Here is a 57,671-nt window from a genome sequence, read left to right as displayed (position 1 = left end):
CGGTGTTCACCCTCGATGAGGCCGATGCGCCAGCGGTAGTTGAAGAGCACGATGGCGGCGTAGTCGGGGTTCTTGAACGCCTCGGCGGTGCGGTCGAAGACGGCGTCCGAGAAGTTCCAGTTCGGGGAGACCAGCGTCCACACGTATCGGCACAGCGCGATGCGCTTCGTCTCGTCCTCCATGGTCAGCTTGCCGCGGTCGGCGGCGAAGTACCACTGGTACCACCAGTTGTGCTCGGCGGCCGGCGGAAGGGGGTCCATCTGCGCCTTGACGTCGGTGATCAGGTAACCGCTGGTGGAGACGAGGGACGTGACGCGCTCGGGCCACAGCGCGGCGATGATGTCCGCCGTGCGCGAGCCCCAGTCGAAGCCGGCGAGGGTCGCCTTCTGGATCTTCAGGGCGTCCATGAACGCGATGATGTCGAGCGCGATGGCGGACTGCTCGGCCGTGCGCGGCGTGCGACGGGACAGGAAGCGGGTGGTGCCGTGGCCGCGCAGGTAGGGAACGAGGACGCGGTACCCCTGGTCGGCGAGGAGCGGCGCGACGTCGACGAAGCTGTGGATGTCGTACGGCCAGCCGTGCAGCAGCAGGACCACCGGGCCGTGGGCCGGTCCGAGTTCGGCGTAACCGATGTCCAGGACGCCCGCCTTGACGTGCTTGAACGTCTCGAACTCGGTGTGGGTCCCGGGGGTGATGGCGGGCACGACGGGGGCGGCGGAAGCGGTGCCGCCGCCCGGCCCGCGCGAAACGGTCGCGGCGGACGCGCCGCCTTGCAGGCCGGCCAGCGAGACCGCCGCCGCGCCGGTGCCCAGGCCGACGGCCTTGCTGAAGGTACGCCTGTTGATCATGTCAAACCCTCTCGTGTGTCTACGGTGAGTGGTGAGCGGTGTGTTCCGTGCCCGGGAGACAGGGGGCAGGTGTGAAGCCGCAGCCCGTCAGGAACGCGGCCGACGGCACACACTCTGGCCCTTCACGAAAGCGGATACATCAGTCAGATGACGGTGGGACACGGACCGCGACACCGGGCAGTCATCCGACTGAGCCGTACGGAGCGCCGCTTCCGCTGTCGGACGGCGCGCCGATGCCGTGCAGAAAGGTGTCGACCGCCAGGTCGGCCGCCTTCCCCGGGCTCAGGTGTGCCTGCTGGTTCGAGGCGAGGGCCACCAGCTGGGGCAGCAGTGTTCCCGCCCAGCCCTCCGGCTGGTCCCGGCGCAGCAGGCCCTCCGCGGCGGCCCGGCGCAGAAACGTGTCGACCTCGGCGATGCAGGTGTCCCGGCGCCGGCGGACGGTGTCGTCGGTGAGCATGCGGGTGAGGTCGACGGGCCAGGTGCGGTTGACGGTGATGATGTTCTCGACGTAGCGGTGCAGGGCGACGGCGACGGGTGCTTCGCGCAGTCGTGCGTCTTCGATGGCGTGTTCGATGGCGTCGAGGCGTGATGCGTAGATGGCGGCGAGGAGTTCGTCGCGGGAGGCGAAGCGCCGGTAGACGGTGCGCCGGTCGACGCCTGCTTCGGTGGCGATGGCGGCGATGCTCGCGCCGGGGTCGGCGGCGAGCATGCGTGCCCCGGTGGTCAGGACTGCTTCCAGATTCCGTGCTGCGTCGGCTCTCATCCCTCAAGAGTAACGACGGTGGGGAGGATCATTGACGTATGGACATCTTTATGTGCATCTAACTAAATCAAGTGCTACATTAAAGTGACAGTTAGAGAGGGTGCCCCGACGGGCCGACCAGCACTGGAAGAGAGAACGCGCATGATCACCTACGACCGGCTTTTCATCGGTGGCTCCTGGGTCGAGCCGAGCGACGCCCAGCTGCTCGACATCGCCTCGCCGCACGACCAGTCGCCGATCGGCCGCGTGGCCCAGGCGCGGCCCGCGGACATCGACCGTGCCGTGGCCGCGGCCCGTGCCTCGTTCGACAAGGGGGAGTGGCGGCTGACCCCGCCGGCGGAGCGGATCGCGGTGCTGCGCCGGTTCAACGACCTGCGCGAGGAGAACGCCGAGAAAGTCGCCCATCTCATCTCCCTGGAGAACGGCTCGGCGGGCTGGTTCACCCGGGCCGGACAGCCTGGCCTGACCCGGCAGGCGAACGCCTACCTGAAGGCGGCCGAGGAGTTCGGCTGGGAGGAGACCCTCGCCCCCTCGGACCCGTCGTCCCCGGTGCGCAGCGTGGTGCGCCGTGAAGCGGTCGGTGTCGTGGCCGCGGTGATCCCGTGGAACTCGCCGTTCTCCTCGGCCACTTCGAAGATCATCCCGGCGCTGCTCGCGGGCAACTCCGTGGTCCTCAAGGTGTCCCCGGAGAACTCGCTGAGCATGGGTTTCCTGGCCGAGCTGCTTGAGCGGGTGGGTCTGTCCGAGGGCGTCATCAGCGTCCTGCCCGCCGACCGGGAGACGAGCGAGCACCTGGTGGCGCACCCGGACGTCGACAAGATCGCCTTCACCGGCTCGACGCGCGCGGGCCGCCGCATCGCCTCGATCGCGGGCGAGCAGCTCAAGCGGGTCAGCCTGGAACTGGGCGGCAAGTCCGCCGCGATCATCCTCCCCGACGCCGACATCGAGAAGGCCGTCGCGGGCCTGAAGTTCGGCTCCCTGCTCAACAACGGCGAGTCCTGCATCGCCCAGACCCGCATCCTGGCCCCGCGCGAGACGTACGAGGAGGTCGTGACGGCGCTGAAGGAGCTGGTCGGCTCGCTGAAGGTCGGCGACCCGAACGACCCCGACACCTTCATCGGCCCGATGATCCGCCCCGACCAGCAGGAGCGGGTGCGCGACTACATCCAGCTCGGCATCGAGGAGGGCGCCCGCCTGGTCGTCGGCGGCCCGCAGATCCCCGAGGGCCTGGAGAAGGGCAACTACGTGACGCCCACCGTCTTCGCCGACGTCGACAACTCCATGCGGATCGCGCAGGAGGAGATCTTCGGCCCGGTCCTCGTCGTCATCGCGTACGAGGACGAGGACGACGCGGTCCGGATCGCCAACGACTCCGAGTACGGCCTGTCGGGTGGCGTCTGGTCCGCCGACGAGGAACACGCCCTTGCGGTCGCCCGCCGGGTGCGCACCGGCACCGTCACGGTCAACGGCGCGTCCGTCGGCTTCGACGGCCCGTTCGGCGGCTTCAAGGCCAGCGGCATCGGCCGCGAGTACGGTGCCGTCGGCCTCGGCACGTACACCGAGTACAAGACCATCACCGTCTGACCCGGTGCGCGAGACGGGATGTGGGAAACGGGAGGCGGCCTCCGGGAGCCGGGACCGGCGGGAAGGAGTCCCGTCGGCCGCCGGCCCGGAGGCCGCATGTCCTTCGTACCGGCGTACCGGTCAGAGCACCGCGTTCTCGGCGGCCCCCGGGAAGTCGGTGCTGAACGCCCGCTCCCGGCCGGCCTCGAACTCGGCCCGCAACTGGTCGAGCTTGACCCCGATGCGCCGCTGGGCGTCGCTGCCCAGGACGACCCAGTGGGCGGGCTTCGGCGAAGTCACGGCCTGAAGGATCGCCTCGGCGGCCCGCTCCGGGTCGCCCGGGAACATCTCCGGCGTGAGACCGCCCATCATCGCGCGGAACGCGCCCGCCGTGGCCGCGTAGTCCTCGATGGCGTCGCCGGAGACCTTCGTCCGGTTCTCGATACCGGTGCGGAAGGAACCGGGCTGGATGATCATCGCGTGCAGGCCGACCGGCTCGATCTCCTGCCACAGGGCCTCGGTGAAGCCCTCCAGCGCGAACTTGCTGGCGGAGTAGTAGCCGTTCGCGGGCAGGCTCGCCAGCCCGTCCATGGACGAGACGTTGACGACGGTGCCGCTGCGCCGCGCCCGCATGCCGGGCAGCACCGCGCGGGTGAGGGCGACCGCGCCGAAGAAGTTGACCTCGAACAGCCTGCGGTAGTCGCTCTCTTCCTGCTCCTCCAGGGCGCCGACGAAGTCGATGGCCGCGTTGTTGACGAGGATGTCGATGCCGCCGAACCGCTCCTCGGCGGCGCGCACACCCGCCGTCCGGTCCCCGGCGTCGGTGACGTCGAGCTTCACGGCGAGCGCGGTCTGCGGGTAACGGGCGGCCAGTTCGGTGGTGGCCCGCGTCGAGCCGGCCGTCGCGACCACCTGGTCGCCCTGGGCCAGGACGTGTTCGGCCAGGGCCTTGCCGAGACCGCTGGAAGCGCCGGTGATGAGCCAGGTCTTACGAGACATGGAGTGATCTCCTTCTGAACGGTGAGCGATGTGTCGTGGGGGAGAGGTGTGCCGTAGGGAAAGGTGCGTCGTAGCGAGAGGTGTGTCGCAGGGAAACGTGACGCGGCCGGGCTGGCTACGCGCCGGCCGGGAAGTCCGCGGCGGCGCCGGCCGCGGCCCACTTCCGCGTCTCCGCGGCCCGCGCCTCGCCCGCCTCCAGCGCCATGGCCACGGCCTGGGCGCCGAGCAGCAGACGGCGCGGCGGGTCGTCGTCGCGCACGGCGCCGATGAGAACCTCCGCCGCGCGGACCGGGTCGCCGGGCTGCGTGCCGTTGTTCTCCGCCCGGTACGTGTTCATGGCGCCGACGGTCTCCTCGTAGTCGGCACCCACGGTGTGCAGTTCCATCGACGAGCCCTGCCAGTCGGTCCGGAAGGCCCCGGGCTCCACGATGACGACCTTCACCCCGAACGGGGCGACCTCGCTCGCCAGCACCTCGGAGAAGCCCTCCACGGCGAACTTGGCGCTCTGGTAGGCGCCCATGCCCGGTGTACCGCCGACTCGTCCGCCGAGCGAGGAGAACTGCACGAACGTCCCCGAGCGCTGCCCGCGCAGTACGGGAAGAGCGGCCCGGGTGACATTGACGACCCCGAAGAAGTTCGCCTCGAACTGGGCCCGGAAGTCCGCGTCCGCCATCTCCTCGATGGGGCCGCTGTTGGCGTAACCGGCGTTGTTCACCACCACGTCCAGGCGGCCGAAGGCTTCGACGCCCGCTCGTACCGCGTCGTGTGCGGCGGCCTGGTCGGTGACGTCCAGCGCGACCGCCCGCACCCGGTCGCCGTGACGGTCGACCAGATCCGCCAGCTGCTCCGGGCGCCGCGCCGTCGCCACGAGCTGGTCACCGGCCGCGAGGACCGCCTCCGCCAAGGCGCGCCCGAACCCCCGGGAGGCGCCGGTGATCAACCAAGTCGTAGCCATGAGAATGCCCTTCTTGTCGCTGATGAGGCTTCTCCCACACTGGCCGCGGGACCGGCATCGGTCCTGCGTCGATTGGCTGACGGTCTCCGGGTGCCGTCCACGGGTGAGGTGGTGGTGCGTACGTCATTGGACTGTTTCGAGTGCGCGGGCCGACTGCACACGTGTGTGCATGGCTCGCTCTTCGGTCACATGTTGAGGTAGGTATGTTCAGCCCAGGAACACTCACGAGGCCCTGAGAGTCCTGATGCTCGCCGTCACCGCACCCACCTGCTTTCGGGCTGATCCATCGTGAATACGCACACATCTGTGACCGACAAACTTTGAAGGAGCCATGGATCTTCAACTCAAGGGTCGACGAGCCGTCATCACCGGAGGCAGCCGCGGTATCGGGTTCGCCGTCGGGCGCGCTCTCGCACAGGAAGGCGCGACCGTCGCGCTGATCGCCCGATCCGCCTCGTACGTCGAGGAGCAGGCGGCGGTCCTTCGTTCGGAGACCGGCGCCGACGTCATCGGCGTCGCGGCCGACACCGGGAACGACGCGTCGGTGACGGAGATGGCGCGGACCGTGCGGGACCGGCTCGGCGGTGTGGACATCCTGGTGAACAACGCCGCCGCCACCAACCCCGGATCCATCTCCGAGGACGATCTGGAATCCGAGATCAACGTGAAGGTGCGCGGCTATCTCAGGTGCATCCGCGCGTTCGCCCCGGAGATGACCGAGCGGGGCTGGGGCAGGATCATCAACATCGGGGGACTGGCGGCCCGTCAGAGCGGGTCGGTGGTCGGCTCGATCCGCAACGTCGCCGTGTCCGCCCTGACGAAGAATCTCGCGGACGAACTCGGCCCGGGCGGCGTCAATGTCGTCGCCGTCCACCCGGGAGCCACCCGGACGTCGACCTTCACCGACATTCTCGGCCGCCGCGCCGAGGCCATGGGCCGCAGCCGGGCGGAGCTGGAGCAGCAGTTCGCCGCGTCCGTCTCCATCGGGCGAGTCGTGGAACCCGATGAGGTGGCGGCTGTCGTCGCCTTCCTGGCGAGCCCGCTCAGCGTGGCCCTCAACGGTGACCCCGTCATCGCCAGCGGCGGGGTGAAGGGCCCGATCCACTACTGAGCAAGCGGGCACCGTAGTAACCGTCTTGACGGGTGACGCAAACATTGTCATCCTTGCATCACCACCTCAACCAGTGACGCGCAGAAGTGTCCGGTGAGGTGGACACCGATCTTTCGACCCAGATGGGGAGCATCAGTCATGGCAGTCAGTTACACCGCCGTTGTCGACGTCGACGGAGAAGGCCGGAACGGCGGTCATGTCCGCTCCTCCGACGGCCTGTTGGAGACCGGCCTGGCCCTTCCCGAGGAGCTCGGCGGCGCCGGCGGCGCGACCAACCCCGAGCAGCTCCTCGCCGCCGGCTGGGCCGCCTGCTTTCTCGGCGCCCTCCGCCGCGCCGCCACCTCCCGCAGGATCCGGCTGACCAGCACCACCATCACCGCCGAGATCACGCTCACCCACGGCGACGACGGCGAGTTCTCCCTCTCCGCGGTCCTCAACCCCGTCCTCGGCGGCGTCGACCGGACCACGGCGCAGGAACTCGCCCTGGCCGCCCACGAGATCTGCCCGTACTCCAAGGCCCTGCGCGGCAACATCCCCGTCACCATCAACGCCGACGCCGCTTGAGCACACCGTCAGGTGACTGATGCCGCGCACAACACCCACACCCAAGACTCGATCCCATGACGGAACCATCGAAAGCGAGACCACAGCCATGGACATGAAGCTCGAAGTCGTCATCCTGCCCGTCTCCGACGTGGACCGCGCCAAGGGCTTCTACGTGGAGCACCTCGGCTGGCGCCTCGACGCCGACTTCCCGATCCACGACGGCTACCGGATCGTGCAGGTCACCCCGCCCGGCTCCGAGTGCTCGATCATCTTCGGGGAGGGCCTCACCCGGCAGGAGGCGGGCACGCTCCACGGCCTGCAGCTGACCGTCACGGACATCCTCGCGGCCCGGAAGGAGCTGGTCTCCCGCGGTGTGGAGGTCTCGGGCCCGTTCCGCGACGCGACCGGCGCCTTCCACCACGCCGGTGACGCCCACCGCGTGCCCGGCCCGCACCCCGAGCGGGCCAGCTACGGCACGTTCGCCGCCTTCAAGGACCCCGACGGCAACGAGTGGTTCCTCCAGGAGGTCACCGAGCGGGCCCCCGGCCGCTGAGAACACGGCATCCGCCGGCCGACCCTCAGAACACACCGACCCCCAGAACACACAGACCGACAGAGACGGGATCCGACCGGCCCCGTCCACCGGAGGACACATGGCGACCGAGAACACCCGCACATACGACGTCATCGTCATCGGCGCAGGCCCGGTCGGTGAGAACGTCGCGGACCGGACCACGGCCGCGGGGCTGAGCACCCTGATCGTGGAGAGCGAACTCGTCGGCGGCGAATGCTCGTACTGGGCCTGCGAACCCAGCAAGGCCCTGCTGCGACCCGCGCTGCTCCGCGCCGACGCCGTGCACGTCCCGGGCCTCGACCCCGCCGTGAAAGGGTCGTTGGACGTCCGGGCCGTCCTGGCGCACCGCGACCGCATGTCCGCCGACTGGAACGACGAGGGGCAGGTCGCCTGGCTCGATGCGGCCGGCATCGAGCTGCTGCGCGGGCACGGACGCCTGGCCGGGGAACGCGAGGTGACCGTCGAGATACCCGAGGGCGGAACGGTGCGCCTGCGCGCCCGGCACGCCGTCGCCGTGTGCACCGGCAGCCGCGCGGCCCTGCCCCCGCTGCCCGGCATCGAGGACGTGCGGCCCTGGACCAGCCGGGAGGCGACCAGTGCCCGGCGGGCGCCGGGACGTCTGGTGATCGTCGGTGCCGGTGTGGTCGGCGTCGAGATGGCCACTGCCTGGCAGGCCCTGGGCAGCCGGGTCACGCTGCTCGCGCGGGAGGACCGGCTGCTGCCGAGGATGGAGCCCTTCGCGGGCGAACTGGTCACCGAGCGCCTGCGGGAGGCCGGCGCGGACGTCCACTTCGGCAGCTCCGTCAGCGGTGTGGCGCGGGTGGGCGACGAGGTCCGCGTCACGCTGTCGGACGGCGGGCACGTCACGGCCGACGAGATCCTCTTCGCCACCGGCCGCGCCCCGCGCTCCCAGGACATCGGGCTCGACACCGTCGGACTGGCGCCGGGAGACTGGATCAGCACCGACGGCAGCCTCACCGTCACCGAGGTGCCCGGGAACTGGCTGTACGCCGTGGGCGACGTCAACCGCCGGGCGCTCTTCACGCACCAGGGCAAGTACCAGGCCCGCATCGCCGGAGCCGTGATCGCGGCCCGCGCCGGGGGAGAGCCGCTGGACACCGGCCGCTGGACCCCGCACAGCGCCACGGCCGACATCGAGGCAGTACCGGGCGTCGTGTTCACCGATCCCGAGGTCGCCGGCGTGGGGCTGACCGTCGAGGAGGCCCAACGCACCGGCCGCGACGTTGAGGTGATCGACCACGAGATCGGCCACCTGGCGGGCGCCCTCCAGTACCGCCCCGACTACAGGGGCAGGGCCCGGATCCTGATCGACCGTGAACGGCAGGTCGTCGTCGGCGCCACCTTCGTCGGGCCGGGTGTCGCCGAGCTGCTGTACTCGGCCACCGTCGCGATCACCGGCGAGGTGCCCGTCGACCGCCTGTGGCACGCCGTTCCCGCCTTCCCCACCATCAGCGAGGTGTGGCTGCGGCTGCTGGAGGCGAGGCGGGACGCGTGACGGCGTCGGCCCGGTGGCACGTGCGGCGGACAGGGACATGCCGGGCCCGCTCCGCACCGCCCGGCGCAGGTGTCGGGCGGAGCCGCCCGCTCAACCCTGCTTCACCAGGGTGTACATGACGGAGCGCTGCTGCTTGTGCCGCTGGATACGCCCCTTGGCGACGAGCGACTCAAGGGTGTTCCGCACCACCTGGGGCGTGGGATTGCGGTCGGGGTGCTTCTTCAAGAGCTCGTCCCGCAACTCCTTCGCCAGGCGCGGCTCGTCGTACGTGCCGAGCAGCTTCGTGAGCAGGTCACCGAGCAGGACCTGACGCGGCTTCCCCTCCGCGCCGGCCTTCGCCGGGGTGCCCGCGGGGGAGGGCTTCACCGGCGCCGACCGCCGCGAAGCCGCCCCGGCCGCGGCCCGCTTCGGCTCCGTGCCGACGCGCTCGTCCTCCGCCTGCTCGGGCAGCCGGGACGCGTCGGTGAAGCCCTCGTACCGCTCGGCGAGGCTGATGATGTCTCCCAGGAGGGCCTCCTCCTGCTTCAGCATCGAGATCCTCTCCCGCAGCTCCTGCTGCAGGCGGCGGTTCTCCTCCAGCTCCGACGCGGCTTGTTCGACGTACCGCGATCGGAGCGTGTCGGCTGACTGGCTGGTCACAACCGTTCACTCCCTCATATGGATGACGCTGCGCATGGTACCCACGTCAAGGGTCCCGTGCGGATAAGTGTCGACGCCGGACGCTTCGCCCGGCATGTTCGCTCTTCACGGTAAGCGCAGATGTGTCTGCGCACGTAGGGAGGGGACACACTTCCTCGATCTCATGTGTGCCACGCGGTGACTGGTCACCGGGATGGATCCGCACCAGCCCGGCCCGTCACCTGGACGACACCGACGTCCGTCGGATGACCTAGGCGTCAATTCACCTGCACAGACCGTCAATTGACTGTGGTTCCGCTGTGGACGCACCGGCAGAGTGATACCCGGAGACGCCGTCGGGTCCGCCCGGTCTCCTCGATTTCATCTTCGACCTGTCATCACCGTTCTAACCGGTGATATGGTCTGCATCAGTTCTCCGCACGTCGTGTGATGTGTACATGTGCTGCCACAGGCAGGCGCACACCTACCTCTTGGATGGGAAACCAATGAAGAAGGCTCTGACGGCACTCGCGGCAGGCGTGCCGCTGGTCGCGGCGGCGGTGTATCTGCCGACCGCCTCGGCGGACGAGGCCGGGAACACCGCCACCGCCACCGCCGCCGCCTGCGCGGCGCCGTCCGTGAAGGCGCCGGCCGGCACCGAGGTCGAGTTCGTGACCGCGGTCCGCCGGGCCGGCGGCACCATCCACGGCACCGGGCTCCTCGGCGGCGACGTCTCGGGCGTCCCGGCCTTCTGCGACGTGACGGTCACGCTCACCCACCCCGGCGAGGGCGACCACGCCAAGGTGCAGACCTGGCTGCCCCTGGCGAAGTGGAACGGACGTTTCCAGGCGCTCGGCGGCAGCGCCTACGGCGCCGGGGACAACGGCGTCGGCCTGGGCACCGCGGTCAAGAACGGCTACGCGGTGACCACCACGGACGCCGGAGTCGGTGACGTCCTGGACACCGGCTGGGTCCTCAACGGCAAGGGCCAGATCAACAGTTCGGCGCTGAAGAACTTCGCCTCCCGCTCCCAGCACGAGGCCGCGGCCGTCGGCAAGTCGGTCGTGGGCGGTGTCTACAGCAAGCGCGCCGCGTATTCCTACTTCGTCGGCTGCTCCACGGGCGGACGCCAGGGCTACATGGAGGCCCAGGCCTACCCCGACGACTACGACGGCATCCTCGCGGACGCGCCCGGTATCAACTGGGACGAGTTCGAGGTCGCCACCCTGTGGCCGCAGGTGGTCCTGAACAACGAGAAGACCTACCCGACCGACTGCGAGTTCAAGGCCTTCACCGATGCCGCGGTCAAGGCCTGCGACACGCTCGACGGTGTCAAGGACGGCCTGGTCAACGACGCGTCCCGCTGCGACTTCGACCCGCGCCGGCTGATCGGCACCAAGGTCCTCTGCGGCGGCAAGGAGCTGACCGTCACGGCGGCCGACGCGGCCGTGGTCCGCAAGATCTGGGACGGTCCCCGCACCACCTCGGGCAAGAAGCTGTGGTCCGGCGTCCCGATCGGGGCCGACCTGTCGGGCCTGGCGCACTCCGCGCCCGACACCGACGGCACCGTCAAGGGCCAGCCGTTCCAGGTTCCCGCCCTCTGGACCCAGCTCTTCCTGAAGAAGGACCCGTCCTTCGACCTCACGAAGATCACCTACAGCGAGTTCACGAAGCTGTTCCAGCAGTCCCAGGCCGAGTACGACAAGGTCATCGGCACCGACGACCCGGACCTGTCGGACTTCCGCAGGTCCGGCGGCAAGCTGATCACCTGGCACGGCCAGGCCGACCAGTTCATCCCGGCCCAGGGCACCGTCCAGTACCACCAGCAGGTCGAGCGGAAGCTCGGCAGCGCCAAGAAGGTCGACGACTTCTACCGGCTCTTCCTCGCGCCGAACACGGCCCACTGCGGCCTCAACGGGCAGGACGGCTCCACCGACGGCCTCGCCGCGCTGACCTCCTGGGTCGAGCACGGCAAGGCGCCCGAGACCCTGCCCGCCACGCTGATCAACGCAAGCGGCGAGGCGGTCGAGCGCGACCTGTGCGCCTACCCCGAGGTGTCCCGCTACAAGGGCCACGGCGACCCGTCCCTCGCCGCCGCCTTCCGCTGCGTCGCCCCCTCCCGGCACTGACCGGGCCGGCGACGACCTCCTGACCTGAGAAAGGCCGAACCGACATGAGCACCCAGACCGCGACCCCGACCGGCCGGGCGGCCACGGGCGAACGTTCCTCGCTGCTGAAGCTGTACCTGGGCCGCGGCATCCTCGCCGTGGCGTGGGCCCTGGCGTTCGCCGGAGCCCACGAGGACGTCGACGCGGTGGCGATCACCCTGCTGGTCGTCTACCCGCTGATCGACGCGGTGTCCTCGCTGCTCGATCACCGTGCCACCCCCGACGGTTCCGAGCGCCGGATCATCGCGTTCAACGGGGTGCTCAGCACGCTGGCCGCCCTGGCGATCGGCGTGGCCGGCGCCGGCGGTGAGGCACCGGTGCTCCACGTGTTCGGTGCCTGGGCCGTCATCTCCGGCGCCGCCCAGGTGATCGTCGGAGTGCGGCGGCGCGGACCCGAGTTCGGCAAGCAGTGGCCGACCCTGATCTCGGGCGGGCTGTCCTTCCTCGTCGGCATCACCTACAACATCCAGGCCGCGGGCGACCATCCGTCGCTCGACGTGCTGTCCGTGTACGCCACGGGCGGCGGGGTGTGGTTCATCCTCCAGGCACTGCTGCTCGGCTGGAAGTCCCGCCAGCTGCGGCTCCGGACGGTCTGACGCCCGTACCGCTTCCGTGAACGGGAACGCCCCGGCCCGCGCCTCGACAAGGCGCGGGCCGGGGCGCGTTCGCGTTCCCCGTACGGGGATCAGTTGACGCGGTAGCGAACCGGCAGGGACAGCACCCCGCGGATGATGCCGGAGCCGATCCACTCCAACGACTCGACGGGAACAGCGAGTTCGAGTTCGGGGACGCGGGTGAGCAGTGTGCGCAGGGCGATGGTGCTCTCCAGGCGGGCCAGCGGCGCGCCAAGGCAGTAGTGGACGCCGTGCCCGAAGGCCAGGTGACGGGCGGCAGGGCGGGCCACGTCGAGCACGGCCGGGTCGCCGCCGTCGGCCTGCGGGGCGTCGCGGCCCGCCGCACCGAGCGCGACGACGACCATGCCGCCCCGGGGGATCGCCACCCCGCCCAGCTCGATGTCCTCGGCGGCGTACCGGCTGGTGGAGCGCTCGACGGAGGTGTCGTGGCGCAGGAACTCCTCCACCGCACCGGGCACCAGGTCGGGCCGCTCGCGCAACAGGCTGAGCTGGTCGGGGTGTTGGAGCAGCGACAGTACCGCGTTGCCCAGCAGGTTCACGCTGCTCTCGTGGCCGGCGACGACCAGCATCATCGCCGTACCCACCAGTTCCTCCTCGGTGAGCCGGCCGTCCTCGTCGTCGCGCACGGCGACCAGCGCCGACAGCAGGTCGTCCTGAGGGGCATGCCGCTTCTCCGCCACCAGATCGGCCAGCAGGCCGTGCAACCCGACCAGCGCCGTGCGGTGCTCCGGCGAGGCCACCTGGAGCGCCAGGGCCGACCAGCGGCGGAAGTCCAGGTGGTGCTCCTCCGGGATGCCGAGGAGCTCGGCGATGACCGTGGCCGGCAGGGGCGCGTTGAACGCCTCGACGAGATCGGTCTCGCCCGCGGGCGGCAGCGCGTCGATCAGGGCGTGGGCGATCTGCTCGATACGCGGGGCCAGTTCGGCCGTACGGCGCGGGGTGAACGCGGCCGAGGCCAGACGGCGCAGCCGGGTGTGCTCGGGCGGGTCGGCCTCCATCATCTGCGCGCCGAGCCCGACCTTGGGCCGGTGCAGGACGTAACCGGCGGCCTCCAGGGCCTCGGCGGCGGGCGTGGCGTCCTTGAGCAGCGCGGGATGGGCCAGTGCCTCCCGGGCCAGGTCGTACCCGACCACCACCCAGCCCTTCAGGCCGAGATGGAACTCGGCCGGATGGATGGGGCCCGCTTCGCGCAACCGCGCGTACCGGGTGGGAGCTTCGGCTTTGAAGGCCGCGTCGATGACCACGCGACCGTCCTCGTACGGGCATGTCCGGCGGGGGCTCATGAGATGTCTCTTTCCTTTCCTGGCGGTCGGCCGACGTGGTGAGAACGCGTCGGACCCGTGGGCGGGTTCAGACGGCGGACCCGCGCACGGAGACACCGCGGGGGCACACGCGCATCGCGTGTGCCCCCGCGGTGTCGGAGACCGGTGAACTCAGTTGTCGCTGTTGAAGATGGTCAGCACCCGCAGCACCTCCAAGTAGATCCACACCAGCGTGGTGGTGATGCCGAAGGCGGCGAACCACGCCTCCTCGCGCGGGGCGCCGTAGGCGACGGCGTCCTCGACCTGCTTGAAGTCCATGGCGAGGAAGGCCGCGCCGAGCAGGATGCCGACGACACCGAAGGCGATGCCGAGGCCGCCGCTCTGGAAGCCGAGACCGTCACCCGCACCGAAGAGGGCGAAGAGGGAGTCGGCGACCAGCAGGATCACGAATCCGGTCGCGGCGGCCGTCACGAACCCGGCGAACCGCCGGTCGACCCGGATCCAGCGCCGCCGGTAGGCGATGAGCACACCCGCGGAGACGGCGAAGGTGCCGAGCACCGCCTGCACGACCACACCCGGAGAGATGTACGTCGAGACCGTGCTGGAGAGCACGCCGAGGAACACGCCCTCGAACGCCGCGTAGCCGAGGATCAGCGCCGGGGACGGCGTCCGTTTGAACGCCTGCGCCATCGACAGGCCGAAGGCGACGAAGGCCGCGACCACGGCGAGGCCGTAGGACATGCCGAGGTTCGCCTCGTCGACCGGGAGCAGCAGCCAGGACAGCACCGCCGCCAGGGTCACCGTGCCGAGCGTCGTGCCGGTGCGCACGATGACGTCGTCCATCGTGACGGCGTCCGTGGCACGGGTGGAGGGTGCGGCGCCCGGTGTGTAGGGGTTGCCCAGATGGTCGTCCGTCGGCGCGCCGCCGACGGTGGCGCCCACCGGCTGCTTCGGGTGGCTGCCGACCCGGTTCGTGTCACCGGCGGCGCCCCAGCGGGAAAAGATCGGGTTGCTGGACTTCACGTCATTCTCCTCGTCCGCCGCTCAAGTGCGGCCTGCTGCAAAGCGTTGACATTGGGTGCGCGGGGCGGCACACGTGTGGCGTTGGCCACGCGCCGGACCGACGGCAGCATTCCCGTTCGCGTGTCACCACTCTAACAGGTGACGAACGGGTTGGTCGGTCGCTCCGTCAGGCCACTCTTCGCCGCGGACGGGACCCGCACATCGGTCAGTTGACGGTCGAGGAGAGCGGGGGCATGTGTGAAGGCCTCGGCGTGGAGGGCCGGTGCGGGATCCCAGCGGTCGACCCGGCAGTCAAACGACTGATTCGAGCGGGGCCGAAGAATTCGAGACTGGTCACGTCAGCGACCATCCGCGAAAGGAATCCACACCCATGACGGTCATCAACGGACCACTGCGGGACAGGGAACGCACGATCGTGGGGAGCGTGCTGCAGGCGACGCTCGTCGATCTGCTCGACCTGTCCCTGGTGGCCAAGCAGGCGCACTGGAACCTCTATGGGCCGGGCTTCCGCTCGATCCACCTTCAGCTCGACGAGGTGGCGATCGCCGCGCGCGACTACGCCGACACCGTGGCCGAACGCGCCGCGGCGCTGGGTGTCAGCCCGGACGGACGGGCCGGAACCGTCGCCGCCACCAGCGGCGTTCCGGACTTCCCCGCGGGCTGGACCAAGGATGTCGATGTGGTCGAAGCCCTGGTGAGGACGTTCGCCGCCGTCATTGAACGGGTGCGGGGGCGGATCGAGGAGGCCGGTGCGGCGGACGCGGTGACCCAGGACCTCCTGATCGGCCTGACCGCCGACCTGGAGAAGCACAGCTGGATGTTCCAGGCCGAGAACGCCGTGGGCACCGTGAAGGCCGTGAACGGGGGGCTGAGGTCGGGGGTGGTGGCCGCCGCGCCACGGCCGTCGTCGGTCCGGGTTGCCCGCGGTAACCTCCTTGACTGGTGACGGAACCGCGTGACAATCTAGCGCCACCGCTCAGAGTAGTTACTCTTCAAGTGAAGGAAATATTATGGCAGTTGTCCGCATCCAGCTCCTCTCCCGGCTCGACCCCAAGGGCGTGCTGGAGGTGCTGACCGATTTCGGTCCCACCCGCGCGCAGTCCTGGCCCACCGTCGACGCCGACCACTTCGAGGTCCACGACCTCGGCGACACCTGGGCCGAGGTCACCGAGGGCACCGCCGCCGCCTGGGAGCGGGCGCGCTACGAGTGGGCGCCGGCCGGGGACACCGTCACCATCACCACGCTGGACTCCAAGCTCTTCGGTGCCGGTGGCGGCTGGGTGTTCAAGATGACTCCGGAGGGCGACGGAACCCGCGTCGACGTCGAGCTGACGCGACAGCCGGCGACGGCCAAGGGCAAGGTGCTCGCGTCCCTTCTCCCGCTGGTCGCTCCCAAGTCGCTGCGCAAGTCGTTCGCGGGCCCCTTGCAGGCCGAGTGAGCGGATCCGCCCGGCCCGGGGCCGGCGTCAGTCCCGGTCCAGCGGATGCAGCGCGTCCCGCAACGCCACCCGGGAGGCGATCCCGAGCTTCGGGTAGATCTGGTACAGGTGCGCGCCGACGGTGCGGTGCGAGATGAACAGGCGCTCGGCGATCTGCTTGTTCGTCAGGCCGGTCGCGGCGAGCTCCGCGATCTCGCGTTCCTGCGCGGTCAGCGCCGACCCGGCCGGACCGACCGTCCCGGCCGCGTGCGGCACGACCCGTCCGGCCGCCCGCAGTTCCTTGCGCGCACGGTCCGCCCAGGCCGCGGATTCCAGCTGCTCGAACGTCTTCAGCGCCGCCGTCAGCGGAGCCTTCGACTCGGACAACGCCCGGGAGCGGCGCAGGCGTTCGCCGTACGCCAGCCGGACCCGCGCCAGCTCGAACGGCCACCGCTCCGCGTCCGGCGTGGCCAGCGCCTGCTCGAACAGGCGGGCCGCCTCGGCGTCGTCCTCCGCCACGAGTGCCTCGGCGCAGCCGGCGAGCAGCGCGAGCCGGGGCGAGAGTCCGGCGACGTTCGTCCCGCGCAAAGCTTGCACATGTGCCGTCGCCTCCGTGCGCCGGCCGGTGCGCACCGCTGACTCCACCAGCTCGAAGAACACCCACGAGGCGTGCGCGACGTACGGGGGGAAGCTGCCCGCGGGGCTGATGGAGGTCACGCGGCCGAACGCCGCGTCGAAGTCGCCGTCGGCGATGTCCGCGAGGGCGTGCACGTGCTGCGCGCAGTGGACGGCCTCCCGGATGCCGCGCGGCGAGGCCCAGTTGATCATCGCCTCGGCGAGCGCGTGCGCGGTCCGGGTGTCGCCCCGCGACGCGGTCACAAGTCCCTTGGTGTACTGGGAGAACCAGGTGCAGACGGCGTACCCGGACCGCTCGCAGAGCGTCAGCCCTTCCTCCGACAGCTCCAGGACCTCGGTCCACCGGCCCCGGTGGTAGTCGTCCAGGCACAGGTGCAGCAGCGCGCCGATGTGCCGGCGCACCGGGCCGCCCTCACGGCCCTGCCGCACCAGTCGCCAGGCCGCCTCGCGCACCGCCGACAGCCGGTCCGGGTAGAGCGCGGCGGTCCCCACCCGCACGACGCGGGCGGGGTCGGTCTCCCGCAGCGCGCCGGCGATGATCTCGTCCAGCTCGCGCAGCGTCGCCGCGTCCGCGTGCGCCGGGTCCCCCCACACACGGGCGGCGACCAGCAGCAGCGGCGGGGGAGCGGGGCGCAGCCGGGCGACGGCCGCGTAGTACGGCGCCCACAGTTCCTCGCGGGCGCCGTAGTTGCACAGCAGCGCCAGAAAGTGCAGCGCGTCGACGAGGGCCGGGTCCTCGGCGTCGTAGCCGTGATCGCCCTCCTCGATGGCGCCGACCAGCAGGCGGTGGGCGGTGGCCAGGTCGCCGTCGCTGTTCAGCACCAACTGCACTGCCGCGTTCGCCGAGTTGAGGGACATGCCGTGTCCGGGGTCCGCCCGTCGGGCGTCCTCGAGGAGCTCCGAGGCGCTGCGCAGCGCGCCGATCGCCTCCGCCCCCACGTAGGCGGCCTCCGACAGCCGGCGCGCGCGGTCGGCGCCCTGCGGGCTGAGGTCCGCCGCCCGGGTGAGCGCGGCGATCGCGGCCACCGCGTCACCGCGGTCCAGGATGTGCCGTGCCGTCCGCTCCAGCAGGAGCGCCACCTCCTCGTCCGGCTGGAGGGTCGCCTCGCCCAGGTGCCAGGCGCGCTGCTCCGGCCGGTCGGCGAGCACGTGTGCCAGCGTCCGGTGCGCCGCGCGGCGGGCGCTGCTGGTGGCCGCCGCGACCGCGGCGGACATGATCAGCGGGTGCCGGAACACCAGGCGCCGCGGTGACTCCTCGACGCGTACGAGCCCGTCCCGCTCGGCGGGGTCGAGGTCGCGCAGATCCGCGGGGGCGTCCGACTCCCGCGCGGCCGCCGAGAGCACCCCGAGGTCGCCCGTGCCGTCGAGGGTGGCGAGCAGCAGCAGGGCGCGGGTGGCCTCGGGCAGCGTACGGACACGGGAGACGAAGAGGTTCTGCAGGCGTTCGCCGAGCGGCAGGACGGCGGGCAGCACCTCGCGGGCCCGGCGCTGGTCGGCGCGGAGCGCGTCGGGCAGTTCGAGCAGGGCCAGCGGGTTGCCCTGCGCGGCCTCCAGGAGGCGCCGCCGCACCGGGAGCGCGAGGTCGGGGAAGCGCAGGTCGACGAGGCGGGCGGCGGAGTCCCGGTCCAGGGCGGGCAGCTCGTACGCCGGGAGGCCGCTGCCGTCGAAGAAGCTGTCCACGCCGGTACGCGAAGCGGCCAGGAACCGGACCCGGTCGCCGGACAGCCTGCGCGCGAGGAAACCGAAGACGGCGGCGCTCGCCCGGTCCACCCACGGCAGATCGTCCACGATCAGCAGGACGGGGCTCTTCTCGGCCACCGACCGCAGCAGCGCCAGCGTGGTGTTGCAGACGACCAGGCGGTCCGGGGGCGGGCCCGCGCCGAAGCCCAGGGCGACGGTCATGGCCTCCCTGCCGGGGGCGGCGAGCCGGTCGAGCGCGCCGTGCAGCGGCAGCAGGATCTGGTGCAGCGCCGAGTAGCCGATGTCCGCCTCGAACTCGGCGCCGGCCGCGCGCAGCACCCGGGTCCCGTCCTGCGCGGCGGCCGCGGCCACGGCGTCGAGGACCGCGGACTTGCCGACACCGGGATCCCCGGACAGCAGCAGCGCACCGCCCGCATGCGGTGCGGACACCCCGAGGATGCGGGCCAGGTCGCGCTCGCGCCCCACCAGCGGGCCGGCGGCTCCGGCCTCCGGGGAATCGGCGAACGCCACGGGCCACCACCTTCGTCCGAGCCCGGTCGTACGGGCGACGCCGTCTCCGCGACGGTGCCAGGACATTGTAGGAGCGCGCAGGTCGGAGCTCGGATCGGCCCGCGGGGACCGGTCGGCAGGAGTCCTCGGAGGCGGACAGTCGTCCGACCGAGATGCCCAGGGCACACGGCCGCCCGGCACGCAGTCATTCGACGGATGTGTGCGCGATGCCGGCCCGGCCAGACTGGCCGGGCGCTCGTCGACCGAGGCGAGTGCCGGTGCCGGTGCCGGCGGCACTCAAGGGCGCCTTCGCCCATGACGGCACGTCAGGAGCTGTCCGTGCCGCCCGCGGTCACGGTCGAACAGGCCAAGGGTTTCACCCTCTACGCGATCCGCACCGTCCTGTCCGGCCGGGGCGAGGAACCCCTCGACCTGGTCACCACCAACGTGTCCCGCCGCGTCCTGCGCTGATCGTCGTACGCCGTAGTTGCCTCAGGCAATGACACCCCATGACACCCCATGACACCCGCTGTCACCACGTAAGGAACCAACACCCATGACAACCACCCCCAGCGAAGGTGTGCGGTCGCACGCCCACCACGGAGGAGGTGCCGGCCACGCGCCGATGACCCACGCGCAGATCATGCGTGCTCTCTCGGGACTGCTGCTCGGCCTGTTCTGCGCGATCCTCTCCTCGACCGTCGTCACCAACGCGCTGCCCCGGATCATCAGCGACCTCGGCGGCGGACAGAGCGCCTACACCTGGGTCGTCACCGCCTCCCTGCTCGCGGTGACCGCCTCGACCCCCCTGTGGGGCAAACTCGCCGACCAGTTCAGCAAGAAGATCCTGGTCCAGTCGTCGCTCGTCATCTACGTCGCCGGCTCCCTGGTGGCCGGTCTCGCGCAGAACCCCGCCACGCTGATCGGCGCCCGCGTCATCCAGGGCCTGGGCGGCGGCGGGCTGTCCGCGCTCGCCCAGGTCGTGCTGGCAGCGATGATCTCCCCCCGGGAGCGCGGCCGTTACTCCGGATACCTGGGCGCCACCTTCGCCGTCGCCACCGTCGGCGGTCCGCTGCTCGGCGGCGTCATCACCGACACGTCCTGGCTCGGCTGGCGCTGGTGCCTCTTCGTCGGCATCCCCTTCGCGGTCGTCGCACTGGTCGTGCTGCAGCGGACGCTGAACCTGCCGGTGCTCAAGCGCCAGGTCAAGGTCGACTGGGCCGGCGCGTTCCTCGTCACCGCGGCCGTCTGCACCCTGCTGGTCTGGGTCACCTTCGCCGACGACAAGTACGCGTGGCTGTCCTGGCAGACGTACACGCTGGTCGGCGCGTCGGTCGTGCTCACGCTGATCTTCCTGTTCGCCGAGACCAGGGCGAGCGAGCCGGTCATCCCGCTGCGGCTGTTCCGCAACCCCACCATCGCCCTCGCCTCCGTCGCCTCCCTGTTCGTCGGCATCGCGCTGTTCGCGGGCACCGTCTTCTTCAGCCAGTACTTCCAGCTGGCGCGCGGTGAGTCGCCGACCATGTCGGGCGTCATGACGATCCCGTTCATCGCGGGCCTGTTCGTCTCCTCCACGGTCTCCGGCCGGATCATCACCCGCACCGGCAAGTGGAAGGGCTGGCTCCTCGCGGGCGGCGTCCTGCTGACGGCCGGCCTGGCCCTGCTCGGCATGCTCCGCCACGACACGTCGTACCTGTACATCGCCTTCTGCATGGCGCTGATGGGCCTCGGCGTCGGGATGACGCTCCAGAACCTCGTCCTGTGCACGCAGAACCAGGTGTCTCCGGGCGACCTCGGCGCCGCGTCCTCCACGGTCACCTTCTTCCGCTCCCTCGGCGGCGCGGTGGGTGTCTCGGTGCTCGGCTCGGTCCTCACCACCCGGATCGGCCACTACGCCCGCGAGACCGTCACCCGGCTCAGCCCGCAGGACCGGGTGACGGCGGGGCAGGCCTCCGGCGGCGGCCGGCTGCCGGACCTGGCCGTGCTGCCGGCACCCGTGCGCACCTGGCTGGAGAGCGCCTACGGACACGCCATCGGCGACATCTTCATGTACGTCGCCCCGATCGCGCTGCTCGCCTTCCTCGTCACCCTGTTCATCAAGGAAGTCCCGCTGCGCGCGTCCAGCGGCCTGGCGCAGGCCGCGGAGGACCCGGCGTCGGAAAACTGACCGTCCTACGTGTCACAGGGCACGTGAGCGCGGAGGGAGCCGCCTGTGCGTGAGTGATACACAAACCGTAGGGCTCCCCCTATGGTCCACCCGTCGGGCCGCCCGGCATGCTGAGGGCATGTGCATCAACATCGTCGTCGTCGACGACGACCCCGGGTTCCGCCGCATCGCCACGATGCTGTTGACGGCACGGGGCCTATGCGTCGTGGCGGAGTCCCGGGACGGCGCCTCGGCCCTGGCCGCGGTGCGGGCCCACCGCCCCGACGGGCTGCTGCTCGATCTCCACCTGCCGGACACGGACGGACTGGCCGTGGCCCGGCAGGTCACCGAGGAGGACAACCCCCCGCGCATCGTGCTGACGTCCACGGACAAGTCGTTCTGGTCGCACGAGGAACTGGAGCGAGCGGGCATCGAGTCCTTCGTCGCCAAGGACCGGCTGTTCGACGCGGACCTCCGGGGGCTGTTCGGTCCCGCCGCGTCCTGACGAAGGCCCGCCGACCGCGGGTCTTCGTCGTCGGCCGGAGGGTGGGGTGGACCCCACAACGCCGTGGGGAAGCCCCCACGAAGGGCGAGGGCGGACACGACAGACCCGGACGCGCCCCCGATCGCAGACTTGGCGCAAGGTTCCGGGGAGTTTCCTCCGGCCCGCGGCGCCTCACACATGTGACTGACGGCGACGTGTTGCACGGGCGCCGTCCCGGCACTCTCCGGGCCGTCGACTGATCCGACCCGGACCCACCCCGTTCCGAGACCGGCCGACCGGCCGAGCCGCCCAGGAGGCCACCATGAAGAAGTGCCAGCTCTCCCTGAAGGCCGCGCACTGGGTGTTCGCGGACCTCGCTCTGACGCGGACCTGCGAGGTGTCGTACGACAGTGCCGATCCGCTCGCCGTCACGATGGTCTTCGGCACCGACGGTGAGCGGCCGGTGCGCTGGGTCCTCTCCCGCGACCTGCTCGCCGACGGACTGACCGGCAGCGTGGGCGAGGGCGATGTGCGGCTCTGGCCGGTCCACGACCACGACGGCGGCCTCACCTCGCTCTGCGTCCGACTCGGGAACCTCCACACGGCGCTGATCGAGTTCGACGCCGAACCGGTGGCGAACTGGCTCTCCAGAACGTACGAGTTGGTCCCTCGCGGGACCGAACTGGACGGCGTGGACTGGGACGAACTGGTCCAGCCGGTCGAGTGAGGACGGCTCACCGTCCCGCACCCACCTCACCGTCCCGCGCCCACCTCACCGACCGTGCCGGCGGCGGCCGTCTTCGCCGGTTCGGCCGGGATCTGGATCAGGATGCTGGTGCCCGCGCCGGGCGGCGAGTCGATGGTCAGCTTGCCGTCGAAGGCCGCCACCCGTTCGGCGAGCCCGGTCATCCCGCTGCCCGCGCTGGCCCTGCCCACGCCCCCGACACCGTCGTCGGCGACCTCGATCCGCAGCATGTCGCCGAACGCGAGGGAGACATCGATCCGGGACGCCCGGGCGTGCTTGACCGCGTTCGTCACCGCCTCGGCCACGACGAAGTACGCGTTCGACTCGACGGTGGAGGAGATCCGCCGCTCGTCGCTGCTCTCGACGACCACGGGCACGGGACAACGGGCCGCCAGGTCCTTCACGGCCGCCACGAGCCCCTTCACCGTCAGCACGAGCGGGTAGATCCCCGACGCCAGCTCCCGCAGCTCGTTGATCGCCGTCTGGGCGTTGTCCGCGGACTGGTCCAGCAGATCGATCGCGGCGCTCTCCGTGCCGGGTATCAGCTCCCGCGCGAGACGGAGCCCGATCATCAGGCTCACCAGCCGCTGCTGCGCCCCGTCGTGCAGGTCCCGCGCGGTACGCCGGTGCACCGCCTCGGTGCTCTCCATGATGCGCCGACGCGAGTCCTGGAGCGACGCCGCCATCGTGTTAAAGGAGGTGCCGAGCGCCCCGATCTCCGCGACTCTGCTCGGTGCGACCCGCACGCTCAGATCACCGCCCGCGAGCTCCTGCGCGGCGGCCGCCGCGCCGCGCACCGGCCGTACCACCGCCCGGTGCTGGAGCACCGTGAAGACGGCCACGAGCGCGGTCGACGCCGCGAGCCCCACCGCCGCGGCGAGCACGGCCTGATGGCTGTTGGTCCCGGCCGCGTCCGTGCGCCGCGCGAGCTGTGCGCGCTCGTCGGCCATGTACGCGTGGAACTCGGCCCGCAGGGCGTCGACACGCTCCTTGCCGTCGATGGCCGCCTTCAGGCCGGACGCGGCCGGATCATCGCGCCGGACCATCGCGACCAGGGGGATCGAGTAGTCGTGCAGGAACGACTCGACGTCCCGGGCGATCTCCTCGGCGGCACGCCGCTGTTGCGCGGAGGTGGCGCTGCCGGTGAACCGCCGTGACTCCGCCGCGAGTTCCTCGCTCGCCGCCCGCCACGGCTCCAGGAACTCCTCCCGTTCGGTGATGACGAAGCCACGCTGACCGGTCTCCAGGTCGAGCAGCAGCTGCTCCATGCTGCCCGCTTCGACCAGAGCCGTCCGGGACGCCCGCCTGGCCGATATGGAACTGTTCGCGTCGGAGATCGCCCACAGCAGCACCGCGAAGGCAACACCTATGAGCAGGGCGAGCAGGCCGCTCGCCGCGATCGTGAGGCTCGTCAGCCCCAGCCGCCGACCTCTGTACCCCTGTCGTGCCCGCATGCTCCGCCTGCCATGGAAAGGAATGAGACAGGTAAGAGTGTGCAATGTGTGTACGGCGAGCAGAAGAGGTACCGGGCAGAAAGTGTGAGCCGGGCCGATCGCTCACACCGGCCACCGTCGCCGGAAACGTATGGGGGGTAGGTTCTTTCCCGGGCAGAAACCTGTCTCTTTTCGCCGCGAGGATCCGGCGCGAAGGTGGAGACATCGCAGAGGCGGGGCCGTTCCCGCCCCGCCGCCTCACCACCAAGGAGCCTCCCATGGCCAGGACCGATGTCAGCTTCGACAGCGCCGGTATCCGGATCGCCGCACACCTCTACACCCCCGACGGCCCGGCCGTGGGCCCGCGCCCGGCACTCGTGGTCGGCCACCCGGGCACGAGTGTGAAGGAACAGACGTCCGGCATCTACGCGCGACGGATGGCGGAGCGAGGGTTCGTCACACTCGCCTTCGACGCGGCACACCAGGGGGAGTCCGGCGGTCTGCCGCGCGGTCTGGAGGACCCCGCGCAGCGGGTCGAGGACTTCAAGGCGGCCGTCTCCCACCTGACCACCCGCGCCGAGGTCGACGACGACCGCATCGGCCTCCTCGGCATCTGCGCCTCCGGCGGCTACTCCCTGTCCGCCGCCGGAGGCGATCACCGGGTGAAGGCGGTGGCCACGGTCAGCGGCGTCGACGTCGCCCGCCAGTTCCGCCTGGGGGCCGACGGCACCCAGGACCCGGCCGTCTTCCGGACCCTGCTCGACGCCGCGGCCCGGGCGCGCACCACGGCGGCCCGCGGCGAGGACGCCGGTGTCATGACGATGTTCCCCGAGACCGCCGAACAGGCCGGCGCGCTCGGCGGCCGGCACGGCGTCGAGGGATTCGAGTACTACTGCACCCCGCGGGGCGAGCACGAGCGCTCGGCGAAGTTCCTGGCCTGGGAGAGCATCGACAAGCTGGCGTTCTTCGACGCCTTCCACGCCGTCCCGCTGATCGGTCCGCGCCCCCTGCTGCAGATCGTCGGCACGCGCGCCGTCACCTCCTGGATGGCCGTCGACGTCCACCAGCGGGCCACCGGTCCCAAGGAACTGCACTGGATCGAGGGCGCCAGCCACGTCGACCTCTACGACAAGAAGGAGCACGTCGACGCGGCCGTCGACAGGCTCACCGACTTCTACGGCCGCACCCTCGCCGAAGCGGTCTGAGCACCGCGTCGCCCGCCACGGCGGGTCAGGCGCCCGCCCCGGGACGCTCGCGATCCCGTGGCAGGCGCCTTCACCACGGCTCGTCCGTCGCCGGGTCAGGCCGGTGTCGTACGCTCCACGTCACATCTGTGGTGCCCGCGCGATGAAGGCGTCCAGGACCCCGTCGGCCACCTTGATCGTGCCCTGCGGCCGGGTCGTGCCGGGGATCGTGGTGATCGCGGCGGCCTGTCGTGCCAGGTCGGCCGCCTCGGCGAAGTCCTCTTGGCCGCCGCCCGAGCGCAGTTGGACCCGGAGCCCGTTCAGCGTGGCGTGCAGCGCGTCGCCCCACAGGTCGAGGGCGTCGAGCCAGGGCTTCGTCTGGGCCAGGAAGGCCGGGTCCTTCACTCCCGCGCGGATCCGCTCGGGAGCCCCGGCCAGCAGGTCCGCGTAGCTGCCGAGTTCGCGCAGGGCGGCCTGGCGGCCGGCGCGGGATCCGCCGTCCCAGGCCGTGGTGAAGTCGGCCAGTCGCGCGGCGAGTTCGGGTGCCTGGGGCTGCCAGTTCGTGTCGCCGAAGGTCGGCGCGAGGTGTTCGGTGTCGAAGAAGGCCAGCAGGGCCCGGGCGGTGGCCCGGTCGCCGTCGGCCAGGTAGTCGGCGGCCGCGCGCCAGGTGCGTACGGGGTCGTAGTCGTCGTCGTTCCAGGCGAACGACGCCCCGCCGAAGAGCGCGACCTTGCTCGGTGCGGCCTGGTTCATGGGGTTGAGCACGATGCCGCTCAGGGCCTGGTGCAGCCCGGCTTCCCGCTTGTCGTACGGGGCCATCAAGAGGCGGCCGGTGGTCTGCCCGTAGTCGTTGACCGGGTAGTTGTCCCAGAGGAACACCTTGCGCCCCCACACCTCGGACGCGGCCTCGGCGTCCGCCAGGGTGACCGACGGGGGAACGACGTCCGTGCCCGTCCACTGCACGACGACCTTCGGGTCCAGTTGCGCGCGCAGCACCGACTTGTAGGCGGAATCGGCCGTGTCGGAGTACTCGGTGGGCACGAACTGGAGCGGTGCGGCGTCCGCGTGGGTGTCGATGAAGTCGTGCTGCACCGCGTTGAGCAGGCCGGCCTGCGCCCGGCCCGCGGCGGCCCGGCCCGGGGCGCCGTACGTCGCCCGGTCGGCGTCGCAGTTCCACTTGGTGTAGCTGATGTCGTCCAGCGCCACGTAGAAACTGCGGGCGCCCTGGTCGTAGAGGGTGCCCAGCTTCTTCTTCAGGGCGCTCACGTCGGCGGGGTCGCTGTAGCAGATGGACAGGCCCGGGGAGAGGGCGTAGGTGAAGTCGACGTGGTGGTTCCTGGCCTGTTCGATCAGCTCGTGCAGGTCGGCGAGCTTGTCGGCGGGGTAGGGGTCGCGCCACTGCGCCCGCAGGTATGCGTCGTCCTTCGGTGTGTAGATGTAGGTGTTGGCCTTGATGTCACCGTAGAAGGCGAGTTGGTCGACGCGGTCGCTGTGCGACCAGGGAGCGCCGTAGAAGCCCTCGATGCTGCCGCGCAGCGGCATGCTCGGGTGGTCGGTGATCGAGACGGCCGCCAGGGTGTGCCCGCCGGTCACCAGTTGGCGCAGTGTCTGGGCCGCGTAGTAGACACCGTCCCCGTCGTTGCCCGCGAGGACGACGGTGCCGCGTCCGGCGGTGCCGCGGGAGGCGAGGGAGTAGCCCTCCGGCACCAGGGTGCCGGGCACCGTGCCGCCCGCGGCGTGCAGGGCGTCGGCCACCGCGCGGTCCTTGACGGAACCGGCCACAACGGTCAGCGCTCCGCGGCTGGTTGACGCGGGGGCGGAGTCACCCGGCGTCGTCGTGTCGATGTGGCGCGCCCCGGCCGAGGCCAGGGCGCGCTTGATGACCTCGGTGCTCGGGGCGTCGACATCCGTCCCGAGGACGAGACGCACGCGATCCGGTACGCGGAGATCCCGGCCCGCCGATCTCATGGTCTGCGGGGTGGGGGTGACGACGGGCAGCCGTGCGGCAGGCGCGGCACCGGATACGGGCGCGGCGTGGGCGGCTGACGAACCGTCGAGCGCCCGGGCGGGCACGGAGAGCGTGCTCAGGGCCAGCAGGAGCGCGGCGCCGCCGAGCAGGGGGCGGGGGACGCGGGGAAGACAGGACGGATGACGTTCAGGCATAGGAGACTCTGCACCTCCACGGAAGCGGACCATCACATTCAGCGATGGATCGTGGTCTAAACCACCACCCATCGGTGCCGACGTCAAGACCCCGGTCACCACGGCCGGCCCGGCTCACCCGAACGGGCATGTGACCGGTTGTGTGACCCGGCGCCACATGTTTCTCGCGTCGGCACCGGGCGGCCGATGCGCCGGCCGGTGCGTGAAGGACACATGTTTCCGTCTACACTCGACCGGGACGGCGGCGAGACACGGCCGTGGTCACACCTGAGCGGCCGGACCGGTCACACGACCGAGGTGGAAGCTCATCCCGCACATGTGCCGGAAACCGTGTTCACCAGGGCCTCGTCGACCTCCCTCATGTGAGTCAGCGGCGAGAGACCTGAACCGCTCCACGAGCGGCGACTATCGAAGGTATCGAGGGGTTCTCGTGCAGATCCATCAGGTGGATCCGGTGGCAGGCTGGATACCGGTGGCGCAACCGGACAGGCCGCTCGCCCTCTCCTGGAACTCGGGCGTGAGCGCCCTGATCCTGGCGCTGGCCGAACTCCTGCTGCTGGTCTGGCTGTTGCTCCGCTGGCTGGTGCACCGACAGGGCGGCAGGCGGCGGGCCTGGCGCGGCCTGACCCGCCAGATACGTCTGACCGGTCAGGCGTTCTCCGAGCCGGTCCGTGAGTTCCTGGGCTTCCGCGCGGCCATCCGGCGGCTGACCCGCCTGCTGGCCTCGCAGGACGTCGCGGCCCTCGCCCACGGCTCGCTCGACGGCGCCGACCGAGCCGCCCGCCCGGACGCCGCCGAGGCCTTCGGCTTCGCGGTGACGGTGCGGCCCGCCACCCGGCGCGACGACGGCCGCGTCGCCGTGCGGCTCGCGGGCCGGGGCCTGCCGCGGCCCGGACATCCGTGGGAGACCGGCGACGACCCGCTCGTCTGGCACACCTCCGCCGTCGACGCCGGGCGCCTCGCGGCACCGGACGAGCACGGCGCCACGCACCCGCCCGCGGGCCCCAGGGTGCTGGTACCGCTGGGCCTGAGCGACGACGGTGCCGTCTTCCTCGACCTGCTGAGCGGCCCCCGCATCCTGAGCACCTACGGCGACCGCCGGACCACCCGCGACTTCGTCCAGGCGGTGGCGGCCCATCTCGACCTGCCGGGCGGATCCGCCGAGGTGCTGGTGACCCACGGCGTGCACCCGCGCTTCGACGGCCCGGACCTGGACAGCGTGCTCGACACCCTGGAGGCCGCGCCGCCCGAGCCCGCCCGGCCGGTGGTCGTGGTGTGCGCCAACCCCGACGACGGACAGTCCGCGCGGCTGTCCGGGCTGGCCCGCGCCGGAGCGCTGTGCGCCGTGGTCGCCGGCCCGATGTCCGCGCACCGCTGGGAGATCCGGGTCGACTCGCGCGGCCGGACCGAGACCCCCGGCCTGGGCATCGTGACCGACACCGCGCCGCTGGGCCCCGCCGCCGCCCGTACCGCCCGCAGCCGCCGCGTGCGCCGTGACCGGTACAAGGCCGCTTCCGTGCGCCCGGCCGGTCCGCCACCGCCGCCCGCTGGCCCGGACCCGCACGGCCCGTCGCCGGACCGGTACCGCCCCGCGCCGGAACCCGCCGCGTCCGGCACCCGGCCGCGCCCGGCCCCGGCTGCGGTCCCCGAGTCGCCGGAACCCGTCGCCCACGGGGCGCCCGCTCGCCGCACCGCCGTAGCCCGCCGGTCCACGGCCGCCGCGCGGCCCGCGACCCCGGCCGCCGTGACACCCGTACCGCCCCCGGAACCCCTGGCACCCGCCGTCCACGACCTCTTCGCCGAACCGGAGATCACCGGCGTCTCGGCGGCCGGAACCTCCGACGCCGAGTCCTTCGAGAACCCCCGAGAGACCCTCCGAGCAGAAAGGCGGAACGAGCCGTGAAGCTCCTCGTCACCACCGTCGACGAACAGCGGGAGCAGCGCGACGTCCTCGTCAACGCAGCCGCCGCCACCCCCGTGCGCAGACTGGCCCCGCAACTGCTGGCCGCCCACCGGGGCGCCGCCCCCACCGAGCCGGACCCCGCCCACGGCACCGAGGACATCCCCCTCTACCTCGGCGACCGGATGCTCGACCCCGACACCGTGCTCGCCTCCTCCGGCATCCGCGACGGCAGCACCCTCGGCCTCGGCGGACCCGTCACCGGCGCCGCGTCGGTCTACGGACTCGCCCGCGAGGAGATGCCCACGCCCAAGGCGCCCGGCTCCGCCCCCGTGGCCGAGATCCAGGTGATCGGCGGCCCCGAGGCCGGCCAGGTGCACCGGCTCGGCATCGGCACCCACCTGATCGGGCCCCGCGAGGGCAGCTCCGTACGGCTCGTGGGCAGCGGAGTACCGGAGGACGGACTGCGCCTGACCGTGCGCCCGGACGGCACGGTCCTCGCCGTGCTGCCCGAAGGCGACGCACAGATCCGGCTCTCCCTCCCCGAGGCCCCGCCGCCCCGCCCGCGCGTCGACGTGGCCGCACTGCCGCCGGAACCCGACCCCGGCCCCGACGAGGAGCCGGAGCCCGACGAACTGCCCCGCGGCTGGACGCCGTGGGAACCGGACGGCGAACTCGTCCTCGGCGAGCACCTGTTGCGCGCCGCACGGCCCACCCCGGCCGACGCCGCCGTCATCCCGTCGCCGAAGGCCGGCCTGGACTTCAACCGGCCGCCCCGGCTGCTGCCCCCGCTCCAGCCGGAGACCTTCCGGCTGCCCGGCCCGCCCGGACCCCCCAAACGCCGGCCCCTGCCCTTCCTGGTGATCATCGCGCCGATGTTCATGGGCGTGGCCATGGTCTGGATCTTCCACTCCTTCCTCTACCTGGCGTTCATGGTGCTCAGCCCGGTCATGGGCATCGGCAACTGGATCAGCGGACGGCGCGGCGGCCGCAAGGAGTACCTGGAGGGCGTCGCCAACTACCGGCTGCGCCGCGCCTCCCTGGAGGCCGACGTCCGGGACAAGGTCGACCACGAGCGGCGCGTACGCATCGCCTCCGCCCCCGACCCGGCGACCGTCGGTCTCATGGCCGTCGGACCGGGCGCCCGCCTGTGGGAACGCCGGCCGTCCGACCCCGACAACCTCGTCCTGCGCATCGGCACCACCCAGCAGCAGTCGCTGCTCCAGATCGACGACGGAGCCCGCGAGGACAACCACCGCAACGTCAGCTGGCAGATCCCCGACATGCCCATCGGCGTGGACCTCGCCGGCAGCCGGGTCGTCGGCGTCGCCGGACCCGAGGAACCCGCCCGCGCGCTGGCCCGCTGGGCGGTCGCCCAGGCCGCCGTCCTGCACAGCCCCCGCGACCTGAAGATCTGCGTCCTCACCGACAACAAGACGGCCGACGCGTGGGAATGGGCCCGCTGGCTGCCGCACGCCCGGTCCGGGCTCTCCGCCTCCCAGGACAACGCCCCCGTCATCCTGCTCGGCAACGACCCGGAGACCGTCGCCAACCGCGTCACCGAACTCATCAACGTCATCCGCACCCGCACCCAGGCACAGCAGGCCACCCTGCGCGGCGCACTGCTCAGCGAGCCCGCCGTCCTGGTCGTCCTGGACGGCGCACGCGAACTGCGCGACGTCCCCGGCATGGTCCAGGTCCTCAAGGAGGGCCCGCTGCGCGGCATCCACCTGCTGTGCCTGGACCGCGAGGAGCGGATGCTCCCCGAAGAGGCCAGCGCGGTCGTGTCCATCGCCAAGGACACCCTGACGCTGCGCCGCACCGGGCAGCCCGACGTCACCGGCATCCGTCCGGACTACGTCACCTCCGAGTGGGCCGAACGCCTCGCCCGCGGCATCGCCCCGGTGCGCGACGTCACCCCGGACGCGGGCGGCGGACTCCCCGACAGCGTCTCGCTCCTCGACCTGCTGAACCTGGAGCCCCCCACCGCCGAGGAACTGACCCGGCGCTGGGACCGCCGTCCGGCCTCCACCTCCGCGCTGGTCGGCCAGGGCTTCGACCGCCCGGTCGCCCTCGACCTGGTCAAGGACGGCCCGCACGCGCTGATCGCGGGCACCACCGGCTCCGGCAAGTCCGAACTGCTGCAGACCTTCGTCGCCTCCCTGGCCGCGGTCAACCGCCCCGACGAACTGACCTTCGTGCTGGTCGACTACAAGGGCGGCAGCGCCTTCAAGGACTGTGTGCGGCTGCCGCACACCCTCGGCATGGTCACCGACCTCGACAGCCACCTCGTCCAGCGCGCGCTGACCTCGCTGACCGCGGAACTGATGCGCCGCGAGCACATGCTCGCTGCGGCCGGGGCCAAGGACCACCCCGAGTACCGGGCCCTGCGCCGCCGCGACCCGGGCCTGCCGCCGATGCCCCGACTGCTGCTCGTCATCGACGAGTTCGCCACCCTCGCCCGGGAGATCCCCGACTTCATCCCCGGCCTGGTCGGCATCGCCCAGCGCGGCCGGTCCCTCGGCCTGCACATGGTGCTGGCCACCCAGCGGCCCGCCGGCGTCGTCACCAGCGACATCCGGGCCAACACCAACCTGCGGATCTCGCTGCGCGTCACCGACGCCAACGAGAGCACCGACGTGCTCGACGTACCGGACGCGGCGAGCATCTCCGCGGCCACCCCCGGACGCGCCCTGGTGCGGCTCGGGCACCGCTCGGCCATGAGCTTCCAGACGGCGTACGTGGGTGCCCCGCGCCCGCAGGGCGAGACCGCCGCCGTCGGCACACCGGACGACTCCGTCCAGGAGCCGGGCGGCGCGCAGCCCGAGCTCGCCGACGAGGACACAGGGTTGTGGACGACCCCGCTGTCCTGGCAGGGCCTCGGCCGCCATGCGGAGGCACCCGAGGAGACCGAGGACGAGTTCGCCTTCCTCGACGACGAGGAGGGGCCGACCGATCTGATGGCGCTCGTCGACGCGGTCCTGGAGGCCGCCCGGACCTCCTGCCATCAGCCCCAGCCCAGCCCCTGGCTGCCGCCGCTCACCGACAGCCTCACCCTGTCCGACCTGCCGGAGCCGGCGGCCCCCACCGGCGACGCACGGCTCGTCCCGGCCGCCTGGGCCCGCGAGGACCTGCCCCAACTCCAGGCGCAGCCACCGGTGTTCCTCGACCCGAACACCCTCTCGCACCTGTTCGTCCTGGGCATGCCGCGCTCGGGCCGGTCACAGACCCTGCGCACCATGGCCAGCGCCCTGGCCCGCGCCAACTCCTGCGCGGACCTGCACTACTACGCGATCGACGCGGGCGGCGGCGCCCTGTCGGCGCTCTCCGCGCTGCCGCACACCGGCGCCGTCGTGCCGCGCTCCGATGTGGAGCGCATGGGCCGCCTCCTCAACCGGCTGACCGCCGAACTCGTGCGCCGCCAGGAGCTGATGACCGCCCACTCGGCCGGCAACATCACCGAGCTGCGCGCGGCGCTGCCCCCGAACCGGCGCCCGGCCCACCTCGTGCTGTTCATCGACGGCTGGGACACGCTGAGCGCGCTGATCGGCGAGATCGAGGAAGGCCGCATGATCAGCCAGGTCGGGATGCTGCTGCGGGAGGGAGCGGCGGTCGGCATGCACGTCGTCGCCACCTCCGAACGGGCCCTGATGGCCGGACGGATCGCGTCCCTGAACGACAACAAGCTGCTGCTGCGCATGAACGACATCAGCGACTACACCATGTGCGGCATCCCGCGCGAACAGGTCCCCTCCGTGATCCCGGCTGGCCGCGGCTTCCGCACCGACGCCGGAAGCGAGCTGCAGATCGCCGTGCTGCCGGGCGGCCTCAGCGGTCCGGAACAGGCCGAGGCGCTGCGGGCGATCGGCACCGAGGCGGCCGCCCGGGACCTGGGCGTGCCCGCCGCGGCACGGCCGTTCCGTATCGAGACGCTGCCGATGACGATCGGCTTCAAGGAGGCGTACGAGCGTGTGGGCACGGCGCCGCGCGGCCCGCTGACCGCGATGCTGGGGCTCGGCGGCGACGAAGTGGCCCCCGTGTGGGTGGACTTCGCCGGAGTCGCCTCGACCTACACGATCGTCGGCCCGCCCGGGTCCGGCCGCAGCACCGCCCTGCTGTCCCTGGCGGCGTCCCTGCTGCGCTCCGGGACCGGCGTGGTGGCCGTGACGCCTCGTGAGTCGCCGCTGCGCGGCCTCGACGGCCACCCCAGGGCGGTCGTGCTGTCCGCGCCCAGCCCGAGCGAGCAGGACCTCCAGGCGGCACTGGAGAAGGTGGGCGGCGCCGCGGTCGTCATGGTGGACGACGCCGATCTGCTGGCCATGTCGGCGATGGACACCATGCTCCGGGACATCGCCTCCTCCGGCCGCGACCGCTCCGTCGGCCTGGCCGTCGCAGGCCCCGCCGAGGCGCTGGTGTCGCCGATCAGCTCCTGGATCAGTCAGGTGCGGCGCTCGCGCAAGGGGCTGCTGCTGTCGCCGCAGACCATCGGCGAGGGAGACGTCCTGGGCCTGCGCCTGCCGCACAACGTGATCCGGGTGAACCGGGTACCGGGACGCGCCTTCACGGTCGACGACGCGGGGTCCCTGACGACCGTCGTGGTACCGGAGACCGAGGGCGCCGACGCGCGCTGAGGCGCGGCGGGAACGCGAAGAGAAAAGGGGCGCCGCGTCGAGCGGCGCCCCTTCCCCGTGTCCGGCGGACTGGTCGGTGCTACTTGCCGTCGCCCTTGATCTGCGCCGCCATCGTCCGGTCCATGTCGTCGATCTGGGTCTTGATCGAGGTGAACTGCTTGGAGAAGTCCTCGATCTTGCTGACGATCTGCGTCAGCTGGGCGGTGAACTGCTCGTAGGCGTGCTGCATGGCCGGGCTGGTCTGCTGCAGGAACAGACCGTCGTTGAGGAGGACGGTCACCGAGTTCTTCAGCTTCATCAGCTGCGGGTTGATGGTCAGTACGGCGTGGTTCAGCTCCGTGGCGACATTGTCGATCTGGCTGTACTCGAGCTGCACGTTGTTGCTGGGCATGAGGGCTCCTTGGGCCTGGTCGCCGGTGAGGGCGACGGTGGGTGTGCTGAGGGTGTTCGGTCGGTGCCGCGGGTGTGCTGTCGGCGTGTCAGTACGTGCTGCCGGTGGAGGTGTTCGAGTACGTGGTGCCGCCGGAGTCGTCGTCCTTGCCGTCGCCGTCGGTGTCGTCGGGGTCCGGGTTGTTGTTCGTCCACTTCGGGTCGTCGGACGTGAGGCCGGAACCGGTGTAGCTCGACGTGTCGACGGTCTTGCCGTCCTTGTCGGTGTCGGTCACGATCTTGCTGCCGTTACCGTTGCCGTCGGAGTGCACCTCGATGACCGTCTTCGACCCGTCGGTGTGCGTGACGGTCGTCGTGTAGTTGTTGTCGTCCCAGTGGTCGGTGTGCTCGTGGTACGACAGGCCACCGCCCATGTCGTCGATCGTGGTGTCGGTCGTCTTCAGATGGCCGTCGGAGTCGTAGGTCGTCTGCGTCGAGTTGTGCACCTTGTTGGTGCCGTCGCTGTCGTGGAGGTACTCGTAGCCGCTCGGTTCGAGCCCCGGAGGCTTCGGGCCGTTCGGGTCGTCGGGGTCGGCCAGCTTCTGCTGCTTCGTGTACTCGTGGCCGTGCTCGTCCCAGGCGTGGACGGTGATGGTGTGCTCCGTCAGCCACTTCCAGCTGTCGTAGGCCTTCTTGTTCATGTCCCAGGCGCTGTGGTACCAGGCCGCGGCCTGGATGTTGGCCTGGCCGGCGAAGCTCGCGTCCAGCTCGAACCACCTCTGGGACGCGGCCTTGTAGGTGCCGCTCAGCGACTCCAGCAGCTTCTGCGCGTTCGCCCAGGGGCCCATCCACTGCCACATGAACTGGTTGACCTGGGCGAACGCGCCGCCCAGGTCCTCCTTGTGGAAGAAGGTGCCACGGCCCATCAGCCGGGAATCCGCGAGCTGGTCCTTGAGCCGTTCCGTGTCGGCGGCCAGCTGTCTCAGCAGCTCGTAGTCGATCGCCACATCGAAGTCCGGCACGTTCTCTCCCTCCCGGTCGTCCGATCGACGCCTGACCCACACCAGAAACGTGTGTCGGCGGCATATGTTTCCCGCCTTCGGCGAAGGTGCGGTGGTTCCCATATTACGATGATGAGATACGTGTGAACCAACCACCCCGCACACCTTGCGTCATGGGGCGGTTCGACTGTACGGAGACTGCGCATGCCACGGCCGGAGGACTGGAGCCCGCTGGGGATGCACGGTGACCCCACACCCGGGGAATCGACCATGCTGGCGAGCTTTCAGTCGGCTCTGCACGAGACCGAGGAACTGGGCAACGAGATCACCAGCGGTCTGAACCGCGTCCTCGACAAGTCGGGCGCGGGCAACGGCTTCGTCGGCAAGGCCGCCGAGGCGCTGCGCGAGAAGATCGACGGGCACCTCAAGCAGTTCATCGACGCCATCGGCCAGTCCTTCGGCCACGCGGCGGAGGCGACCTCGGTCTACCGGGCCGCCGTCGAGGAGGCCCAGGCGAAGTCGGAGCAGGCGCTGAACGCCGCTCAGGGACTGCCGAAGGACGACGCGCAGCTGGCCGGCCACAAGAACCAGGCACACACGGCCAAGGACGAGTACGACGCCGCCGTCAGGACCTACCGGAACAAGCTCAGTGAAGCCGAGCACATGATCCGCCAGCCGATCAGCGGCTGGCAGCTGTTCCTCCAGGCCATCGGCATCCTCGAGATCATCCTGGCCATCGTGGGCGCGATCTTCGGCGGGTGGATCGGCCTGCTCGCCTTCGGTATCGGCATGGTCGTCTTCATCGGCACACTCGTCGAGTTCGCCGAGGGCAAGGCGAGCATCCTCGACGTCGTGCTGGCCTTCGTCGGGATCCTCTTCCCCTCGACGAAGGGCATCAACGTCGGCGCGCTGGCCAAGGGCGCCTTCAACGCCCTGAAGAACCTGCCCAAGTCGCTCTCCGCGGGTGTGACCGAACTGGGCGGCACTCTGGGCCATCTCCTCACCAGCGGTGTCACCATCAAGAGCGTCTACAACGGGGTGACGGCGCTGCCCGGTCTCGTCCTGCGCGGACTGAGCGGAATGGCCGACCTGGCCATGAAGGGCGTCAGGATCACCGCCGCCGGCCTGAAGCTCCTCGGCAACACCTTCCGCAGCGACTTCCAGATCGCCACCGCCGGCATCAGCACCACGCTCGGCAAGGTGGCCGTCTACCCGATCAGCTTCGGCGGGCGCTTCCTGCTGGGCGCCGTGCTGCCGGTGGACTTCTTCGAGCTCGGCGTCGGTTTCAAGAGCGCCTTCTCGATGGGTTTCGGCACCCGTCTGCTCACCCCGACCGCCCACCTGTCGCAGTCGGCCCTCGGCGGCGGCCTGCACGTCGGCGCGCTGACCGCGGGCCACGGCGGCCTCACCGGACTGCCGACCGGGGCCTCCTTCGACGGCCTCGGCCACGGCGCCCTCCAGGGTTTCGACCCCGGTGGGTTCCAGGGCATCAACACCGGGTTCGGATCCCAGGCGGGCGGCCTGCACGGCCTCAACGCCGGAACCGGCATCGGCGGTGCGAACGGCAGCCTCACGTCCCTGCACGCACTGAACGGGGGCACCGACACCGCCTCCGTCGGCAATCTGATGGCGAACGCCGGCGGCCTGGACGCCGTCGGTCACCTGGCCGCCTTCGACCACTCCACCGGTTTCCAGCGCACCTCCGCCGGGCTGCTGGAACCGCTGCCCACCGACCTGGGCGGCATCAATCTCGGTGGCGCGCACGGCTTCTCGGACCTCGGCTCCGGCCTGCACTCCCTGCGGAGCGACCTGACGCCGTCCGGCACCGGGCTCGGCGCGTCGTTCGGCGACGCCATGTCCTCGGTACGGGTCGCCACCGGCCATGTCGAGGACTTCCACACACTGGGCATCCCCGAGCTGCGCAGCATCGTGGACGGCGACATCTCCAACATCCGGATGACGCAGGACGGCATCAGCCTGCAGATCGGCGCCGAGGAGGGCACGCCGACCACGCTGCACATGAACTACAGCGGCTCGGGCCTCACCACCGGCGAGGGCAAGCAGGTCGTCGTCGCCCCCGAGGTGCACGAGGCCATCGGAACAGCCGACCTGGTGGCGGCGGGCGGAGCCGCCCACGGCCTCCAGACACCTCCTCCTGCGGCGATGGCCGGCCATGTGACGACGACGGACGCCAAGGCCGGTTCGGCGGGTACGACGACGGCCGTGACCTCGGACGTCAAGACGGCGGCGGTCGATGTGCAGGGAGGTGCTACGGCCGACATCAAGGCAGGTGCGGCGGCCTCGGCACCAGGCGTCGACATCAAGGCGGGCGCGGCCGTCTCTTCGCCCGGCGTCGAGGTCAAGACCGGCTCTGCGACCGGGTCTTCGGTCACCGCTGATGTCAAGGCGGGTTCCGTGGGCGCGACGTCCGTCACCGCCGACGTCAAGACCGGTTCGGCGGGCGTCACGTCCCCCGGTGCGGTCAAGTCCGGGCAGTCCGCCGCCGGGGCCGGCGGCGGCAAGAAGGCCGTACGCGACCTCGACGCGCTCTCCGGAGGTGCCGGGGGACCGAACTCCCCGGAACGGCTGGCCGAAGAACCCTCGACCGCCTCGGTCACCGCACACGGCGACCACCTCGGGGTGTCGGCCCGCGAGGACCTGGACCTCCTCGGCCAGCGGGAAGGCGCCGGTGACACCGCCGGCGCGTCCGCCACCACCACCCACCTGAAGTCCGGACCCGACGTGCGTCCGACCGGAGCCGAACGGACGCTGGACGACGGCTCGGGCGCGGTCGTGGTCGGCGGACACGTCGCCCTGCGTCCGACCTCGACCCCGCCCCCGAAGCCGCGCCCGAACGCGGGCGGCAACCCGGGCCCGATGAGCAGGTTCGAGGCGGTCACCGGCGGTGTCACCGGCAAGACGGGCAAGGAGCGACTGGCCGCCTGGGACGCCTACGAGCTGTCGAGCGCCCAACTCGCCGGTGCCGAGCGCGAACTCGACCTCACGGGCGGAAAGCTCGGCCGGCCCTCCGAGACCGTCGACCAGGCCGCCGCGAAGCTCGACGTACAGCAGGCCGAGCTCTCCCTGGACCTCGCCAAGGGCAAGATGTCCCAGCTCGGCATGGACAGCGGAACCATCGAGGGCCACCTCGACGCACTGGGCATCCCCGGGCCGCGGCCCAGCCGGATGTCCGACACCTCCGCCGGGCACGCCCCGCCGACGCGCGAACTCGGCGATGAGACGGCGAAGTTCAGTGCGACGGCCGGGCGCGGCACCGTCCCCGCCGCCGCGGGCAAATCCCTGCCCTTCTCCCCGGGCGAGATCGAACGGTTCTGGAAACTCGACGGGGAACGCGTCGACGCGCTTTTCGGCGGCCCGCACGATCCGCTCAGCGGCGACCGCAGGGACCTGTGGCGGGAGTTCACACAGGCGCGCTACGACGTGGGCCGCATCGAGGGGCAGATGCGCGGCGACCAGCCGCATGCCGGGGGATCGAGCGGGCCGAGCGCGCACGAGGTGAAACTGAAGCAGGACCTGTCCACCGCCACATCACACCTCGACGACCTGAAGCACCAGCTCGACGACGTGGGCATCGACCACACGGACATGGACCGGAAGCTCTGGGATCTGCACAGCCAGAGCCTGAAGGAGCGTCCGCGTCTGGACGGCGGCGGTGTGCAGCCCGGGGAGCCGGCGAAGCTCGACGGTCTGATGGCGGCCCATCAGAAGGCCGAGAAGGCCATCCCCAGCGCCAAGTCGAAGGCGGCCCAGGCGCAGCAGTCGTACGACGCGAACGTGAAGAAGGCCGAGACCGCGACGCAGAAGTTCGCCGAGCTGAAGGACGGCACCAACAAGGGCGCCACCGCGAAGGCGAAGAAGGAACTCGAGAAGGCCGAGACCGGCCTGAAAAAGTCCGAGTCGGCTCTCGACGGTGCCCAGGCCGACCTCACGAAGGCTCTGGACGCCCTGGGCAAGGCCACCGATGACCTGGCTGCCGGTGTGAACGCTCATGTGAGTGCTAATGATCTCGCGCAGCGGCACGTGCATCGATATGTGGAGAAGCTCGCCGCGGAAGGCCATGTGAACCTCGCGGACGTGCTGAAGGCCCACTCGGGCGACCTGCACCGTGCGATGCAGACCGAACTGGACGCAGGGCGCCCGGTCCGCTGGGAGCAGATGTCGCTCTCCGGCGAGAAGGTGAAGCAGCAGGCGGAGTCGGTGCTGTCGGACGCACAGCACCTGGAGAGTCTGCTGATCGGTCCCGAGACGAAGTCGGGCCCCACGACCTCCGTCGAGGTGAAGGTGACTCAGGAACTCAAGGATGCCGCGCTGGGCCTGAAGGAGTCGGCGGACCGACTCGGGTCGATGCTGGAGAAGGGGTTCGTCAAGGACGCGGCCACGGTGGGTGGCCTGTACGCGCTGCGTGCGGAGCACGGCGCGCTGTCGTTCACGGCGGGCAAGCTCGCCCAGCGGGTGGATCGCGCGGTCAAGGACGCGTCGCCGGGCGACGTGGTGCATGTCGAGGATGTCTTCACCACGGAGAAGGCCATGGCCGAATTTAATGAACTCGCGCAGGTGATACGGAAGTTCCGCACCGACAAGGCGTACGCGGACGTCCCGACGGGGACGCAATGGAAGGCCGTGCTGCCGGGCAAGGAGGGGGACTGGCAGAAGCTGTTCGGCAGCCTGGACAAGCTGACCCCCGAGCAGCAGACGAACTTCGTGCGTGACCTTTCACAGAGGAACCTGGAGAAGCTGGAGTCCGACGTCGAGGATCTGCTGAAGCAGAATCCCGGTCGGGAACAGGAACTCCGGGGACTGCTGGAGAACCTGAAGGGGCTGAAGTACCGGATCAAGCACGCGACGCCCGCGTATCACGCGATCGCGAACAGCGGACTGATGTCCTCGCAGGGCGACCTGGCGCGCCGGGACGTGAAGTTCCTGGCCTCCGGCAAGAGTTCGGCGAAGAACACGTCCAATCTCGGGAACGACGATTTCGTGTTCTTCCGGATGGACGTCGGCGACGAGGCGATGGCGACCCGTTACGGCCCGACGACCCTGGTGTTCGACGCGAAGGTCTTGAAGGAGCACGGGGGCTGGGTCTCCCTGCACGACCAGTTGCATCCGCTGGACCGGCCCGCGATGCAGAAACTCGAAGTGGAAGAGGCGGCGGGGCCAGGGGCCGCGGTGACGAAGAAGGTGTTCCGCAGCGCGCAGTACGACCCGGGTTTCCAGAAGGTCGGCGAGCACGCGCAGTGGACGTACACGTATCCGCACAACCAGAATCCCGATTTCACGCGGACCGTCACCTTCGAGAAAGAGGTCTTTCACGGTGCGGACGTGACGGACGCCCTCGCGCTCTCGGTGGTGCGCGAGGTGATCCACATGGGTTCCGAGTACGTGGATCTCGTACTGAAGATGTCGGCCGACGACCTCGGCCGCCTGGTGTCGAAGCTGTTCCGTCCGGAAGCCAAGTTCGGCTCGGGCCTTCCGATCACGCCCAAGGCGGTGGAAGTGCTTGCGGGGGGCGGGGAACACATCCTCGGTGTGGGCCCGAAGCCGCTGCACGTCCATGACCCGGACGGTGACGGCCGGTATTTCAGCGACGGCACGATGGATCCCATCGGGCGGTGGTCCGGAAAGCACTACGACGCCGCGGACGACGCGTTCCGGACGGCCGAGCACGGTGTGCAGGACAACAACACCGTGAAGATCGACGAGCATCTGAAGGACGCCAGGGCTTCCGTCGAGAAGTCCATCGCCCTGACGAACGAGTGGAAGCTCAAGAATCCGGAGCGCCAGGAGCTGGTCGAGCGCCTTCTCGGGGAGCGGAAGAAACTCCTGGGGAAGATCCAGGGGTTGCAGAAGGACTGGAAGTCGAAGGTCGAGGAACTCCACGGCGCCCCGGAGGCGAAGGGCGGGGCTTCCGGATCCAAGGAGGGGCCGCAGAAGAAGGACGGGCCGCAGGCCAAGGGCGGCAAGCCGAAGGGTGTGAGCGCGCCCAAGCCGCCGCAGGGTCCGGGCGCGAAGGTCTCCGGCAAGCCCAAGGCGACGGCGGCTCCCGGGGCCGGCGAGGCGATCCGCCCCGCCGGTGACTCGCCCCTGCCCGCGCCCAGGGCGACCGAGCCCGCAGCGCCCACGTCGGGTCCCTCCGGCGGACATGTGCCGGAGCGGGCCCCGGCTGCGGACGGCCTGGATGGGCAGGCGACGGGCCCCAAAGCCGTTGCGCCGGAAGCCGGTTCGGGTCGCGGCGCGCGGCTGACGCCGGGTGAGATCACGCGGCTCTGGGAGGAGGACGCGAAGCGGGCCGGTGACGTGTTCGGTGGTCCGCAGCATCCCTCGTACGAGAAACATGTGGCGGCCTGGGAGAAGCTCACACAGGCGCGCTACGACGTGGGCCGGCTCGAGAACCAGACCCGGGTCGGGGGATCGAGCGTACCCAGTGCGCATGAGGTGAAGCTCCAGCAGCAGCTGGCCACGGCGAAAGAGCACCTCGTCGCGGCGGAGCAGGACCTGACCAGGCTCGGCCTTGATCCCGGCCGTGTGGACCGGGAACTGTCGGCCTTCTACGGCCAGAGCCTGAAGCAGCGTCCGCGCGCGGTCGCCGGCGCCCATCAGCCGTCCCCGCACCCAGCGGACGAGCCGAGGACGGTGGACGATCTGCCGTCCGCGCACACCAAGGCGGCGAAAGCGGCGCAGCACGCGAAGGTCATCGACCCGCGGCTGCGGACGATGCTGGTCCAGAACGGATACGCCACCGGCGACCAGTTCGGCGTCGCCGCCGCGCTGCACGCCGACCCTCAACTGCGCGTGCTGCTGATACGTGACTCCAAGGACGTCCGGGACCGCAGTACCGACATCCGCGACTTCTACGAGGCCAGCGGAGTCGACCCGGAGCGGGTCCGCCTCGTGGACGCCCCGGAGGGCGGGAACACCAAGCAGCTGAAGCAGGAGCAGTGGCGGGACTTCAACAAGGACGTGCTGAGGCTCGACGGCCTCAGGATGCCCAGCAACAAGGACATCGACAAAGAACTCATCGGCCCGGTGGGCACCGCCACCACGACGGTCGGAAAGCACTTCGGTCCCGAGGTGCGTGACTCCCTGCGCGCCGGATGGGGCCTCGACGACGCCCACTTCACGCCGGAGCTGCGGCAGGCGGTCGGCGACTGGCTGAGGAGCATGGACGTGCCCGACGCGGCCGGGCGCGACGTCGTCGTCGTGTGGACCCGGTTCAGCGGCAAGCGCGGCGAGATCCACGTCGAGCACGACACCAGCCACACCGGCATGCGGCAGATCCTGAGCGGCCTGCACGAGCGCACCGCGGACCGCCCGCAGGGCCCCCTCGTGATCCTCGCCGGAGACGCCTCCGCCCACTCCGGCCGTCCGGGCAAGTTCCCCGCCATGGCGACCGAGTTCCGGGCCCTGGGCCTCGACGTGCACGACCTCACCGCGTTCTGGAAGCGGACCGAGGGTCTCCACACGTGGGGCGGCGACACCCGCACCGGTCAGATGAGGCTGTTCGAGTACCTGCACCGGGCGACCGACGGCCGGTTCCGGCACCTCGGGTTCCGCAGCGGCAACCTGGAGGCGATGGCCCTCTCCGGCCACCAGGTCCGCTACCTGGAGGAAATCGGCAGCAACGGCGGCGAGCGCATGGCCAAGTGGCACGCGGTCAACGGGTCCACGCGGACCGCCGACAACGCACTCGCTCCCGGCTACGAGCGCATCGTCATCAAGCATCCCCCCACCCGTTCCGGCCAGATCGTTCTCGACGTGAAGGCCGAGAAGCTCGCGAAGGAAGCCCCGTACAAGGGGAAGCGGACACCCGACGACGTCAAGGCGGAGATCAAGAACCTCACCGACCGCTTCGAGCATCCGAGTTGGGTGCCCGGCGCCGGCGACCGCCCGTACGTCAGGAACGTCAAGCCCGTCGAGGCCGGTCACACCAAGGGCTTCGACCTGGGCGACGTGGACAAGGTCGTGGACTACCTCGCCGCACCGCACTCGGCCGAGGCGGTGCAGGCCAAGGCGCCCGTCGCCACAGCCGCCCTGGAAACACAGACACCCGATCGGGATGTCACACTTGTGTCGGCGCACACCGATGCGACCGAAACCGTCGACACATATGTCACACACACCTCGCCCGCCGGGTCGACACCTGCCCGAGGTATGGTCGCGGACGACACACATGTCAACATGGAGGAGGGGGCCGTGCCGATCAGGACATCCGAGCCGGCCGGGCCCGCGCACACGGCGCTGTCCGAGGCGTTCGAGGCCGTCCGGCAGCAGTTCCCGGAGCCCCTCGCCCGCACCGGGCGGTGGACGATGTGGGGCCACAGCGGCGACGCACCCCGCACCTCCGCCTACGCGATCGAGAACGGCGCGCTCGGGCTGCGGGGACTCTTCGTGCCGCCCGGCGCGGACGGGAGTCTCGGGGTGTGGCACTGGCATCTGCCGGGTGAGACCCGGCCGGTGGCCGTCACACCCCTGAAGCTGCCGACGTCGCAGATGTCGCCGACACCGGCCCGCCCGGCCGCGACACCCCCGCGGATCGCCGCCGAGGCCGCGGGACACCTCGCGTCGGCGCTGGAGACCGCACCCTGGAGCGCCGGTCTGCACTGGCGCACCGACGCCGACGAACTGTACGTGTTCGGCCCCGCGGGACCGGAGCACGCCGCCGCGGCCTTCGCCGACGGCCTGCGTCCCGCGGGCGACGCGCCGGTCCACGTAGCGGCCCATGTGAGCGACGACGGGGTCCCCGACAGCGCCTGGCTCACCGCCACCCGGGAGATCGGCTGGCTGCGCGAGCGGGCCACCGCCGGAGGCGCGGCCGCGACCGGACTGCTGGACCACTACGGCTGGCGGTACGACATCGCCGCGCCCGGCGGAGTCGACGTCGGCGCGACCCTGGACCTCGCGGGACCGCACCCCGAGCGCGCGGAGGTGCTCTTCCCGGGCGGCGTCGACAGCCGGTACATCCGCGGTGCGCAGCGCCTCGAAGGAGGCCGCCCGGTCGGCCCCTATCTGACCAATCCCGGGTTCACCGAGCCCGGCACCCCCAGCACCTTCACAGAGGGAACCGACAGGTGAGTCCCGCCATCCATCACGTACGGCCGACCGCGCGCCGCGGCGCGTTCCGCACCATCGCCGACGCGGTGCGGGCCGCGGGCACCGAGGACGAGATCCGGATCGCCGCCGGCGACTACCCCGAACGGCTGCTGCTCGACCGCGCGGTGACGCTCGTCGCCGAGGACGGCCCCGGCACCGTGCGCCTGGTGCCGGTCACCCCCGGCCTTCCGGCGCTCGAACTGTCCCACTCCGCCACGCTCAACGGGATCACCGTGGTGGGCGCGGACCCGTCCCGGCCCCTGGTGCTGGTCACGGCCGGGACCGCGGAGCTCCAGGACTGCGACATCGCGGGCGGCCGGCTGGAGGTCGTACGCGCGGCCTCGCTGCGCGTCACCCGCAGCGTGGTCCGGGACGCCGCCCTGGCCGGTGTGCACGCCGACACCACCGGCACGGTGTGGCTGACCGACGGGCTCGTCACGAACATCGACGGGACCGGCGTCGTCGTGTCCGGCGGCGCGACGGCACACCTCACCGACTCGACCGTGCGCACGGTCAGCGGCTCCGGCGTCCGGGTCCGCGGCGAGGCCACCGTGGAGATCCGCCGCTGCGCCGTCGAGGGCCCGGGACGCAACGCGCTCCTCGTCGAGGAGCGGGCGGCCGTGCTGCTCGACGAGTGCCGCCTGAAGGACGCGGCCGCCGAAGCCGTACGGGTGCTGGGCTCCTCCCCGCGCGCGCAGGACGACGGCACCGGCGGTGTGCGCATCACCGGCGCCGAGGTCACCGGCGCCGGGGCCACCGGGATCCTCGCCGCCGGCACCGGGGACGTCCTGGTGTCGACGTGCTCGGTCCGGGACAGCGCCGCGGCCGGGGTCTCGGCCGACGGCAGCGCGCGCCTGGAACTCGTCGACTGCCGGATCAGCGACTCCCGTGCCTCCGGAGTGGTGGTGCGGGGCTCCGCGCGCGCGGTCGTCACCGACACCACCGTGCGCGGCACGGAGGGCAACGGCATCCTCGTCGGCGAGCGGGCCGAGGTGCGGGTCACCGGCGGCAGCGTGCGGGCGTCGGCCTACAGCGCCGTGCACATCGCGGGGGAGGCGAAGGCTCACCTCACCGCCCTGCGCGTGGAGGAGACCCCGGAGCACGGCATCGGCGTCACCGAGCGCGCCCGGCTGACGCTGGAGGACTGCCAGTTGACCGGCTGCGGTCTCTCCGGCCTGCACCTGGACGGCTACGCGGCGGCCACGGTCGACGGCATGACGGTGCGGCGCAGCCACAACGGCGTCACCGACCGGTCCCGCGGCGAGGTGCGCGTCCGGGACGCCCGCATCGTCGACGCCGAACGCGCCGGGCTCACCTGCGGCCCCGACACCACGGGGGAGTTCACCGACTGCCGGGTCGGCGGCGCGGGCACGGCCGGTGTCGTCGTCGCCGAGAGGGCGGCACCCACGCTCCGCGACTGCGCGGTGTCCGGCTCGGCGGGCTCCGGCCTGGTGGTGGCCCGCGACGGCGACCCGACGGTCCTGCGCACGACCGTGAGGGAGACCGGCAAGAACGGCCTGTACATCGGCGAGGGCGGCAAAGGCCGCTACGAGGACTGCGTCCTGTCGGCTACCCGGTACCCGGCCGTCCACGTCGGAGCCGAGGCGCTGCCGGTGCTGCGCAACCTGCTGGTGACGGACGCCGCCGAGGACCTCAGCATGGACGAGGGCGCGCGGCCCGAGACCGAGGGCTGCGTCTCACGAGGCGTCGAGAACGCGGTGTGGCCCGCCCCCGGCACACCCGCCGGAGCGGCCTCCGCCGCCGGTCCGGTGAAGGCCGCGGCGGCGGGCCGGCCGGGGGCACCGGACGGCACGACCGCCACCGCCGACGCGTCCGGCGGCGACGGTGACGAGGAGACACCCGAAGAGAGCCTGGAGGACCTGCTGGCCGAACTGGGCCTGCTCGTCGGCCTGGAGCGGGTGAAGCACGACGTCGCGTCACTGGTGAAGCTCATGCAGATGGTCAGACGCCGCGAGGAGGCGGGCCTCGCCGCACCTCCGCTCAGCCGCCACCTGATCTTCGCGGGCAACCCCGGCACCGGCAAGACGACGGTGGCCCGGCTCTACGGCCGCATCCTCGCGGCGGTCGGCCTCCTCGACCGCGGACACCTCGTCGAGGCCGACCGGTCCTCGCTGGTCGGCGAGTACGTCGGCCACACCGGACCGAAGACCCAGCGGGTCTTCGAGGAGGCGATGGGCGGCGTGCTGTTCATCGACGAGGCGTACTCGCTGACCCCGGCCGCCGGTTCCAACGACTTCGGCCACGAGGCGATCGCCACCCTGGTGAAGCTGATGGAGGATCACCGGGACTCGGTGGTGGTCATTGTCGCGGGCTACCCCGACGAGATGGAGCACTTCATCGACTCCAACCCCGGCCTGGCCTCCCGCTTCAGCCGCACCCTCCTCTTCGAGGACTACGACACCCCGGAGCTGGTGAGCATCGTCGAGCACCACGCCGAGCGCCACCAGTACCGGCTGACGGACTCCGCCCGCGAGGCGCTCTCCGCGTTCTTCGAGGCGACCCCCCGCGGCGAGCGGTTCGGCAACGGCCGTACCGCCCGTCAGACCTTCCAGGCCATGACCGAAGGCCAGGCGTACCGGGTGGCGGAGATGGCGGCTCCCGACGAGACCGACCTGATCACTCTGCGCCCTCAGGACCTGCCCGAATGGCCCTGACGCACCGGCCCCCTCCCTGACCGCCCACGAGTCCTTCCCACCGGAGACACTCCTATGACGACATCCTCCCCGTCCGGCGGGCCCCGGCCCGAGGGAACGCCCCCGCCCGGGACCGACGAGGAACCCCTGCCGGCCGCCTCGTCACCCGCCACCGACGAAACGCCCCTCGTCCGCCTGGCCTCCGGGCCGTCCGCCGGACCCTCCGCGCCGGACGGCAGGTCGTTCTCGGCCGACTTCGCCCGCCGCCACCACTTCTCCGGCGCCCGCCTGCTCCGGCCCGGCCGCCGGGTGGCGGTCGCGGTGGCCGGTGTGACGGGCCTCGCCGTCGTCGGCGTCGGCGTGGTCGCGGGGGTCTCGCGGCTCGGCGGCGACGACACCGCACAGGCCGCGGCCACCGTCGAAGCCACCGGCCGGGCGTCCGCGCCTGCCGCGCACGACCCGTCCGCGAGCCCGGGCAAGGCCTCGCACCGGCCTTCCGGCTCCGCCGCGCACCACTCCGGATCCGCGTCCGGCGAGAAGAAGGGCGGCTCATCGGCGGCCGGTGGCGCCGCACCCGCCGAGCAGCCCGCGGCGCCGGACACCGGCGGCGGGAGCGGCGGCGGTGGCGGCAAGTCCACCGGGCAGGCGACCGGGAGCGGCACGGGGAGCAGCGGGCAGACCGCGACCCAGAAGCCGAAGTCGAACGGCCAGGCCGCTGCCTTCACCGGCGGCCTCGTCCTCAACTTCGCCTCCAACCGCTGCCTGGCCAGCCAGGGCGGCTCGAAGGCGGCGGGCACCCCGGCGGTGCTGGCCGACTGCGACGACGGCGACCCGTCACAGGGCTGGACGTTCCCGTCCGACGGCACCGCCCGCACCTTCGGAGGCACGATGTGCCTGGCCGTCTCCGGCCACTCCGACGGCACGACGGCGCGTCTCGCGGCCTGCTCCTCGTCGCGCGCCGATCACGAGAGCTTCACACTGAAGAAGTCCTTCGACCTCGTCGACAGCGTCGATCCGGACCTGTGCCTCGACGTCACGGACAAGAACACCGCCGCGGGCACCGTCCTGCAGCTGTGGAGCTGTGCCGGAACGTCCAACCAGAAGTGGCGCATGGCCTGACCCCGCCGCGGACCGGGCCGACGATCACTCTTGGTTACGATGCTCTTTCATGCCGGAGGCGCGAAGCCTTGGACGAATGGCCTGGGAACATGCTGAGAGAGGTCACCGCGACCCGTTACGTCACCCCGCTGCACGCCGGCGGCTCGGTCCCCGGGGTCGTCGAGGCCGACGACCTCGGAACGTACGTCCTCAAATTCACCGGCTCCGCGCAGGGCGTCAAGGCGCTGGTTGCCGAGATCGTCGTCGGGGAGCTGGCGCGCCGGCTCGGGCTGCGCTTCCCCGAGCTGGTCCTCGCCCACTTCGACCCGGCCGTCGCCGCCGATGAACCGCACCAGGAGGTCCAGGACCTGCTGCACGCGAGCGCCGGGCTCAATCTCGGCATGGACTATCTGCCGGGCGCGGCCGACTTCACGCCCGAGATCGCCGAGGTGTTCGCCGTCGACCCGCTCGAAGCGGGCCGGATCGTCTGGCTGGACGCCTTCACCGTCAACGTCGACCGCACCGTGCACAGTTCGAACCTCATGGTCTGGCCGACCTTCGGCACCGTCCCGCCGAAGCTGTGGCTCATCGACCACGGGGCGGCGCTTGTCTTCCACCACCGCTGGGACGGGGCCGCGCCCGAGCGGGCCTACGACTTCAGGCATCACGCGCTGGGCGGGTACGGCCCCGACACCCGTGCCGCCGATGCCGAGCTGGCGCCGAAGGTGACGGAGGGGTTGTTGCGCGAGGTGCTGGCGCTGGTGCCGGACGCCTGGCTGACGGCTGATTTCGCGACGCCCGAGCAGGCGCGGGACGCGTACGTGTCCTTCTTGCTGGCCCGGGCCCGGAGTTCGGCGTCCTGGTTGCCGACGGGCTTTCCTTCCCGGGACGAGCTGGCCGCCGCCGATGCGCGGCGCGCGGCCGCCATGGAGAAGGGGCGGCCCGCGTGGCTGAAGCGGGTGCCCGATCTCCATGGCAAGCCGGGGGCCGAGCAGGACTGGTCCGTGCATCTCGGGTAGGGATGCGTCCGACGGCCGGTGGGGCTGCTCGAGATGCGCACTTCGTGCGTCATCTCAGCGCAAGGCCCCACCGGCCGTCACCCGGACCGTCGGGTCAGCCGAGCTGCTCGTACGCCGGGAGGGTCAGGAAGTCGGCGTAGTCGGCGTCCAGGGAGACCTGGAGGAGCAGGTCGTGGGCCTGCTGCCACTTGCCGGCCGCGAAGGCGTCCTCGCCGATCTCGGCCTTGATGTTCGCCAGCTCCTCGGCGGCGACCTTGCGGGCCAGATCGGCCGTCACGGTCTCGCCGTTGTCGAAGACGACACCCGCGTTGATCCACTGCCAGATCTGCGAGCGCGAGATCTCGGCGGTGGCCGCGTCCTCCATGAGGTTGAAGATCGCGACGGCGCCGAGGCCGCGCAGCCAGGCCTCGATGTAGCGGATGCCGACCTGGACGGCGTTGACCAGACCGTCGTAGGTGGGCTTGGCGTCGAGGGAGTCGATGGCGATCAGGTCACCGGCGGCGACGGAGACGTCCTCGCGCAGGCGCTCCTTCTGGTTCGGCTTCTCGCCGAGGACCTTGTCGAAGGACTCCATCGCGATCGGGACGAGGTCCGGGTGCGCGACCCAGGAACCGTCGAAACCGTCGCCGGCCTCGCGGTCCTTGTCGGCGCGGACCTTCTCGAACGCCACCTTGTTGACCTCGGCGTCCTTGCGGGACGGGATGAAGGCCGCCATGCCGCCGATCGCGTGCGCGCCGCGCTTGTGGCAGGTGCGGACGAGGAGTTCGGTGTACGCCCGCATGAAGGGGGCCGTCATCGTCACCAGGTTGCGGTCCGGCAGGACGAACTTCTGGCCGCCGTCACGGAAGTTCTTGACGATGGAGAAGAGGTAGTCCCAGCGGCCCGCGTTCAGGCCGGAGGCGTGGTCGCGCAGCTCGTAGAGGATCTCCTCCATCTCGTACGCGGCCGTGATCGTCTCGATGAGAACGGTGGCGCGGACGGTGCCCTGCGGGATGCCGACGTAGTCCTGCGCGAAGACGAAGATCTCGTTCCAGAGGCGGGCCTCCAGGTACGACTCCGTCTTCGGGAGGTAGAAGTACGGGCCCTTGCCGAGCTCGATGAGGCGCTTGGCGTTGTGGAAGAAGTAGAGGCCGAAGTCGACGAGGGCGCCCGGGACGGCCTTGCCGTCGGCGTCCACCAGGTGGCGCTCGTTGAGGTGCCAGCCACGCGGCCGCATGACGACCGTGGCGAGCTCGTCGGCGTCCTTGAGCGCGTACGACTTGCCGGTGCGCTCGTCGGTGAAGTCGATCGAGCGGTGGTAGGCGGAGGTCAGATTGAGCTGACCGCCGATGACGTTCTCCCAGGTCGGCGCCGAGGCGTCCTCGAAGTCGGCGAGCCAGACCTTCGCGCCGGAGTTCAGCGCGTTGATCGTCATCTTGCGGTCGGTGGGGCCGGTGATCTCGACCCGGCGGTCGTTCAGCGCGGCCGGGGCCGGGGCGACCTTCCAGGTGTCGTCCTCGCGGATCGAGGCGGTCTCCGGGCGGAAGTCGAGCGTTGAGGTGCGGGCGATCTCGGCGCGGCGCTCGGCACGGCGGGCGAGGAGCTCGTCACGCCGGGGCGTGAACAGCCGGTGCAGCTCGGCCACGAAGGCGAGGGCCGCGTCGGTGAGCACCTCGTCCTGCCGGGGCAGGGGCGCGGCGTCGACGATGGCCAGCGGGGACGGCGCTGGTGCGGACATGAACTGTCACTTCCTTCAGCGAGCGGGCGCGGGCGTCGGCACGGGGTGCCGGGCGCGCCTGGGTACGGCTGCTGGCCCCGCTTCGGGGGACCTGCCCTTCTGATCAGTGGATACTAGTTTCCTCATCGTGGAAGTTCAATGGTTTGTTGATGTCGAGATTCTCCGAGTCGACAGATCGTGGCGCTGAGTGCCACCCCCTTCACCGAAGGTGCCGGAGGTCGTCCTCCGTGTCGATGTCGTACGCCTCGGCGATGTCCCCGCACTCCACCAGTTCCACCGCCGCCGCGTGCTCCTTGAGATAGGCGCGTGCCCCGCGGTCGCCGCTCGCACTCGCGGCGATCCCGGCCCAGTGGTCACGGCCGAAGAGCACCGGATGCCCGCGCTCCCCGTCGTACGCGGCCGCCACCAGGGACGCGGGCGAGCGGAACGCCTCCCGGACCCGGGTCACCGCCGCCGCCCCGATGCCCGGCTGGTCGACGAGCAGGACGAGCGCGGCCGCCGCGTCCGTCGCGGCGAGCGAGTCGAGACCGGCCCGCAGCGACGAACCCATGCCGTCCGCCCACTCCGGGTTGTCCACGAGCACGCACCCATCGAGCGCGGCCCGCTCCCGTACGCCGTCGGCCGCCGCCCCGAGTACCACGTGCAGCGGCCCGCATCCCCCCGCGCGCAAGACGCGTACGGCGTGCTCCACCAGAGGCCGGCCGTCCAAGGTCAGCAGGGCCTTCGGACGGCCGCCGAGCCGCCGCCCGCCACCGGCCGCGAGCAGCAGCCCGGCGACCGTGCCTGTGTCTTTCGTCGTCATGATCCCTGCATACCGCACACCGGCTCCGTCGGCGGCCCGGGCCCGCGGTGCGGCGCGACCCGGAGGCGGTTCGGACAAATGAAGTTGCCTTGCGCAACGGACTGGCGCGGGCGGGCCCCTTTGGCGTTAACTGGTCCGCCTCACAACCGAGTTGCACGACTGACCACCGTGGAGCGCGGTACAGCGGGAGACGCACGACGAGGTGCGAGGGGGAGTGCTGTGTTGCGGAGCATGGAGCAGAGAGTTGTGACGGGCAGCGACGAGGATCCGCGGGTTGCGGAGCTGCGCACGGCCGTGTCCCGGCTGCGTCGTGAACTCGCGGCCCATCCGGCCGAGTTCGCCGACCGGGGGATCGCCGAGGACGAACTCGCGGCGCTCGACGCCATGGCGGGCGGCGGGCAGCCCGAGGTGCCCCGGCTGCGGCGGTCGCTGCTGCTGGTCGCGGGGGCGATCGGCTCGGTGAGCGCGCTGTCCGGGGCGCTGTCCCAAGTGCGCGGCGCCGTCGAGCTGTTCGGCACCGCGCCGCCGTCGGCGAACTGAGCCGGTCACGCCACCCAGTGCGGGCGTCCCGGCTCGTCGCCCGCGCCGCCGAGCCCGCCGTCGACGGCGGCCGCGATCCGGCGCACCGCCTCGTCGAGCACGTCCACCGGCTGCGTGTAGGGGAAACGCAGCCGGTGCTCGAACGTCCCGGGGTCGGCGCCGAACCGTGACCCGCCCTCGATCCGCACCCCGCGCCGCAGCGCGGCCCGGGACAGCGCCGAGGCGACCGGACGGCCCAGATCGACCCAGAGCGACATCCCGCCGGGCGGCAACGCCCAGCGCCAGGAGGGGAATTCGCGCTCCAGCGCGGCCACCAGATGGTCGCGCTGCGCGCGCAGCACCGGCAGCCGGCGGCGCAGCACCTCGGCCTCGCGGTCGATGAGCCGCCCCGCCACCAGCTGGTCGAGGACCGAGCCCGACATGTCGGCGGTCACCCGCAGTGCCGTCAGCTCGGTGATCAGCCGGGTGCCCGCCCGCACCCAGCCCACCCGAAGCCCGCTCCAGTGGCCCTTGCTCAACGAGCCGACGGTGACGATCTGTTCACCGCCGCCCGCCCCGGCCAGCGACGCGAACGGCGGGGGCGTCGGGGTGTCGAGCCCGATGTCCGCGACCGTCTCGTCCACGACCAGCCAGGTGCCGGTCGCCCGCGCCGCGGCGATCACCTGCTGCCGCTGCCCGGCCGGCATCAGACGGCCCGTCGGGTTCTGGAAGTCCGGGATGAGATACGCGAGCCGGGGCGCCGACTGCCGCAGCGTCGCGCCGAACAGGTCGGCGTCCCAGCCCTCGTCGGTCACCGGCACGGGAGCGGTCCGCAGACCCAGGCGCCGGATCACGGACAGGGCGTTGGCGTAGGACGGGTTCTCCACCGCGATCCGGTCGCCGGGCCTGCCCAGCAGAGTGAGCGTGAGCGAGACGGCCTGCTGGGCGCCGCTCGTGACCAGGATCTGGTCCGGCAGCGTCGGCAGGCCCCGCCGCGTGTACCGCCCGGCGATCGCGGCCCGCAGCTCCGGCAGGCCGAACGGGTGGTAGCCCGGGGTCGCCGCGTGCCGCGCCACGTCCGGCGCCGCCGCCGCGTAGGCGGCCGTCAGCTCCTCGGCCACCGCGCCCGGCGCCGCGATCGCCAGGTCGATCACGCCGTCCCCGGCGGCCGGGGTGGGGACACTGGTCGGCCGCGCGCCCTCCGGCAGCTCCGTCCAGGTCCCCGAGCCGCGCCTGCTGTGCGCGTACCCGCTCTCCCGCAGCAGGTCGTAGGCGGCCGTGACGGTGGCCCGGCTGACCCCGAGCGCCGCCGCGAACTCGCGCTCCGCGGGCAGCCGCGAGCGCAGCGGGATCCGCCCGTCGAGCAGCAGCGTCCGCACGCCCTGCGCGAGCGCGCGATAGCCGGGGCGCCGCCCGGCCGTGCTCCCGGCCACCAGCTCGGCGAGCCGGCGGCTGCCGAGACTGTCCATGCTGCGGACCACCGCTTCACCCGCCATGCCACATCTCCGATATTGGCCCTGCTGTCCAGGCCAATCAGCGTACAGACTCGACGAGTGGCCGAGGAGAAGTGGCCCGGAGGCGCAGAGGAGGCGTGCGATGTACGACGACGGGTTCCGGGCCGGCCGGGTGGTGGTCGGGGTGAGCGGTTCCCCGGCGAGCCTCGCCGCGGTGCGCTCCGCCGTGGACCAGGCCCGCGGGTCGGGCCGGCCGCTGCTCGCCGTCGTGGCCTGGGAGCCGCCCGAGGGCGAGAAGCTGTACTCCCGCTGGCCCGACCGCATCGCGGCTGTCCCGGTGCGCAAGGTGCCCCGAGCCGAGCTGAGGGCGCTCCTGCGCCCCGCCAGGGGCTCGGGGAACTGCGCGACCAGCCACAAATAGGCCGCAGACGCGTCTGCTCATGGGCCGTGCACATGCGTCCGCGGCTCTCGTCGTGGCTGAGCGCGCAGTTCCCCGCGCCCCTAGCGGGGACGAACCAAGCCCCGATTGATGGCGGCGGCCACCGCCGCGGTGCGGGAGTCGACGCCCAGCTTGGCGTAGACGTGCACCAGATGGGACTTCACGGTGGCCTGGCTCAGGAACAGCTGACGGGCGATCTCGGCGTTCGACAGCCCGTCCCGCACCAGTTGCAGCACCTCCAGCTCCCGCTTGCTCAGCGATTCGGCGGGCGCCCGCATCCGGTCCATCAGACGGAGCGCCACGGCCGGGGCCAGCGCGGAGCGCCCCGCGGCGGCGGTGCGGACGGCCGCCGCCAGTTCCTCCGGCGGCGCGTCCTTCAGCAGATACCCGGAGGCCCCGGCCTCCACGGCCGCCAGGATGTCCGCGTCGGTGTCGTACGTCGTGAGCACAAGGACCCGCGGCCCGCCGTCGGCCGCCGCGATCAGCGCCGTCGCCTCCGAGCCGTGCATCCCGGCCCCGAACTGAAGGTCCATCAGCACCACGTCGACCCGCTCCGAAGCGGCCAGCGCCACCGCCCCTTCGGCGGACGCCGCCTCCGCGACGATCTCGAAGTCCGGCTCCGCGTCGAGGACGGCCCGCAGCCCGGCCCGTACGACGGGATGGTCGTCGGCGAGCAGCAGCCGGATCACGCGGCACCCCCGGCGGGCAGCGGCAGGGTGACGGCGACCGCCGTGCCCTGGCCGGGCGCCGACTCGACGGTGAACGTGCCGCCGAGCGCCCGCACCCGCGCCCGCATCGCGGGCAGCCCGAACCCGCCGTCCCCGCCGTCGCCGGTGACGGCCCGTTCAGGGTCGAATCCGACGCCGTCGTCCACCACGTCGAGGGCCACCGAGGTCTCCATGAAGCTGAGGGTGATCTCCGCGCGGCGCGCGTGCGCGTGCCGGGCCGTGTTGCCGAGCGCCGACTGGGCGATCCGCAGCAGCGCCACCTCGTACGGGGTGGGGAGCGCGAGCGGGGTGCCGCTCGTCGTGAAGCGGGCGCTGACGCTGGGGGCGGTCGCGCAGAGCCGTTCCAGGGCGCCGGCCAGCGAGCCGTGGTCGAGGTCGGGCGGGCTGAGCGCCCGTACGAAACGGCGGGCCTCGGCGAGATTGTCCTGGGCGGTCGCCCTGGCCCGCTCGATGTGGCCGGCGGCAGGGGAACCGGCGGGCAGATCACGCCCCGCCGCACGCAGCAGCAGCTGGATCGAGGACAGGCCCTGGGCGAGGGTGTCATGGATCTCGCGGGCGAGCCGTTCGCGTTCGGCGAGGGTGCCCGCGGTGCGCTCGGCGTCCGCGAGTTCGGCCCGGGTCGCGATCAGCTCCTCGATGAGCCGCCGCCGGCTCTCGCTCTCCCGGTACAGGGCCTGGTAGCCCAGCACGGTCGCGACGGCGACGGCGGCGCCGATCAGCGGCCCTATGAACGCGCCCGCGTTGAGCGGCGCGCCATGACCGACGTACGAGGCGATGGCCGCGCCCGCCGCCACCGCCACGGCCGGCACGCCCCAGCGGGCGGGCAGCAGATGGACGAGGAGGAAGTAGAGCGGGAAGGCGAGCCACAGGCCGTCGGGGGAGAGGGCGAGCAGCACCGCCCACACCGCGCCGAGCACGGCGAGCCAGCAGGCGGCGCCCGCGCGCGTGGAGCGGACGGCCGGGATCAGCGGCCCGGCCGCGTACACCGCGCCCATCGCCGCGGCCGCCGTCACCACCGCCGCGGCCGGTTCGGCCGTCCGCCCGGTCAGGGCGCGTACGACGACGAGGGCGAGCAGCCCCGCCGTGAGCAGGTGCAGACACAGGCGCAGGACGCGGAGGGCGGGGGTGAGGGAGCGTGGATCCATACCGTTGACCAGCGTACGGAGGCAATCCCTCGAAGCGGTCAACCGAAAGGTTGAAAGCCGGCTGCGCCCTTCGATTCGGGTGAAGTGTGCTGTGGCGCGATGCCCGGGCGGGCCGCCGGGCCGCACTGTGGACGGCATGTTCGTCGCATGGAGAGATCTACGGTTCGCCCGGGGCAGGTTCGCCCTGATGGGCGCCGTGATCGTACTGATCACGCTGCTGGTGGGGCTGCTGTCGGGGCTGACCGCCGGGCTCGCGCGGGACAACACGTCCGCGCTGACGGCACTGCCGGCCGACCACATCGCGTTCGCGCGTCCCGCCGACGGCCAGTCGGTGTCCTTCACCGGCTCGACCGTCACCGAGAAGCAGTGGCGGGAGCTGGCCGGACGGCCGGGCGTGCACAGCGCCGAGCCGCTCGGCATCCGCACGCTCAACGCGGCGGCGGGCGGCCGGACGGCCGCCGTCTCCGTGTTCGGGGTGCGGCCGGACTCCGGTCTCGCGCCCGACGCCACGGCGCCCGGCACCGCCGTCCTGTCGCAGAAGGCCGCGCGGGAACTCGGGGTGCGCGCGGGCGGCACGCTCGTGCTCGGCGGCGGGAAGCTCACCGTCTCCGCCGTCTCCGGCGACGACTCCTACAGCCACACTCCCGTCGTCTGGGCCGACCTCGGCGACTGGCAGCGGCTCACCCGCTCCGGCGGGGCCACGGCCACCGTCATTGCTCTGTCCACCGCGTCCGGCGCCGACCTCGCGGGCGCGGACCGGGCGGCCGGGACCGACACCACCACCGTCGACGGCGCCCTCGAAGCCATAGGGTCCTACCAGGCCGAGAACGGTTCGCTGCAACTGATGCGCGGCTTCCTCTTCGTCATCTCGGCGCTCGTCATCGGCGCGTTCTTCACCGTCTGGACGATTCAGCGCAGCGGCGACATCGCCGTCCTGAAGGCGCTGGGTTCGTCCACCGGGCATCTGCTGCGGGACGCGCTCGGGCAGGCCGTCGTCATGCTGGTCGGCGGCAGTGCCCTCGGTACCGGACTCGCCGCGCTCATCGGGGCGTTCGTGCCGGACAGCGTGCCGTTCGTGATGGAGCCGCTGACGACGGTCGGCCCGGCCGTCGTGATGACCGTCCTCGGCGCCGTCGGCGCCGCCCTGTCCATCCGGCGGATCACCGCCATCGATCCCCTCACCGCGCTCGGAAGTGCCCGATGACCCTGCTGCTCGACGACATCACGCTGACGTATCCGGACGGGGACGGGCGGCTGACCGCCCTGGACCGGGTGAGCCTGTCGGTACCCGCGGGCGGGCTCACGGCCGTCGTCGGGCCGTCGGGGTCCGGCAAGTCCAGCCTGCTCGCCGTCGCCGCCACGCTCGTCACTCCGGATCGCGGGCGGGTGCTCGTCGGGGGTGTCGCGGCGACCGGGCTGAGCCGGGCCGATGCCGCCGCGCTGCGCCGTGCCGCCATCGGCATCGTCTTCCAGCAGCCCAATCTGCTGCCGTCGCTCACCGCGCTGGAGCAGCTTCAGGTGATGGCTCATCTGGGCGGGCGGCGCGGGCGCGATGTGCGGGGGCGGGCCGTGGAGCTGCTGGACGACGTCGGGCTCGGCGCCCAGGCCCACCGCCGGCCGCATCAGCTCTCCGGCGGGCAGCGGCAGCGGGTCAATATCGCGCGGGCCCTCATGAACGACCCGAAGGTCCTCCTCGTCGACGAGCCGACCAGCGCGCTGGATCACGACCGGGGTGCCGCGATCCTGGATCTCTTGTCCGGGCTCACCCGGGCGCGGGGGGCCGCGACGGTGCTGGTCACCCATGACCGGGCGCACCTGGCTGTCGCCGACCGGGTCGTAGAGATGGCGGACGGACGCCTGGCCTCGGCCGACGTGGGGAGCATCGCCGACTGACGCCCGGTGGCCGCTTCTCGCGCAGTTCCCCGCGCCCCTGAGATGCGCACTTCGTGCGGCATCTCATCAGCTGAGATGGGGCGCGGCCCCAAGGGGGAAGGCGCGCGAAGCGCAGCCTTCAGGGGCGCGGGGAACTGCGCGAGAAGCGGCCACCGGGCCGCGGGTGAAGAACGACCCAGGGGCGCGGGGAACTGCGCGAGAAGCGGCCACCGGG

40 protein-coding genes and 1 pseudogene (1 of these 41 running past the window's edge) are annotated in these 57,671 nt (G+C 71.6%); 24 read left to right on the top strand and 17 right to left on the bottom strand.

Annotated elements, in window-relative coordinates; all coding sequences use genetic code 11:
• Both K377_RS36855 and K377_RS36850 read right to left on the bottom strand, forming a co-directional pair.
• On the bottom strand, positions 1 to 848 hold the 5' portion of the coding sequence (locus tag K377_RS36855) for an alpha/beta fold hydrolase (protein WP_111668009.1). 232 nt of this gene lie to the left of the window's left edge; 848 of the gene's 1,080 nt are visible here — the first part of the coding sequence; it begins with the start codon at positions 846 to 848; its stop codon lies off the left edge, out of view.
• 181 nt (positions 849 to 1,029) lie between these two features.
• Entirely contained in the window at positions 1,030 to 1,557 is a 528-nt protein-coding gene (locus K377_RS36850; RefSeq protein WP_111668008.1) for a TetR/AcrR family transcriptional regulator, read from the bottom strand.
• 195 nt (positions 1,558 to 1,752) lie between these two features.
• Between K377_RS36850 and K377_RS36845 the strand changes: the two genes are divergently transcribed.
• Entirely contained in the window at positions 1,753 to 3,195 is a 1,443-nt protein-coding gene (locus tag K377_RS36845; RefSeq protein WP_111668007.1) for an aldehyde dehydrogenase, read from the top strand.
• A 120-nt stretch (positions 3,196 to 3,315) separates the two neighbouring features.
• Here K377_RS36845 and K377_RS36840 read toward each other — a convergent pair whose 3' ends face one another.
• Positions 3,316 to 4,173: an oxidoreductase gene (locus K377_RS36840; protein ID WP_111668006.1), complete on the bottom strand. Its 858-nt coding sequence runs from the start codon at positions 4,171 to 4,173 to the stop codon at positions 3,316 to 3,318.
• A gap of 115 nt (positions 4,174 to 4,288) precedes the next feature.
• Positions 4,289 to 5,128 carry an oxidoreductase gene (locus tag K377_RS36835; RefSeq protein WP_111668005.1) on the bottom strand — a complete coding sequence of 280 codons (840 nt, stop codon included), beginning with the start codon at positions 5,126 to 5,128 and terminating at the stop codon, positions 4,289 to 4,291.
• Positions 5,129 to 5,459: 331 nt separating this feature from the next.
• On the opposite strand from K377_RS36835, the gene K377_RS36830 reads away from it, so the two are divergent.
• From K377_RS36830 to K377_RS36815, 4 genes are all read left to right on the top strand, one after another.
• The gene (locus tag K377_RS36830) at positions 5,460 to 6,239 is read left to right on the top strand and encodes an SDR family NAD(P)-dependent oxidoreductase (RefSeq protein ID WP_111668004.1); all 780 of its coding nucleotides are present in this window, start codon (positions 5,460 to 5,462) and stop codon (positions 6,237 to 6,239) included.
• Between the two features lie 138 nt (positions 6,240 to 6,377).
• Complete coding sequence (locus K377_RS36825; RefSeq protein ID WP_111668003.1) at positions 6,378 to 6,803, top strand: Ohr family peroxiredoxin; 426 nt, start codon at positions 6,378 to 6,380, stop codon at positions 6,801 to 6,803.
• An 88-nt stretch (positions 6,804 to 6,891) separates the two neighbouring features.
• Positions 6,892 to 7,338, top strand: a complete 447-nt coding sequence (locus tag K377_RS36820) for a VOC family protein (protein WP_111668002.1) — start codon at positions 6,892 to 6,894, stop codon at positions 7,336 to 7,338.
• Between the two features lie 100 nt (positions 7,339 to 7,438).
• Entirely contained in the window at positions 7,439 to 8,875 is a 1,437-nt protein-coding gene (locus K377_RS36815) for an NAD(P)/FAD-dependent oxidoreductase (protein ID WP_111668001.1), read from the top strand.
• A 90-nt stretch (positions 8,876 to 8,965) separates the two neighbouring features.
• Here K377_RS36815 and K377_RS36810 read toward each other — a convergent pair whose 3' ends face one another.
• The gene (locus K377_RS36810; protein WP_111668000.1) at positions 8,966 to 9,514 is read right to left on the bottom strand and encodes a hypothetical protein; all 549 of its coding nucleotides are present in this window, start codon (positions 9,512 to 9,514) and stop codon (positions 8,966 to 8,968) included.
• Between the two features lie 485 nt (positions 9,515 to 9,999).
• On the opposite strand from K377_RS36810, the gene K377_RS36805 reads away from it, so the two are divergent.
• Entirely contained in the window at positions 10,000 to 11,622 is a 1,623-nt protein-coding gene (locus tag K377_RS36805) for a tannase/feruloyl esterase family alpha/beta hydrolase (RefSeq protein ID WP_111667999.1), read from the top strand.
• A 44-nt stretch (positions 11,623 to 11,666) separates the two neighbouring features.
• A complete protein-coding gene (locus K377_RS36800) occupies positions 11,667 to 12,257 on the top strand; it encodes a DUF308 domain-containing protein (RefSeq protein ID WP_111667998.1) in 591 nt (196 codons plus the stop codon).
• A gap of 89 nt (positions 12,258 to 12,346) precedes the next feature.
• Here the strand turns inward: K377_RS36800 and K377_RS36795 are convergent, their stop codons facing one another.
• Together K377_RS36795 and K377_RS36790 are read right to left on the bottom strand one after the other, a co-directional pair.
• Positions 12,347 to 13,579, bottom strand: coding sequence for a cytochrome P450 (locus K377_RS36795; RefSeq protein ID WP_111667997.1), 1,233 nt, complete (start codon positions 13,577 to 13,579; stop codon positions 12,347 to 12,349).
• A gap of 150 nt (positions 13,580 to 13,729) precedes the next feature.
• Positions 13,730 to 14,581 (bottom strand): Bax inhibitor-1/YccA family protein, encoded by an 852-nt coding sequence (locus K377_RS36790; protein WP_111667996.1) that lies wholly within the window; start codon positions 14,579 to 14,581, stop codon positions 13,730 to 13,732.
• Between the two features lie 370 nt (positions 14,582 to 14,951).
• On the opposite strand from K377_RS36790, the pseudogene K377_RS36785 reads away from it, so the two are divergent.
• A pseudogene (locus K377_RS36785) lies at positions 14,952 to 15,416 on the top strand (DNA starvation/stationary phase protection protein); the annotation flags it as partial.
• Positions 15,417 to 15,591: 175 nt separating this feature from the next.
• Positions 15,592 to 16,020, top strand: coding sequence for a hypothetical protein (locus tag K377_RS36780; RefSeq protein WP_111667994.1), 429 nt, complete (start codon positions 15,592 to 15,594; stop codon positions 16,018 to 16,020).
• 27 nt (positions 16,021 to 16,047) lie between these two features.
• On the opposite strand, the gene K377_RS36775 is transcribed toward K377_RS36780, so the two are convergent.
• The gene (locus K377_RS36775; RefSeq protein ID WP_258395272.1) at positions 16,048 to 18,846 is read right to left on the bottom strand and encodes an AAA family ATPase; all 2,799 of its coding nucleotides are present in this window, start codon (positions 18,844 to 18,846) and stop codon (positions 16,048 to 16,050) included.
• Between the two features lie 294 nt (positions 18,847 to 19,140).
• Between K377_RS36775 and K377_RS41900 the strand changes: the two genes are divergently transcribed.
• From K377_RS41900 to K377_RS36760, 4 genes are all read left to right on the top strand, one after another.
• Positions 19,141 to 19,296: a hypothetical protein gene (locus tag K377_RS41900; protein ID WP_181512743.1), complete on the top strand. Its 156-nt coding sequence runs from the start codon at positions 19,141 to 19,143 to the stop codon at positions 19,294 to 19,296.
• Positions 19,297 to 19,450: 154 nt separating this feature from the next.
• Positions 19,451 to 20,992: an MDR family MFS transporter gene (locus K377_RS36770; RefSeq protein ID WP_161195075.1), complete on the top strand. Its 1,542-nt coding sequence runs from the start codon at positions 19,451 to 19,453 to the stop codon at positions 20,990 to 20,992.
• Between the two features lie 118 nt (positions 20,993 to 21,110).
• Positions 21,111 to 21,476 carry a response regulator transcription factor gene (locus K377_RS36765; protein WP_111667991.1) on the top strand — a complete coding sequence of 122 codons (366 nt, stop codon included), beginning with the start codon at positions 21,111 to 21,113 and terminating at the stop codon, positions 21,474 to 21,476.
• A gap of 301 nt (positions 21,477 to 21,777) precedes the next feature.
• Positions 21,778 to 22,182, top strand: a complete 405-nt coding sequence (locus K377_RS36760; RefSeq protein ID WP_111667990.1) for an SsgA family sporulation/cell division regulator — start codon at positions 21,778 to 21,780, stop codon at positions 22,180 to 22,182.
• 26 nt (positions 22,183 to 22,208) lie between these two features.
• On the opposite strand, the gene K377_RS36755 is transcribed toward K377_RS36760, so the two are convergent.
• The gene (locus K377_RS36755) at positions 22,209 to 23,654 is read right to left on the bottom strand and encodes a CHASE3 domain-containing protein (protein ID WP_111667989.1); all 1,446 of its coding nucleotides are present in this window, start codon (positions 23,652 to 23,654) and stop codon (positions 22,209 to 22,211) included.
• 257 nt (positions 23,655 to 23,911) lie between these two features.
• On the opposite strand from K377_RS36755, the gene K377_RS36750 reads away from it, so the two are divergent.
• Entirely contained in the window at positions 23,912 to 24,838 is a 927-nt protein-coding gene (locus K377_RS36750; protein WP_111667988.1) for an alpha/beta hydrolase, read from the top strand.
• Between the two features lie 120 nt (positions 24,839 to 24,958).
• Here the strand turns inward: K377_RS36750 and K377_RS36745 are convergent, their stop codons facing one another.
• Positions 24,959 to 26,980: a beta-N-acetylglucosaminidase domain-containing protein gene (locus K377_RS36745; protein WP_111667987.1), complete on the bottom strand. Its 2,022-nt coding sequence runs from the start codon at positions 26,978 to 26,980 to the stop codon at positions 24,959 to 24,961.
• A 430-nt stretch (positions 26,981 to 27,410) separates the two neighbouring features.
• On the opposite strand from K377_RS36745, the gene K377_RS36740 reads away from it, so the two are divergent.
• Positions 27,411 to 28,883 (top strand): hypothetical protein, encoded by a 1,473-nt coding sequence (locus K377_RS36740; RefSeq protein WP_111667986.1) that lies wholly within the window; start codon positions 27,411 to 27,413, stop codon positions 28,881 to 28,883.
• A complete protein-coding gene (locus K377_RS36735; RefSeq protein WP_111667985.1) occupies positions 28,880 to 33,511 on the top strand; it encodes an FtsK/SpoIIIE domain-containing protein in 4,632 nt (1,543 codons plus the stop codon). The genes K377_RS36740 and K377_RS36735 overlap by 4 nt, the downstream gene beginning before the upstream one ends.
• Positions 33,512 to 33,590: 79 nt before the next feature.
• Here K377_RS36735 and K377_RS36730 read toward each other — a convergent pair whose 3' ends face one another.
• Complete coding sequence (locus K377_RS36730; RefSeq protein ID WP_111667984.1) at positions 33,591 to 33,902, bottom strand: hypothetical protein; 312 nt, start codon at positions 33,900 to 33,902, stop codon at positions 33,591 to 33,593.
• Positions 33,903 to 33,990: 88 nt separating this feature from the next.
• Positions 33,991 to 34,902 carry a hypothetical protein gene (locus K377_RS36725; protein WP_111667983.1) on the bottom strand — a complete coding sequence of 304 codons (912 nt, stop codon included), beginning with the start codon at positions 34,900 to 34,902 and terminating at the stop codon, positions 33,991 to 33,993.
• A gap of 249 nt (positions 34,903 to 35,151) precedes the next feature.
• Between K377_RS36725 and K377_RS36720 the strand changes: the two genes are divergently transcribed.
• From K377_RS36720 to K377_RS36705, 4 genes are all read left to right on the top strand, one after another.
• Positions 35,152 to 43,971: a hypothetical protein gene (locus K377_RS36720; RefSeq protein ID WP_111667982.1), complete on the top strand. Its 8,820-nt coding sequence runs from the start codon at positions 35,152 to 35,154 to the stop codon at positions 43,969 to 43,971.
• Positions 43,968 to 46,664, top strand: a complete 2,697-nt coding sequence (locus K377_RS36715; RefSeq protein WP_111667981.1) for a right-handed parallel beta-helix repeat-containing protein — start codon at positions 43,968 to 43,970, stop codon at positions 46,662 to 46,664. Before K377_RS36720 ends, K377_RS36715 begins: the two co-directional genes overlap by 4 nt.
• Before the next feature lie 54 nt (positions 46,665 to 46,718).
• Entirely contained in the window at positions 46,719 to 47,762 is a 1,044-nt protein-coding gene (locus K377_RS36710; RefSeq protein ID WP_111667980.1) for an RICIN domain-containing protein, read from the top strand.
• Between the two features lie 89 nt (positions 47,763 to 47,851).
• Complete coding sequence (locus K377_RS36705; protein ID WP_111667979.1) at positions 47,852 to 48,760, top strand: HipA family kinase; 909 nt, start codon at positions 47,852 to 47,854, stop codon at positions 48,758 to 48,760.
• Positions 48,761 to 48,854: 94 nt separating this feature from the next.
• On the opposite strand, the gene aceB is transcribed toward K377_RS36705, so the two are convergent.
• On the bottom strand, positions 48,855 to 50,477 hold the full coding sequence (gene aceB, locus K377_RS36700; RefSeq protein WP_111667978.1) for a malate synthase A: 1,623 nt from the start codon (positions 50,475 to 50,477) through the stop codon (positions 48,855 to 48,857).
• A gap of 199 nt (positions 50,478 to 50,676) precedes the next feature.
• Entirely contained in the window at positions 50,677 to 51,279 is a 603-nt protein-coding gene (locus tag K377_RS36695; protein WP_111667977.1) for an NTP transferase domain-containing protein, read from the bottom strand.
• 219 nt (positions 51,280 to 51,498) lie between these two features.
• On the opposite strand from K377_RS36695, the gene K377_RS36690 reads away from it, so the two are divergent.
• Positions 51,499 to 51,819 (top strand): DUF5955 family protein, encoded by a 321-nt coding sequence (locus tag K377_RS36690; RefSeq protein WP_111667976.1) that lies wholly within the window; start codon positions 51,499 to 51,501, stop codon positions 51,817 to 51,819.
• A gap of 5 nt (positions 51,820 to 51,824) precedes the next feature.
• Here K377_RS36690 and K377_RS36685 read toward each other — a convergent pair whose 3' ends face one another.
• Positions 51,825 to 53,294: a PLP-dependent aminotransferase family protein gene (locus tag K377_RS36685; RefSeq protein WP_111667975.1), complete on the bottom strand. Its 1,470-nt coding sequence runs from the start codon at positions 53,292 to 53,294 to the stop codon at positions 51,825 to 51,827.
• Positions 53,295 to 53,394: 100 nt separating this feature from the next.
• Between K377_RS36685 and K377_RS42770 the strand changes: the two genes are divergently transcribed.
• Positions 53,395 to 53,673 (top strand): universal stress protein, encoded by a 279-nt coding sequence (locus K377_RS42770; RefSeq protein WP_111667974.1) that lies wholly within the window; start codon positions 53,395 to 53,397, stop codon positions 53,671 to 53,673.
• A gap of 80 nt (positions 53,674 to 53,753) precedes the next feature.
• Here the strand turns inward: K377_RS42770 and K377_RS36675 are convergent, their stop codons facing one another.
• Both K377_RS36675 and K377_RS36670 read right to left on the bottom strand, forming a co-directional pair.
• Positions 53,754 to 54,380 carry a response regulator transcription factor gene (locus K377_RS36675; RefSeq protein ID WP_111667973.1) on the bottom strand — a complete coding sequence of 209 codons (627 nt, stop codon included), beginning with the start codon at positions 54,378 to 54,380 and terminating at the stop codon, positions 53,754 to 53,756.
• A complete protein-coding gene (locus tag K377_RS36670) occupies positions 54,377 to 55,564 on the bottom strand; it encodes a sensor histidine kinase (RefSeq protein ID WP_111667972.1) in 1,188 nt (395 codons plus the stop codon). Before K377_RS36670 ends, K377_RS36675 begins: the two co-directional genes overlap by 4 nt.
• A gap of 136 nt (positions 55,565 to 55,700) precedes the next feature.
• On the opposite strand from K377_RS36670, the gene K377_RS36665 reads away from it, so the two are divergent.
• Complete coding sequence (locus tag K377_RS36665) at positions 55,701 to 56,768, top strand: ABC transporter permease (protein ID WP_111667971.1); 1,068 nt, start codon at positions 55,701 to 55,703, stop codon at positions 56,766 to 56,768.
• A complete protein-coding gene (locus K377_RS36660) occupies positions 56,765 to 57,457 on the top strand; it encodes an ABC transporter ATP-binding protein (RefSeq protein ID WP_111667970.1) in 693 nt (230 codons plus the stop codon). Before K377_RS36665 ends, K377_RS36660 begins: the two co-directional genes overlap by 4 nt.
• Positions 57,458 to 57,671 lie beyond the last annotated feature (214 nt).

Origin of the sequence: Streptomyces sp. PsTaAH-137 (assembly GCF_003259365.1) — a bacterium.
Taxonomy (GTDB): Bacteria; Actinomycetota; Actinomycetes; order Streptomycetales; family Streptomycetaceae; genus Streptomyces.
The sequence above is the reverse complement of the archived record's forward strand: the minus strand, read 5'-3'. Positions and strand labels throughout refer to the sequence as shown.

What these genes read in the sequence shown, in the direction of transcription:
- K377_RS36825 (WP_111668003.1), top strand. Translation starts at nt 6,378, where the DNA reads ATGGCAGTCAGTTACACCGCCGTTGTCGACGTCGACGGAGAAGGCCGG.
- K377_RS36750 (WP_111667988.1), top strand. Translation starts at nt 23,912, where the DNA reads ATGGCCAGGACCGATGTCAGCTTCGACAGCGCCGGTATCCGGATCGCC.
- K377_RS36835 (WP_111668005.1), bottom strand. Translation starts at nt 5,128, where the DNA reads ATGGCTACGACTTGGTTGATCACCGGCGCCTCCCGGGGGTTCGGGCGC.
- K377_RS36660 (WP_111667970.1), top strand. Translation starts at nt 56,765, where the DNA reads ATGACCCTGCTGCTCGACGACATCACGCTGACGTATCCGGACGGGGAC.
- K377_RS36840 (WP_111668006.1), bottom strand. Translation starts at nt 4,173, where the DNA reads ATGTCTCGTAAGACCTGGCTCATCACCGGCGCTTCCAGCGGTCTCGGC.
- K377_RS36720 (WP_111667982.1), top strand. Translation starts at nt 35,152, where the DNA reads ATGCTGGCGAGCTTTCAGTCGGCTCTGCACGAGACCGAGGAACTGGGC.
- K377_RS36805 (WP_111667999.1), top strand. Translation starts at nt 10,000, where the DNA reads ATGAAGAAGGCTCTGACGGCACTCGCGGCAGGCGTGCCGCTGGTCGCG.
- K377_RS36685 (WP_111667975.1), bottom strand. Translation starts at nt 53,294, where the DNA reads ATGGCGGGTGAAGCGGTGGTCCGCAGCATGGACAGTCTCGGCAGCCGC.
- K377_RS36845 (WP_111668007.1), top strand. Translation starts at nt 1,753, where the DNA reads ATGATCACCTACGACCGGCTTTTCATCGGTGGCTCCTGGGTCGAGCCG.
- K377_RS36815 (WP_111668001.1), top strand. Translation starts at nt 7,439, where the DNA reads ATGGCGACCGAGAACACCCGCACATACGACGTCATCGTCATCGGCGCA.
- aceB (WP_111667978.1), bottom strand. Translation starts at nt 50,477, where the DNA reads ATGTCCGCACCAGCGCCGTCCCCGCTGGCCATCGTCGACGCCGCGCCC.
- K377_RS36705 (WP_111667979.1), top strand. Translation starts at nt 47,852, where the DNA reads ATGCTGAGAGAGGTCACCGCGACCCGTTACGTCACCCCGCTGCACGCC.
- K377_RS36710 (WP_111667980.1), top strand. Translation starts at nt 46,719, where the DNA reads ATGACGACATCCTCCCCGTCCGGCGGGCCCCGGCCCGAGGGAACGCCC.
- K377_RS41900 (WP_181512743.1), top strand. Translation starts at nt 19,141, where the DNA reads ATGACGGCACGTCAGGAGCTGTCCGTGCCGCCCGCGGTCACGGTCGAA.
- K377_RS36850 (WP_111668008.1), bottom strand. Translation starts at nt 1,557, where the DNA reads ATGCTCGCCGCCGACCCCGGCGCGAGCATCGCCGCCATCGCCACCGAA.
- K377_RS36745 (WP_111667987.1), bottom strand. Translation starts at nt 26,980, where the DNA reads ATGCCTGAACGTCATCCGTCCTGTCTTCCCCGCGTCCCCCGCCCCCTG.
- K377_RS36670 (WP_111667972.1), bottom strand. Translation starts at nt 55,564, where the DNA reads ATGGATCCACGCTCCCTCACCCCCGCCCTCCGCGTCCTGCGCCTGTGT.
- K377_RS36800 (WP_111667998.1), top strand. Translation starts at nt 11,667, where the DNA reads ATGAGCACCCAGACCGCGACCCCGACCGGCCGGGCGGCCACGGGCGAA.
- K377_RS42770 (WP_111667974.1), top strand. Translation starts at nt 53,395, where the DNA reads ATGTACGACGACGGGTTCCGGGCCGGCCGGGTGGTGGTCGGGGTGAGC.
- K377_RS36760 (WP_111667990.1), top strand. Translation starts at nt 21,778, where the DNA reads ATGAAGAAGTGCCAGCTCTCCCTGAAGGCCGCGCACTGGGTGTTCGCG.
- K377_RS36770 (WP_161195075.1), top strand. Translation starts at nt 19,451, where the DNA reads ATGACCCACGCGCAGATCATGCGTGCTCTCTCGGGACTGCTGCTCGGC.
- K377_RS36665 (WP_111667971.1), top strand. Translation starts at nt 55,701, where the DNA reads ATGTTCGTCGCATGGAGAGATCTACGGTTCGCCCGGGGCAGGTTCGCC.
- K377_RS36695 (WP_111667977.1), bottom strand. Translation starts at nt 51,279, where the DNA reads ATGACGACGAAAGACACAGGCACGGTCGCCGGGCTGCTGCTCGCGGCC.
- K377_RS36780 (WP_111667994.1), top strand. Translation starts at nt 15,592, where the DNA reads ATGGCAGTTGTCCGCATCCAGCTCCTCTCCCGGCTCGACCCCAAGGGC.
- K377_RS36755 (WP_111667989.1), bottom strand. Translation starts at nt 23,654, where the DNA reads ATGCGGGCACGACAGGGGTACAGAGGTCGGCGGCTGGGGCTGACGAGC.
- K377_RS36765 (WP_111667991.1), top strand. Translation starts at nt 21,111, where the DNA reads ATGTGCATCAACATCGTCGTCGTCGACGACGACCCCGGGTTCCGCCGC.
- K377_RS36730 (WP_111667984.1), bottom strand. Translation starts at nt 33,902, where the DNA reads ATGCCCAGCAACAACGTGCAGCTCGAGTACAGCCAGATCGACAATGTC.
- K377_RS36795 (WP_111667997.1), bottom strand. Translation starts at nt 13,579, where the DNA reads ATGAGCCCCCGCCGGACATGCCCGTACGAGGACGGTCGCGTGGTCATC.
- K377_RS36820 (WP_111668002.1), top strand. Translation starts at nt 6,892, where the DNA reads ATGGACATGAAGCTCGAAGTCGTCATCCTGCCCGTCTCCGACGTGGAC.
- K377_RS36830 (WP_111668004.1), top strand. Translation starts at nt 5,460, where the DNA reads ATGGATCTTCAACTCAAGGGTCGACGAGCCGTCATCACCGGAGGCAGC.